The organism is Alteromonas sp. IB21, from assembly GCF_016405965.1.
GTDB lineage: Bacteria > Pseudomonadota > Gammaproteobacteria > Enterobacterales > Alteromonadaceae > Alteromonas.
In genome coordinates, this window is sequence record NZ_JAEFCD010000028.1 from 1 (window position 1) to 57,671 (window position 57,671).

45 protein-coding genes and 1 tRNA gene (1 of these 46 running past the window's edge) are annotated in these 57,671 nt (G+C 44.9%); 29 read left to right on the forward strand and 17 right to left on the reverse strand.

Features of this window, described 5'->3' with window-relative positions; translation table 11 throughout:
* Positions 1-52 precede the first annotated feature (52 nt).
* From mreC to tldD, 7 genes are read left to right on the forward strand one after another with little or no spacing between them, the layout of a single operon-like run.
* Entirely contained in the window at positions 53-943 is an 891-nt protein-coding gene (mreC, locus tag JC525_RS16380) for a rod shape-determining protein MreC (protein ID WP_198816784.1), read from the forward strand.
* Positions 936-1,412 carry a rod shape-determining protein MreD gene (mreD, locus tag JC525_RS16385; RefSeq protein WP_198816785.1) on the forward strand — a complete coding sequence of 159 codons (477 nt, stop codon included), beginning with the start codon at positions 936-938 and terminating at the stop codon, positions 1,410-1,412. Before mreC ends, mreD begins: the two co-directional genes overlap by 8 nt.
* 37 nt (positions 1,413-1,449) lie before the next feature.
* The gene (locus tag JC525_RS16390) at positions 1,450-2,040 is read left to right on the forward strand and encodes a Maf family protein (RefSeq protein ID WP_198816786.1); all 591 of its coding nucleotides are present in this window, start codon (positions 1,450-1,452) and stop codon (positions 2,038-2,040) included.
* Complete coding sequence (gene rng, locus JC525_RS16395) at positions 2,037-3,503, forward strand: ribonuclease G (protein ID WP_120962836.1); 1,467 nt, start codon at positions 2,037-2,039, stop codon at positions 3,501-3,503. Before JC525_RS16390 ends, rng begins: the two co-directional genes overlap by 4 nt.
* Before the next feature lie 27 nt (positions 3,504-3,530).
* Positions 3,531-7,544: a YhdP family protein gene (locus JC525_RS16400; protein ID WP_198816787.1), complete on the forward strand. Its 4,014-nt coding sequence runs from the start codon at positions 3,531-3,533 to the stop codon at positions 7,542-7,544.
* A complete protein-coding gene (locus JC525_RS16405; RefSeq protein ID WP_198816788.1) occupies positions 7,537-8,355 on the forward strand; it encodes a carbon-nitrogen hydrolase family protein in 819 nt (272 codons plus the stop codon). Before JC525_RS16400 ends, JC525_RS16405 begins: the two co-directional genes overlap by 8 nt.
* Entirely contained in the window at positions 8,348-9,790 is a 1,443-nt protein-coding gene (gene tldD, locus JC525_RS16410) for a metalloprotease TldD (RefSeq protein WP_198816789.1), read from the forward strand. The genes JC525_RS16405 and tldD overlap by 8 nt, the downstream gene beginning before the upstream one ends.
* Before the next feature lie 89 nt (positions 9,791-9,879).
* Here the strand turns inward: tldD and yjgA are convergent, their stop codons facing one another.
* Positions 9,880-10,437, reverse strand: a complete 558-nt coding sequence (yjgA, locus tag JC525_RS16415) for a ribosome biogenesis factor YjgA (protein WP_198816790.1) — start codon at positions 10,435-10,437, stop codon at positions 9,880-9,882.
* 72 nt (positions 10,438-10,509) lie between these two features.
* Here yjgA and pmbA point away from each other — a divergent pair, with 72 nt between their 5' ends.
* Complete coding sequence (gene pmbA, locus JC525_RS16420) at positions 10,510-11,841, forward strand: metalloprotease PmbA (protein ID WP_198816791.1); 1,332 nt, start codon at positions 10,510-10,512, stop codon at positions 11,839-11,841.
* Positions 11,842-11,916: 75 nt separating this feature from the next.
* Here the strand turns inward: pmbA and JC525_RS16425 are convergent, their stop codons facing one another.
* Positions 11,917-12,786: a helix-turn-helix transcriptional regulator gene (locus JC525_RS16425; protein ID WP_198816792.1), complete on the reverse strand. Its 870-nt coding sequence runs from the start codon at positions 12,784-12,786 to the stop codon at positions 11,917-11,919.
* Between the two features lie 103 nt (positions 12,787-12,889).
* Between JC525_RS16425 and JC525_RS16430 the strand changes: the two genes are divergently transcribed.
* Positions 12,890-16,009, forward strand: coding sequence for a beta-galactosidase (locus JC525_RS16430; protein WP_198816793.1), 3,120 nt, complete (start codon positions 12,890-12,892; stop codon positions 16,007-16,009).
* 149 nt (positions 16,010-16,158) lie between these two features.
* On the opposite strand, the gene arcA is transcribed toward JC525_RS16430, so the two are convergent.
* The 6 genes from arcA to JC525_RS16460 all read right to left on the reverse strand — a co-directional run bounded on the left by arcA (position 16,159) and on the right by JC525_RS16460 (position 22,943).
* On the reverse strand, positions 16,159-16,866 hold the full coding sequence (gene arcA / locus JC525_RS16435) for a two-component system response regulator ArcA (protein WP_105929970.1): 708 nt from the start codon (positions 16,864-16,866) through the stop codon (positions 16,159-16,161).
* A 154-nt stretch (positions 16,867-17,020) separates the two neighbouring features.
* Positions 17,021-18,667 (reverse strand): sensor histidine kinase, encoded by a 1,647-nt coding sequence (locus tag JC525_RS16440; protein ID WP_198816794.1) that lies wholly within the window; start codon positions 18,665-18,667, stop codon positions 17,021-17,023.
* A 112-nt stretch (positions 18,668-18,779) separates the two neighbouring features.
* Positions 18,780-20,198, reverse strand: a complete 1,419-nt coding sequence (gene glgA / locus JC525_RS16445; RefSeq protein ID WP_198816795.1) for a glycogen synthase GlgA — start codon at positions 20,196-20,198, stop codon at positions 18,780-18,782.
* A 147-nt stretch (positions 20,199-20,345) separates the two neighbouring features.
* Complete coding sequence (locus JC525_RS16450; protein ID WP_198816796.1) at positions 20,346-21,428, reverse strand: methyltransferase; 1,083 nt, start codon at positions 21,426-21,428, stop codon at positions 20,346-20,348.
* Entirely contained in the window at positions 21,428-22,147 is a 720-nt protein-coding gene (gene trmB, locus JC525_RS16455) for a tRNA (guanosine(46)-N7)-methyltransferase TrmB (RefSeq protein ID WP_198816797.1), read from the reverse strand. The genes JC525_RS16450 and trmB overlap by 1 nt, the downstream gene beginning before the upstream one ends.
* 91 nt (positions 22,148-22,238) lie before the next feature.
* Positions 22,239-22,943 carry an alpha/beta fold hydrolase gene (locus JC525_RS16460; protein ID WP_198816798.1) on the reverse strand — a complete coding sequence of 235 codons (705 nt, stop codon included), beginning with the start codon at positions 22,941-22,943 and terminating at the stop codon, positions 22,239-22,241.
* Positions 22,944-23,094: 151 nt separating this feature from the next.
* Between JC525_RS16460 and mutY the strand changes: the two genes are divergently transcribed.
* The 4 genes from mutY (at position 23,095) to JC525_RS16480 (ending at position 26,233) form a co-directional block, all read left to right on the forward strand.
* A complete protein-coding gene (mutY, locus tag JC525_RS16465) occupies positions 23,095-24,162 on the forward strand; it encodes an A/G-specific adenine glycosylase (RefSeq protein WP_198816799.1) in 1,068 nt (355 codons plus the stop codon).
* A gap of 59 nt (positions 24,163-24,221) precedes the next feature.
* A complete protein-coding gene (locus JC525_RS16470) occupies positions 24,222-24,494 on the forward strand; it encodes an oxidative damage protection protein (RefSeq protein ID WP_071816741.1) in 273 nt (90 codons plus the stop codon).
* Between the two features lie 151 nt (positions 24,495-24,645).
* A tRNA-Phe gene (locus JC525_RS16475) sits at positions 24,646-24,721 on the forward strand.
* Between the two features lie 702 nt (positions 24,722-25,423).
* On the forward strand, positions 25,424-26,233 hold the full coding sequence (locus JC525_RS16480) for a winged helix-turn-helix domain-containing protein (protein ID WP_198816800.1): 810 nt from the start codon (positions 25,424-25,426) through the stop codon (positions 26,231-26,233).
* Positions 26,234-26,323: 90 nt separating this feature from the next.
* On the opposite strand, the gene JC525_RS20255 is transcribed toward JC525_RS16480, so the two are convergent.
* Together JC525_RS20255 and JC525_RS16490 are read right to left on the reverse strand one after the other, a co-directional pair.
* Positions 26,324-26,392 carry a hypothetical protein gene (locus JC525_RS20255; protein ID WP_442859565.1) on the reverse strand — a complete coding sequence of 23 codons (69 nt, stop codon included), beginning with the start codon at positions 26,390-26,392 and terminating at the stop codon, positions 26,324-26,326.
* 361 nt (positions 26,393-26,753) lie between these two features.
* Positions 26,754-26,984 carry a hypothetical protein gene (locus JC525_RS16490; RefSeq protein ID WP_198816801.1) on the reverse strand — a complete coding sequence of 77 codons (231 nt, stop codon included), beginning with the start codon at positions 26,982-26,984 and terminating at the stop codon, positions 26,754-26,756.
* A 225-nt stretch (positions 26,985-27,209) separates the two neighbouring features.
* Here JC525_RS16490 and JC525_RS16495 point away from each other — a divergent pair, with 225 nt between their 5' ends.
* The 11 genes from JC525_RS16495 to JC525_RS16545 all read left to right on the forward strand — a co-directional run bounded on the left by JC525_RS16495 (position 27,210) and on the right by JC525_RS16545 (position 40,975).
* Positions 27,210-28,217, forward strand: coding sequence for a protein-glutamate methylesterase/protein-glutamine glutaminase (locus JC525_RS16495; RefSeq protein WP_198816826.1), 1,008 nt, complete (start codon positions 27,210-27,212; stop codon positions 28,215-28,217).
* Positions 28,218-28,367: 150 nt separating this feature from the next.
* Positions 28,368-29,567: a methyl-accepting chemotaxis protein gene (locus tag JC525_RS16500; RefSeq protein ID WP_332874127.1), complete on the forward strand. Its 1,200-nt coding sequence runs from the start codon at positions 28,368-28,370 to the stop codon at positions 29,565-29,567.
* 60 nt (positions 29,568-29,627) lie between these two features.
* Entirely contained in the window at positions 29,628-29,993 is a 366-nt protein-coding gene (locus JC525_RS16505) for a response regulator (protein WP_039217225.1), read from the forward strand.
* Between the two features lie 38 nt (positions 29,994-30,031).
* Positions 30,032-31,963, forward strand: a complete 1,932-nt coding sequence (locus JC525_RS16510; protein ID WP_198816802.1) for a chemotaxis protein CheA — start codon at positions 30,032-30,034, stop codon at positions 31,961-31,963.
* Positions 31,960-32,463, forward strand: coding sequence for a chemotaxis protein CheW (locus JC525_RS16515; RefSeq protein ID WP_198816803.1), 504 nt, complete (start codon positions 31,960-31,962; stop codon positions 32,461-32,463). The genes JC525_RS16510 and JC525_RS16515 overlap by 4 nt, the downstream gene beginning before the upstream one ends.
* Before the next feature lie 5 nt (positions 32,464-32,468).
* Positions 32,469-34,775, forward strand: coding sequence for a methyl-accepting chemotaxis protein (locus JC525_RS20150; protein WP_198816804.1), 2,307 nt, complete (start codon positions 32,469-32,471; stop codon positions 34,773-34,775).
* A gap of 93 nt (positions 34,776-34,868) precedes the next feature.
* Entirely contained in the window at positions 34,869-37,778 is a 2,910-nt protein-coding gene (locus JC525_RS16525; RefSeq protein ID WP_198816805.1) for a methyl-accepting chemotaxis protein, read from the forward strand.
* Positions 37,779-37,780: 2 nt separating this feature from the next.
* On the forward strand, positions 37,781-38,611 hold the full coding sequence (locus JC525_RS16530; protein ID WP_198816828.1) for a CheR family methyltransferase: 831 nt from the start codon (positions 37,781-37,783) through the stop codon (positions 38,609-38,611).
* Positions 38,612-38,619: 8 nt separating this feature from the next.
* Positions 38,620-39,243 carry a chemoreceptor glutamine deamidase CheD gene (cheD, locus tag JC525_RS16535; protein ID WP_198816806.1) on the forward strand — a complete coding sequence of 208 codons (624 nt, stop codon included), beginning with the start codon at positions 38,620-38,622 and terminating at the stop codon, positions 39,241-39,243.
* Positions 39,240-40,286: a protein-glutamate methylesterase/protein-glutamine glutaminase gene (locus JC525_RS16540; protein ID WP_198816807.1), complete on the forward strand. Its 1,047-nt coding sequence runs from the start codon at positions 39,240-39,242 to the stop codon at positions 40,284-40,286. The genes cheD and JC525_RS16540 overlap by 4 nt, the downstream gene beginning before the upstream one ends.
* 428 nt (positions 40,287-40,714) lie before the next feature.
* Positions 40,715-40,975 (forward strand): hypothetical protein, encoded by a 261-nt coding sequence (locus JC525_RS16545; RefSeq protein ID WP_198816808.1) that lies wholly within the window; start codon positions 40,715-40,717, stop codon positions 40,973-40,975.
* Between the two features lie 87 nt (positions 40,976-41,062).
* Here the strand turns inward: JC525_RS16545 and JC525_RS16550 are convergent, their stop codons facing one another.
* Positions 41,063-43,321: a TonB-dependent receptor gene (locus JC525_RS16550; RefSeq protein ID WP_198816809.1), complete on the reverse strand. Its 2,259-nt coding sequence runs from the start codon at positions 43,319-43,321 to the stop codon at positions 41,063-41,065.
* 306 nt (positions 43,322-43,627) lie between these two features.
* On the opposite strand from JC525_RS16550, the gene JC525_RS16555 reads away from it, so the two are divergent.
* From JC525_RS16555 to JC525_RS16565, 3 genes are all read left to right on the forward strand, one after another.
* Complete coding sequence (locus tag JC525_RS16555) at positions 43,628-44,662, forward strand: LacI family DNA-binding transcriptional regulator (protein WP_198816810.1); 1,035 nt, start codon at positions 43,628-43,630, stop codon at positions 44,660-44,662.
* A gap of 167 nt (positions 44,663-44,829) precedes the next feature.
* Positions 44,830-46,068, forward strand: a complete 1,239-nt coding sequence (locus tag JC525_RS16560; protein ID WP_233095257.1) for an MFS transporter — start codon at positions 44,830-44,832, stop codon at positions 46,066-46,068.
* A 2-nt stretch (positions 46,069-46,070) separates the two neighbouring features.
* On the forward strand, positions 46,071-47,594 hold the full coding sequence (locus JC525_RS16565; RefSeq protein ID WP_198816811.1) for a trehalase family glycosidase: 1,524 nt from the start codon (positions 46,071-46,073) through the stop codon (positions 47,592-47,594).
* Between the two features lie 72 nt (positions 47,595-47,666).
* On the opposite strand, the gene JC525_RS16570 is transcribed toward JC525_RS16565, so the two are convergent.
* Positions 47,667-49,466 carry a GGDEF domain-containing protein gene (locus JC525_RS16570; protein WP_198816812.1) on the reverse strand — a complete coding sequence of 600 codons (1,800 nt, stop codon included), beginning with the start codon at positions 49,464-49,466 and terminating at the stop codon, positions 47,667-47,669.
* A gap of 142 nt (positions 49,467-49,608) precedes the next feature.
* Positions 49,609-50,502 carry a DMT family transporter gene (locus JC525_RS16575; RefSeq protein WP_198816813.1) on the reverse strand — a complete coding sequence of 298 codons (894 nt, stop codon included), beginning with the start codon at positions 50,500-50,502 and terminating at the stop codon, positions 49,609-49,611.
* A 263-nt stretch (positions 50,503-50,765) separates the two neighbouring features.
* Here JC525_RS16575 and JC525_RS16580 point away from each other — a divergent pair, with 263 nt between their 5' ends.
* The gene (locus JC525_RS16580; RefSeq protein ID WP_198816814.1) at positions 50,766-51,284 is read left to right on the forward strand and encodes an HAD family hydrolase; all 519 of its coding nucleotides are present in this window, start codon (positions 50,766-50,768) and stop codon (positions 51,282-51,284) included.
* Here the strand turns inward: JC525_RS16580 and JC525_RS16585 are convergent.
* Positions 51,281-51,439 carry a hypothetical protein gene (locus tag JC525_RS16585; RefSeq protein WP_155761724.1) on the reverse strand — a complete coding sequence of 53 codons (159 nt, stop codon included), beginning with the start codon at positions 51,437-51,439 and terminating at the stop codon, positions 51,281-51,283. The genes JC525_RS16580 and JC525_RS16585 overlap by 4 nt on opposite strands.
* A gap of 69 nt (positions 51,440-51,508) precedes the next feature.
* Between JC525_RS16585 and JC525_RS16590 the strand changes: the two genes are divergently transcribed.
* Positions 51,509-55,393 carry a hybrid sensor histidine kinase/response regulator transcription factor gene (locus JC525_RS16590; protein ID WP_198816815.1) on the forward strand — a complete coding sequence of 1,295 codons (3,885 nt, stop codon included), beginning with the start codon at positions 51,509-51,511 and terminating at the stop codon, positions 55,391-55,393.
* Between the two features lie 27 nt (positions 55,394-55,420).
* Here JC525_RS16590 and JC525_RS16595 read toward each other — a convergent pair whose 3' ends face one another.
* From JC525_RS16595 to JC525_RS16605, 3 genes are all read right to left on the reverse strand, one after another.
* On the reverse strand, positions 55,421-55,744 hold the full coding sequence (locus JC525_RS16595; RefSeq protein ID WP_198816816.1) for a DUF3392 family protein: 324 nt from the start codon (positions 55,742-55,744) through the stop codon (positions 55,421-55,423).
* A gap of 64 nt (positions 55,745-55,808) precedes the next feature.
* A complete protein-coding gene (locus JC525_RS16600; RefSeq protein ID WP_198816817.1) occupies positions 55,809-56,762 on the reverse strand; it encodes a sugar phosphate isomerase/epimerase family protein in 954 nt (317 codons plus the stop codon).
* 53 nt (positions 56,763-56,815) lie between these two features.
* Positions 56,816-57,671 carry the 3' portion of a LacI family DNA-binding transcriptional regulator gene (locus JC525_RS16605; RefSeq protein ID WP_198816818.1) on the reverse strand. 149 nt of this gene lie beyond the right edge of the window, so the window shows 856 of its 1,005 coding nt (coding positions 150-1,005); its start codon lies off the right edge, out of view; it ends in the stop codon at positions 56,816-56,818.

Genomic DNA, 57,671 nt, shown 5'->3' on the forward strand with positions numbered 1-57,671 from the left:
GCCAGCTACTGGAGCTGGCCTAAAAACTGTCAACCTATCTTAGGACGGGTCAATGGATACTATTTTTACTCGCGGTCCTTCCTTAAATATCAGACTTACGCTGGCCCTTGTGTTGTCAGTAACGCTGATATTTGTCGATCACAAAATGGACGGGTTCAAATCTACGCGAGTCTATCTAAACTCTTTAATGAGCCCACTTCAGTATATTGCTAACCTCCCCGGACTTATGCTGAGTGAAAGCGCGCAGCGTCTCACGTCGCAAGAGCAGCTTTTGGCTGAAAATCAAAAGCTAAACAACCAGCTCTTGCTAATGAGCGAGAAGCTGCAGCGATTCGAGGTTATTTCCAAAGAAAATGCCCAGCTTCGTGAGTTATTACAAGCGCCAGTTCGGGAGTCTTCGCGTAAAATGGTTGCCGAGCTCATGGCGGTCGATAAGAATCCTTATAGCCAGCAGGTGGTGATAAATAAAGGGGCGATAGACGGCGTTTATTTATCTCAACCAGTGCTTGATGATAAAGGCATTGTAGGACAAGTCATGGAAGTAGGGTCTACAAACAGTCGTGTTTTACTTATCGCAGACGTTACCCACGCTATTCCTGTGCGTTCACTTCGCAACGATATCCGATTTATAGCGACAGGAAGTGGCGCGCTTAATGAGCTCTTTCTTGAACATGTACCCCATAGCGTCGATATACAGGAAGGCGATACGCTTATTTCTTCAGGGTTAGGAAATGTTTTTCCTGATGGCTATCCTGTGGCAAAAGTCACGCAAGTTGTACGCGATGAAAGCAGGCCCTTCGCCCGCGTTATCGTTAAGCCTTTAGCTAATTTAGACAGACTTCGCCATCTCCTTCTCCTTTGGCAAAATAAGCAGGATGACGGTGAGCCTGATAATGAATTTGAAGATGTGACTGAAAGCGAGGAGAAAACGTCCGATGCGTAAACGTAACCTCGTTATTTGGCTAAGCGTTTTGGTTGCACTGGTTCTTCAAATTGTACCTTTACCCTCGCAGGTCGACGTGTATCGCCCTGATTGGGTATTGGTCGTGCTAGCCTATTGGAGCATGGCGCTGCCTCATAGAGTTAATGTTGGTGTTGCCTTTCTAACAGGAGTGGCAATGGACGTGCTAGTGGGCACAACGCTTGGGATTCACAGTTTAGGGTTGAGCCTTAGCGTTTACATATTGGCGGCAAACTATCAACGTTTACGCAACTACTCCGTGTGGCAGCAAGCGATAATTATTGGTCTTATGTCATCGCTTTATCACCTCATGACGTTTTGGGTTCAGCACCTTTTAACCGATATTTATTTTCAGGTGGATTATTTGTGGCCGGTGTTAACGTCTATGGTGCTATGGCCCTGGGTATTTTGGCTGCTACGGCGCACCCGAAGACAGTTTTCTATATCGTAATTCACTCTTCTATTTGCTAAAAACCAAAGGTAAGTCAATGACAAAATCGGTAGTGTTAGCGTCAGCATCGCCCAGACGCACCGCGTTACTCAAACAGATGAACATTGCGCACACAATACATCCTGCCGATATTGACGAGTCGCCGCGCCTCAATGAAACACCGCAAGCGCTCGTTACACGCCTTGCAGCTGAAAAGGCGCAAGCCGTTAAAGCTCATCTAGAAGCGCAGCATTCTATGACCGCAGATACCGTTATCTTAGCAAGCGATACGCTAATTGCCTTTGAGGGGCAAAGCGTTGGGAAACCAATTGATAAAGCCGACTCTAAAAAAATACTGAGAATGCTTTCTGGAAAGCAGCACGAGGTGTTAACAGCTATCAGCGCATTGAGTGATTCGCGCCAACAGACCCAAGTTATCACCACCGGAGTGACTTTTGCAGCATTGACGGATGAGCAAATTGACGCATACTGGGAGACAGGAGAACCTGCTGATAAAGCAGGGAGTTACGCTATTCAAGGTATTGGTGGAGAATTTGTGGTGTCAATTAATGGCAGTGCAAGTGCTGTAATAGGTTTACCCCTTTATGAAACCCGCCAATTACTCAATGCATTTGGAGTTGTGTCGTGAGTGCTGAACTGCTTATTAATGTTACCCCATCAGAATCACGGGTTGCGCTGATTGAAAACGGAATATTGCAAGAGATTCACGTCGAGCGTCACACTAAACGCGGGCTGGTTGGCAATATTTATCGCGGTAAAGTTAGCCGTGTATTGCCCGGTATGCAGGCGGCTTTTGTTGATATTGGCCTAGAGAAAGCGGCCTTTTTACACGCGTCTGATATTGTCATTCACAACGAAATTGCAGAGGAAGTCTCGGCAAGCCATATTCAAAAACAAGACATTCGCGAGTTGGTGCGAGATGGTCAAGATATTGTGGTTCAGGTGGTAAAGGACCCAATCGGCACTAAAGGCGCGCGCCTAACTACAGACATTACTATCCCAAGTCGTTATCTTGTATTTATGCCTTCAGTTACCCATGTGGGCGTATCTCAACGCATCGAAGAAGAAGCCGAAAGAGAGCGTTTGAAGTCGTTGGTGCAAGAGTTTTGTGATGAAAACGGTGGTTTCATTTTGCGTACCGCAGCAGAGGGGGTAGGCAAAAATGAACTGCAGTCAGATGCCGCGTTCTTGCGAAGACTCTGGGATAAAATTCAATCTCGCATGAAGAAACGCAAATCTAATGTGCTATATGAAGACTTGCCGCTTGCACGGCGCGTATTGCGTGACTTTGTAGGCACAGAACTCGATAGAATACGCATAGACTCAAAGTTATCGTTCCAAGAACTTTTTCAGTTCACCAAAGAGTACGTGCCAGAAATGAATGGCAAACTTGAGTACTACACCGGTGATAGACCTATCTTTGATCTATACGATGTTGAAAATGAAGCGCAGCGCGCGCTCGAACGTCGGGTCGACTTGAAATCTGGTGGTTATCTAATCATTGATCAAACCGAAGCTATGACCACCATAGATATAAATACTGGCGCCTTTGTTGGGCACCGTAATTTAGAAGAAACCATATTTAATACCAATACTGAAGCGACGCAAGCAATAGCGCGTCAACTAAGATTGCGTAACCTTGGCGGTATGATCCTTATCGACTTTATCGATATGATTGAACCAGATCATAAACGACGTGTCTTACATTCACTAGAGGTAGCGACAAACAAGGACAGAGCCAAAATTAATATTCACGGTTTTACAGCGTTAGGGTTAATTGAAATGACTCGTAAACGCACCCGTGAAAGCATTGAGCATATTCTCTGTGGTGAATGCCCTGTGTGTAAAGGGCGTGGCACAGTGAAGACTATTGAAACCATCTGTTTTGAAATCATGCGTGAAATAGTGCGAGTTAATCGTGCCTATGACGCTGATAAATTTGTGGTTTATGCGTCTCCCAAAGTAGCAGAAGCGCTAATGGGTGAGGAGTCTCATATGCTGGCCGAACTCGAAGTATTTGTATCTAAGCAGATTAAGGTACAAACAGAAACACTGTACAACCAGGATAAGTACGACGTCGTCATGATGTAATGCATTAACGTTATACAAAGGCAAAATGTGACAAATTTTTCGTCGGTAGCTGCTTATCTACTTAAGAAGTTCTGGCTGCTACTCGCCGTATTACTGGTACTTTTCGCGCTCGTGTTAAGCGCTGCACGCTATGCTCTGCCGCATATTGAGCACAACAAACATTTGTTGGAAAACTATATAAATGAGCAGTATGGCGTAAACCTATCCATCAAAAGTGTGCATGCCGTTTGGCAGCGCAGCGGTCCTAGCATTGTGTTGAATTCGGTGTCGCTTGCCAAAGATGATGCCTCGCCAGTTGCGCTTGATATTCGCCAGATTTACGTCGAACTAGACTTTTGGGAGTCTCTGCGCCATCAACTTATTTCTTCTACTCGCTTTGAATTGCGCGGTCTTCGACTCGAAGTTGATGCAGACCGTTTGTCGGGCGGGGGAAAAAGCAACTTTCCTGTAGTCAGTGCCCTCGAACGTTTATTCCTAGAGCAGTTACAAAGCTTTTCCCTTGAAGACGGTGCGGTATCGATAACCCATCTCAACGAAACGAACACCTTTGATATAGAAAGCTTGTCTTGGAACAACCATAACGATCGGCATCAGGGTTTAGGCCAGCTGAAAGTCGCTGAGCTAGCTGCAAATTCTGCTTCGTTTGTTATCGATATCAAGGGGTCGCGAGAAGACTTTGACGGCGTTTTCTACGCAAAAGCAGAAGAACTTGATATCTCACCATGGGTTAGCGATTTAATAAAAACGAAGCGTCCGCTAACGCAAAGCCGAGCTAATTTTGAAGTGTGGGCTGATTTTACTAATAGTGAAATTCTCAGTGTGCAGGCCGAACTCGATAATAGCTTATTGGAGTGGGGCGGCGGTCGCGCTACAACCGTAACAGGTATAACGAGCGGGAGTTTGCAAGTATTACCCAACACGGCCAGTAAACAGGGTGGATGGAATGTCAGATTAGATAATCTCGTTGTTAGTTCAAACGGTGAGACGATGACGACCGATCTCATTGGCAGTATAGCGCCAAATGGCGACGTACTGGTCAACACGGTTAAGCCCGTTCAGGTAAACCCCTTCTTGCTGCTCCTTCCACTGTTTATGGACGACACGGGTGAGGACGAAATACGCGGGCTAGATCCGAAAGGCGAACTGGCGACCTTGCAGATTCAACTACATAACGGTGAACCTTCGCTGGCGGCCAAAGTGTTCGATTTACAGTGGACTAAGACGGATAAAATTCCAGGGCTGTCGTCGCTGAATGCGGAATTGTTTTGGTACAAGCACAACGGTGCAATCTACTTGGAAAGTACCGATAGTGTGTTAAGTGCCACTGGGATCATCAAAAAAGATATCAATATCAACGCGTTCACATCGCAGTTCTACATTTACCCTACCACTTCAGGCGAGACAGAAAAACAGTGGATTGTAAAAGGTAACAAGATGCTGTTTGACAGCGATGCGGTTACACTAAAACCACAGTTCAAGCTCAATACCGCTACAGGTTTCATGTCTTTCTATGCGGATGTGAGCGCAATCCTCTTAAGTGAAGTGAGCGACCTGTTTCCTGTAGCCGTAATGGGGGAAAATACTGACAAGTATCTAACTCGCGCTTTTAACGGAAAAGGCGACATAAGCAGTGCGCGCATTCTATGGCATGGCGCCACCGGTAATTTTCCCTTCGAGGACAACACAGGTATTTTTCAAGCATATGTCGACATCGAAGACGGCGACTTTTTATTTGCACCGGACTGGCCTGCGCTCAGTGATTTAGATCTCTCGCTCTATTTTGTAAACAACGCTTTGGTGATGGAGAGTCCAACCGCGACGTTGGCAGGCATGCAAATAAGCAATATGTCAGCAGCCATTCCAAGCTTTAAACCTGATGCTCGTCTGGCAATTTACGCCACCGGAGAGGGGACCGGTGACGCGCTTACTGCACTTATGATGGACTCGTCTCTTGAAAATTCTTTAGGGAAAGTACTTAAGGATGAAGTGCAAATTAGTGGGCCGCTTTCCGCAGATATTAAGCTTGATATCCCGTTCAAAGGTAAAGATGTGGTGGCTTCAGGTACGGCGCATTTAGCCAACAATCCCGTTTATATAGCAGCAACTAAGATGCTTTTCGATCAAGCCTCAGGAGACGTGTCGTTCACCAACGGAGACATTGACGCCACTAATCTACAAGCACGTTTCTTAAAGCAGCCTATCTACCTTTCACTGTCAGGTCGACAGAGCGATACCTACGACCTCTCAGTTGAGTTAGGGGGGCGCTGGCATGTACATCCTCTTGCAAATTACGTGAATACGGACCTCACCGATTATATTGATGGTGAAAGTGAATGGAAGACTAGCGTTGATCTTACTTTGTCAAAGGATAGCTTTGAGTACGCCGCAAATTTGACAGCTGATTTGACGGCGACGCAAAGCCTATTGCCAGCACCCTTTGATACATCAGCAGGAAGTGAAATGCCTCTCGTGATCAGTAGCGAGGGCGACAGTAAGGCGTCAAATGTAGTGGCGACACTCGGCGATAGCATTCGTTTTGACGGCATTTTACCGCACAAAGAAATGCAGTTTTCCCGCGCTCATCTTGCATTAGGCGACAGTGACATCGCCAATATCGGAACAGGTTTTAGTATTAGTGCGAACTTAGCCGAAGCCGATGTGCAGGCGTGGTTTAGCACGATTGATATGCTGCTTTCAGGCGCAGGGGAAGATGCTGTGCAAAAAGTCACAGCAAAAGGCGCGTTAACAAGCGATATGGAAAATACGGCGGACACCGAACGCAATACGGCCCGTGCTAATTTGTTTGGTACACCGTCACGGATTTTTGCAAAAGCTGAGAAGCTCAATTTTGCCGGGCACGCGATTAAAAATGCACAGTTAAACGCGACCGAGCGGAATAAAGACTGGATTTTAGATCTAGCGTCACCACAAGCGCGTGCCACGATTCGGATTAATAGCGATTTAGCGCAGCAAGGTATAGAGATAAACGCAGACTATTTGTCGCTAGATAAGCCGGTGCAACTGGCGCCTAGTTCATCAGACGATAGTCTTTATGTAGAAAGTTCTGCTGTTGTCACAGAACACGTCTCGGCAAAGGAAGATTCGCCATACAATATCGATCCTATTTCTCTACCGCCTATTTATTTTTATTGCCAATCTTGTGGTTTTCACGGCATCGACTTAGGTGAAGTTACCCTAGATATTGCAAAGGATGATAGCGGGCTTGCCATTCGTCAGCTTTTGCTTAAGTCAGATGAAACCAATATCACCGCTAGCGGTTATTGGAAGCATGTAGATGGAAAGATACAAAGTGCGTTAAATGGCACCCTGACGTCTCCTGACGTTGGGCAAATGTTAAAAGAATACGGCGTTGAATCGGGTATTAAAGATTCAAGCGCCGATATCAGATTTAACGTTAACTGGCCTAACGCACCCATGGATTTTGGTTTTGAAGCACTTAACGGTGACGTAGAGTGGTCCTTGTCTGATGGATATTTGACCGAGCTTAGCGACAAAGGCTCCCGAATTTTCACGCTGTTTAGTTTGAACTCAATTGTTAGAAAGCTTAGTCTCGACTTTAGAGATGTTTTCGCGAAGGGCTTTTTTTACGATGACATGGGCGGCACGCTTAATATCGTGGACGGAAAGGCGTACACCGACGATACCGAAATTGACGGTGGTGCAGGTGAAATAGAAATAAATGGTTACACAGATTTAAATACCGGCGGTTTGAATTACAATGTGTCGTTTGCGCCAAACGTCACGGGTAACTTACCGTTCTTGGTGTATTTTTTAGCGACACCACCCACTGCATTGGCCGCATTGGCCATTGACCAAGTGCTAACCTCTGCGAAAGTGATTTCGAATGTGAACTATCGCGTTACTGGCACCATAAAAGATCCTAAGTTCGACGAAGTTGAGCGCAACAGTAAAGACATTAGTTTACCTGCGCAGAATGCGCCCGTTCCTGCTAATCCGCAAGACCGGCCGTTGACGGATGATGACCTACGCAGGGTGAAAATGGAGGTGATCGATGGTTAATCTAATTGCACTGCAAATGACATCTACGCCCAATGTAGATGAAAATCTTGATACCGTTGCTAAAGAGATGGCAGCGGCAAACATCGAAGCAAATAGTTTGATTGTGCTGCCAGAATGCTTTGCCTGTTTCGGCGGCAAAGACAAAGGCCAGTTAGCTATTGCCGAAAACAAAGGCGAAGGGTTAATCCAACAGCGCTTGTCAGCATTGGCCGCTCAATATCAGTGTTATATTGTGTCAGGTACATTTCCGATTAGAACTGCTAACCCCGAAAAATTTTCGGCAGCTTGCATGTTGTTTGGCCCTGAAGGCGAGGTACTTGCGGACTACCGCAAAATTCATATGTTTGATGTGTCGGTGAACGACAATACGGGAAGTTACCGTGAGTCGGCAACAACGCAGGCAGGAACTGAGGTCGTCACCATTAACACGCCAATTGGCAACATTGGGCTTGCGGTGTGCTATGATGTACGCTTTCCAGGATTGTTTTCTGCAATGGGCGATATTGACATTTTAGTATTGCCGGCGGCGTTTACCCAGCGTACTGGTGAAGCGCATTGGCATGCATTGTTGCAAGCCAGAGCGATAGAAAAACAGTGTTTCGTGGTAGCAGCAAATCAAAGCGGCGTGCACGCCAACGGTCGTGAAACTTACGGCCATAGCATTGTTTTATCACCATGGGGTGAAACCCTTGCCGAACGTAAAACCGACGTAGGTTTTGTAGCGGCCAACGTTGATATTGCAGAAAGAGAGACCATTAAACAAAATATGCCGGTTGCCGAACATAACCGATTCAGGAGTCACCTTGTTTAAATCTGTTGAGCGTCATTTATTATCTGACTCAGGGCTAGATATTTCAAAGCTAGAGAAGGCGCTAGCCGCTATTCATAGCCACAGCACCGACTATGCCGACCTGTATTTTCAGTCTAGCCAGCATGAAAGCTGGGTGCTGGAAGACGGTATTATCAAAGAAGGCAGCTATAACATTGAGCGCGGCGTTGGCGTACGCGCGATCAGCGGCGAGAAAACAGGGTTTGCTTACTCCGATGAAATAAGCGAAGAAGCCTTAACCAAAGCATGTAAAGCTGCCCGTGGTATTGCACCTAGTGGCGGTACACAGCAAGTCGCAGCATTAGGCCAAAAAGCCGTTGAAGCGCGTTATAGCGAGAATAACCCGATTCTTGCAATGCAAGATGCTGAAAAGATTTCACTGCTTAAAGCGGTAGACGCATACATTCGCAAACAAGAGCCCTCCGCCAATCAGGTCGTCGTGAGCTTAAGCGGTGTGTACGAAGAAGTATTAGTAGCAGGGAGCGACGGTACACTAGCCACAGATATACGTCCACTGGTACGTTTGAACTGCTCGGTTTTGCTAGAGCAAGGTGATAGGCGTGAGCGCGGGTCAGCCGGCGCGGGTGGTCGTTATGCTTACTCGTTTTTCAAACAAGATGAAAACGGAAAGCCTTACTATGAAAACCTTGCTGAAGATGCGCTTCACATGGCGCGAGTGAACATGCAGGCCGTGGCATCCCCCGCTGGTGCTATGCCCGTTGTGCTTGGTAACGGCTGGCCGGGCGTGTTACTTCACGAAGCGGTGGGGCATGGCCTTGAAGGCGACTTCAACAGAAAAGGCGCTTCAACGTTCAGTGGCCGCATAGGCCAACAGGTAGCGGCTAAAGGCGTCACCGTTGTCGACGATGGTACATTAAGCGACCGCCGCGGTTCACTATCTGTGGATGACGAAGGTACGCCAACGGCACATAACGTTTTGATTGAAGACGGTATTTTAAAAGGTTACATGCAAGACAAGCACAACGCCAAGCTTATGGGTGTTGCGCCTACCGGTAACGGTCGTCGTGAATCTTACGCTCACCTTCCTATGCCGCGTATGACAAACACGTATATGCTGGAAGGGCAGCACGACCCGCAAGAAATTATTGCGTCTATCGACAGAGGTATTTACGCGCCGAATTTCGCGGGTGGTCAGGTTGATATTACCTCAGGCAAATTCGTGTTCTCTAGCGCAGAAGCTTACCTTATTGAAAACGGAAAAATTACTGCACCAGTAAAAGGCGCTACCTTGATCGGTAATGGGCCAGAAGTGATGCGAAAAATTTCGATGATAGGCAATGATACCGCGCTTGATAAAGGCGTTGGGGTATGCGGTAAAGACGGTCAAAGCGTGCCAGTGGGTGTGGGTCAGCCAACCCTTAAAATTGATGAATTGACGGTGGGTGGAACGGCGTAGCTCTGCTGAAGTCAACACATGATGAAACTGAAAAAGGTTGGGCGTTTGTCCCAACCTTTTTTGTTTCTAACGACAAACGCTAAACGCTGTTAATCGTCGTGCATCCCATCTTTTAAATACTGAAACAGCTCTCTAAACGCTTTCGGTGGCGCATTTTTTTCACGCTCTTTTTTAATCTGGCGATGAAACTGGCGTAGCTTCTGTCTGTCGAGTTCAGGGTATTGTTCAATGACCTTTTGAATGGCGGGGTCACCTTGCTCAATAATGGACTCTCGAGCCTTCTCTAAAGCATGAAACGCTGCATTAGCAGCCTGATGCTGATGGGTGAGTTTAGCCAATGCTTCTTCTATTGCAACGGTATCTCGATTACGCAAGGCTTTACCGATGAACTGTAGCTGACGGCGATAACCATCCTTTTTCTTATTAATTCTGCGCGCTATGGCCACCGCATCTGCCAACTCTTCATCCATGGGAATAGTGGCAATATGTGCATCGGTCAGGCTAACCAGAGTTTCACCTAGTTTGTGAAGTTCTTTCGCCTGACGCTTAAGCTCAGTTTTACTGACTAACTCTTCTTCTTCGAACTCATCTGCTCGCGCATCTTCGAAGTAAGGATCTTCGGGAGAATTGTATTTCTGATCACTCATTTCAAACTCATTAGTGTTACACTTTAGCTAAATTGTAACTATCACAGTCGAATTAAGACAGCGAAACTTACTATGCAAATTGAGCAGCAGTTAGGCGACATTCAAAATGTCGTAGATGATGTACTAAAATTAGCCCTTTCTAAAGGCGCGACCCAAGCCGAAGCCAGCATGTCTAAAGTGCAGGGCATCGCCGTATCTTCACGTATGCAAGAAGTTGAAAACGTTGAGTTTACTAACGACGGCGGCTTAGGAATAAGCGTATATGTGGGTAAGCGTAAAGGGAGCGCGTCTACCGCAGATTTAAGTAAAGCGGCACTGACGTTAGCGGTAGAAAAGGCCGTAGATATTGCACGCTATACCAGTGAAGATCCGTGCACAGGGTTAGCGGATGCAGACCTTATTGCGACAGAATTTCCTGATTTAGACTTATATCACCCAGAAGAGCTTGATACTGAGAAAGCGATAAAGATCGCCATTGAGGCTGAAACGGCAGCAATGAATTACGATCCGCGCATTACGAATTCAGATGGCGCATCGTATAACGCAAATATGGGCATGCGCGTGTACGGTAATACCCATGGTATAAACGCAGGTTATCCAAGCAGCCGTTATTCACTAAGTTGTATGGTTATTGGCGCACAAGATGGCGATATGCAGCGTGACTATGCCTACACGGTGAGTCGCAAAGCAGCACTGCTTCAATCGGCAGCCTCGGTAGGTATCGATGCAGCAAAAGCTACGGTCGACCGTTTAGGTGCACGTAAAATCAATACTGCGAATGTACCTGTGCTTCTGCATCGCGACATCGCGTCGAGCCTGTTTGGACATTACGTGGGCGCAATTAGTGGCGGTAGTCTGTATCGACGTTCTAGCTTCTTACTAGACAGTTTGGGTAAGCAGGTTTTCCCCGAATGGCTTTATATTGAAGAGCGCCCATTTGTTAAAGGAGGCCTGGCAAGTTCAAGCTTCGACAACGAAGGCGTAGCATGTTCTGACATGACCATTGTTGAAGCAGGGCAGTTAGCGACATACCTTTATACCACTTACTCATCGCGCAAGCTTAACACTCGGTCGAATGGACATGCGGGTGGTATTCATAACTGGTTGGTGGGTGATACAGGTCATAGTGACGCTGACTTGCTTAAAGAAATGGGAACCGGGCTTTTCGTCACCGAACTTATGGGGCAAGGCGTTAACGGCGTAACGGGGGATTATTCCCGTGGTGCGGCAGGCTATTGGGTTGAAAATGGTATCATCCAATATCCAGTGCACGAGGTAACCATTGCCGGAAACCTGAAAGACATGTTTAAAGGCATTGTAGCGATTGGCGCTGAAAAAGACGTGCGCGGCAGCGTGCAGACGGGTTCGGTGCTTATTGACCAAATGAAAATAGCGGGAAGTTAGGCACCCAGTCCTTATACTCTGCCGACTTGCTCCACCCTTATATCTTCAGCGTTGCATCGCGATAGATATAGCCTGTTAGCTCACCGATGATTGTTCGTTCACGTTGCGAAACTCGGTGGGCGACATGCCGGTAGACTTCTTGAAGCGCTTTGAGAACGTAAACACATTTGCATAGCCGACGTAGCTAGCGATATAGGATACTGGCCATTGGGTACTTAGCAGTAGGCTTTTTGCCCGCGCCATGCGCAGGTGGATGACGTGCTGTTTCGGACTTCTTCCATAGATTTGTAGACACAGTCTATGAAGGTGTGGTGATGAATAATGAGCTTTTTCACTCAAGCTTTTAATATCCCAGTCAAACTGCAATTGTTTATCTACAGCAGAAAATAGGCTGTTCAGTCTGTTTATTTGACGTCTCTCCTTTTGCTCACCCGTTTGACATGCCCCGAGCTGTTTCTCAATAATAGCGTAGAGGTATTTTGATGCTATTTGCATCGCTGCCTGTCTGCTCTCGACATCACGCTCCAAATACAATAGCTCCATAGCGTGATGCAGTCCTTCTAAAGCCGCATTGTCTACAACTGCTGCGCCGCCTTTTCCGAGCGGTTTCCAGCGTTCAGTGTCCGCGAGATTGAGCCAAATGATGTCCCACTGCTCACTTATGATAGATACCTCAAAACTCTGGTTAGCAGGCAAAATCATGAGCTGTCCCTCAGATAACTGCCTATTTCTACATGGCGTACGAAATACACCTTGCCCGTTAAGACTGTAAAACAAGGTATGGTTAGGGGGCGAGACGCGTCCAACCGTATAATTGCCTGATAAATTAGAGCATCCAGCAAGCTCTATCTCCAGCTCACTGATTTCTGGTACATTACTGCTATCGATGAAGCGTTCAAAGCAGCTTGGCCCTATGTCTACAATATCTTTGAAACTAGGTTGCATAGGTGTCTATTGATAGTTTTGGATAAATAGATGAAAGATTAGAGCATAAAGGATTTACTGAAACTTAGCTATATTGAGCATAACTAAACGTAAGGGAGACAATATGCTTAATGTCGCGCAAGTGGTGGCTCAAAATGATTGGCAAAACCCAGTGGTGTTTCAGCGAAATCGGGTCAATGCTCATAGCCCTCATCATGGATATACGTCGTTAGAGGATGCGCTGCACAATATCAATACACAAAAGTGCAGCCTTAACGGCCAATGGGATTTTCGGCTATTTGATGCCCCTGAGAGCGTCACCGAGAGCTTGCTTTCTGCCACATTGAGCGCTGAAGAAAGTTGCTTTTGGCAGCCTATTGTTGTCCCTTCAAACTGGCAGTTGCAAGGTTATGACAAGCCTATTTACTGCAACGTCAAATATCCTTTTGCGGTAAACCCGCCTGTCGTACCTAATGATAATCCAACAGGCTGCTATCGTAGGGTGTTCAACGTCACAAAAGCGCAGCTTTCACAACGCAATCATATTGTATTTGAAGGGGTCAATAGTGCCTTTCATCTATGGTGCAACGGAGAGTATGTTGGCTACTCGCAAGACAGCCGTTTACCCGCTGAATTTGATATCACCAAAATGCTTGTAGAGGGCGAAAATCGCCTTGCGGTTATGGTAATTAGATGGTCTGACGGCAGCTACCTAGAAGACCAGGACATGTGGTGGCTAAGCGGTATTTTTCGCGATGTTAGCTTAATAACTAAGCCTCATCATCACATCCAGGATGTATTTGTCACGCCAAGCCTCGATGCCTGCTATCGAGACGGGAGTGTGGCGGTTCGCACGTCAATTAAAGCGCCCTCGAACTATAAAGTAGGCATTCAGCTTTTTGATGGTACACACGCCGTTACTGAACAAGTCATCACTGGTACCAACAACAAACGAATTGACGAGAAGGGCGGTTGGGATGATGTAGTCTTCCAAGCGTTAAATGTAAAAGAGCCCAAACATTGGACCGCAGAAACCCCCTATCTTTATCGTATCGTAGTCGCACTTATTGATGACAACGGCGACGTCGTAGACAGGGAAGCCTACAACGTGGGCTTTAGAACCGTTGAAATGAAAAACGGACAGCTGCTTGTTAATGGCAAAGCAATATTAATTCGCGGAGTGAATCGACACGAGCATCACCAAACCAAAGGTCACGCTATTAACGAAGATGACATGCTTGAAGACATTAAGCTCTTAAAGCAAAACAACTTCAACGCAGTGCGGACCGCGCACTACCCCAATCATCCTCGTTGGTATGAGCTTTGTGATGAGTACGGACTTTATGTGGTAGATGAAGCGAACATAGAAACTCACGGTATGTTTCCGATGGGAAGACTATCTCGCGATCCGTTATGGGCAGGCGCTTATATGGCGCGCTTTACGCAAATGGTAGAGCGAGACAAAAATCATCCTTGCATTATTATCTGGTCATTAGGCAATGAATGTGGGCACGGGCCTACACACGACGCAATGTACGGATGGGCGAAGTCTTTCGACCCATCTCGACCTGTGCAATACGAGGGGGGCGGAGCTGATACTACCGCAACCGACATCATTGCACCTATGTATGCAAGAGTAGATACCGACATCAAAGACGATGCAGTGCCTAAATGGGCCATTAAAAAGTGGTTGTCGATGCCGGGTGAAAACCGCCCCGTTATTCTTTGCGAGTATGCACACGCCATGGGCAATAGTTTAGGGAGCTTTGACGAATACTGGAAAGCGTTTAAGGCGTATCCTCGTCTTCAAGGTGGCTTTATCTGGGACTGGGTTGATCAAGGGTTAACGAAGCATACAGACAGTGGTGAAGCCTATTGGGCCTATGGCGGAGATTTCGGCGATACCGACAACGATAGGCAGTTCTGCATAAACGGTTTGTTGTTTCCAGACAGAACCCCGCACCCGCACTTATTTGAAGCCAAATATTGCCAGCAAAACTTGAGCTTTTCGCTGGTGGAAAAAGACAATATCCTTGTGCTATCCGCACGCAGCGACTACTTATTCAGGCGAACAGACAACGAACGCTTGCGCTGGCAGGTGCTTGAAAACGGTAAAGCAATTGCAGAAGGCGAATGCGACATCGATATCGCACCACAGGACATCCAGACGCTTAATCTAAGCCCTGAAATTAGGTTTAAGGCGGGTGCTGACTATCACTTAAATGTTGATGTAGTGTTAGTCAATGACTGTTCGTGGGCGAACGCGGGGCACGTAATGGACACCGCGCAATTAGCACTCACCAACAAGAGCGGTATTGTATCTTTTGCTTCAACGGATAGAGACGTAGAAAGCGTCAAAGCAGATATAGATGTAGAAGCGCAAGATGCCGTGCTGTTAGTAAGTGTGCAAAACCAGGTGTTCAGCTTCAATAGTAAAAGCGGGCTATTAACGTCGTGGCTTAAAAACGGGAATGAGACCCTTAGCGCACCCCTAGAAGACAACTTTTTCAGGGCACCGCTAGATAACGATATTGGTGTGAGTGAAGTCGATAACCCTGATCCAAATGCGTGGGAGTCACGCTGGCGTCGCGCCGGTATAGGACAATGGGAACGCACCTGTACCCATATTGACGTAAAACAGAGTACCGGCGATGTGCGTATAACATCGTTATTTGAATATCATAACGCTGATATGCTCGTGGCGGCGACTAAGTGGACGTATACCATTAACAGGCAAGCGAAGCTGAAAGTGGACGTAGAAGTGCTGTTAGATGATAGCTTACCGCCTATGCCTAGAATTGGTTTGCAAACTGCAGTACCCGCACAGACCGAGTTGCAGCAAAATCATTTAACCGTTTCTTGGTTGGGTTTGGGCCCGTTTGAGAACTATCCGGATAGAAAGGCCGCGGCCCGTTATGGTCACTACTCGCTGCCAATTGATGAAATGCAAACGCGATATGTTTTTCCAACTGATAACGGTTTGCGAAGCGACTGTAAGCAATTAAATATTGCGGGTCTGCAAGCGCAAGGGAAGTTCTACTTTAACGTCAGTGAATATGGTCAGGCGCAACTTGATAGCGCTAAACACACAAGTGACTTGTCATCACAAGATTGCATCTTCGTTTACATCGACCATGCACATATGGGGGTTGGGGGAGATGACTCATGGAGTCCAAGTACACACAAAGCTTTCTTATTAGAGGAAAAAAGGTACCGGTACTCAATCCTTTTTGATGCAATATAGCTTAATAGGTATGTATTGAACTGCAATGTGCAAAGCTCTATCGCGTAAGCCCGCTAACGTGAAATATAGCTCCTTAACGTTTACCTATAAAAAAGCCGCTACGTTTTGTAGCGGCTTCTTGCAGATTCAATACTGGCAAAGGTATTAACTTAGCCGTCAACTTGCCCACAGAAACGGTAGCCTTCACCGTGAATAGTTACGATCAATTCTTCATCTGTAGGATCTGATTCAAAGTGCTTACGAATTCGGCGAATGGTTACGTCTACCGTGCGGTCATTAGGGCGCAGTTCGCGGCCTGTCATTTCCATAATAAGCTGTTCGCGGGTAAGGATCTTACCTGGGTTACTAAGGAAAAGGTGAAGAGCACGGAACTCACTGCGTGGTAAACGGAATTCTTTGCCGTTAGGAGAAATCAATGAGCGACTATCGCCATCAAGTGTCCAGCCGTTAAAGCTTACGCGGCTTGGTAAATCGTCGTCTTCAGCAGAGTTAGTTGTGCGAGAGAGTAAGTTGCGTGCGCGAATAGTTAGCTCGCGAGGATTAAATGGTTTAGTCAAATAATCGTCTGCACCAATTTCTAGACCTAAAATACGGTCAACGTCGTTGTCACGACCAGTAAGGAAAATTAAACCTACATTTTTACGGTCACGCACTTCGCGCGCTAAAATAAGGCCATTTTTCCCTGGAAGATTAATATCCATAATCACCAAGTTAATAGCGTGATTCTCGAAGAAATCATGCATTTGATCACCATTTTCGGCTTCAAATACATTATACCCTTCCGCTTCAAATAAACTCTTAAGCGTGGTACGGGTTACCACTTCGTCTTCAACAATTAACACATTTGGCGTCTGCATGGCGTTCTATACTCTTTCTAAAATACGATTTAAGCAACTAACTGGTTAAATTTTAATATTCATACACTTGATTGCAAGTAACTTGTGAATATTCTTAACAGCAAAATATTGGGGTTAGCCAATAGAAATCAAGAAAAGTTCATACTTTATACAACTATTCTGAGGTTTTCGCATTAACAACGGGGAATACAATTACAAATTCCACCCCTTCGCCTTCCTCACTGGTTATCGATATCGAACCTTTGAGGGCCTGCGTCACCAAGTTGTAAACTAAGTGCATGCCTAATCCTGAACCGCCCTGGCCTCGTTTCGTTGTCACGAAGGGGTCGAATATTCGCTTGCGAATCTCAGGAGGAATGCCTTTACCGTTATCGGTATAAACAAGCTTGAGTTTATTGTCACTAACTAACTCGGCACTAATATCAATTGTGCCTTCTTCCATTGATTCAAACCCGTGAATAACTGAATTCATAATTAAGTTAATCAAGATTTGATTTATTGGGCCAGCCTTCGTTTCAACGTTTAAGGTAGGGTCGCAATTTACGTTGATGTTGTGTTTTAATTTTTTTAGTCGAGGCTGCAATGACAGTAGTATCTCATTAACTAGCTGTACAACGCAAAAACTTCGACTAGATTCTGACGTTTGATCCACCGCTACTTGCTTAAAACTACTAATTAGTTCTGCTGCTCGGTTCAAATTACGGTAAATGATGTTCAGATTTTCTTTGCTTTCATCTAAAAAGCGCTTCATTGCGCTAGCCTTCAACGTTTTGTTGTCGAAGTCTTTCTGGATAACCTCAAGCCTATCCAACATCATGGTCGAAGCTGTAACGCCTAAGCCAATTGGCGTGTTTACTTCGTGGGCCACACCCGCAACCATATCGCCAAGGGACGCCATTTTTTCATTCTGTACTATTTGTCGCTGGAATTGATGAAGCTTCTCTAGCGTTTGGATCAGCTCTTGGTTTGCATCTTTTAGCGCGGTAGTTCGATGACTCACCATATCTTCAAGGCTAGCATTGAGCTTTCTGTGCTGCTCTTCGGCTTGTCGCTGCTTCTGCATATACTCTTGCATGCGAAAAAGCATCACATTTACCGCGTCAGCCAGTATATCAAGCTCACGAATGCTAGAGCGTTCAGCGCGGGCTGAATAATCCCTCTGTCGAGATGTACGCTGTAAGAAGCTTGCAATATCTTCTACAGGGCCAGTGACAACACGCTGTAAGCGCACTGCTGAATAGAAGCTAATGGCAAGCAGTAAAAGTGCAACCGCTATGTTGAGCCAAATTGACTCTCCTACGAGGTCATTGAAGTTATCTGATGACACTCGCAAATATATCCAGCCTAGCTGAATATTGGCGTCATTGTCGAAGACTTTGGCACTGAGTTCAAAATATTGACCGTTGTCTGCAAACTGAGGCGTCATAAAAAGGGGGGCTAGCTGGCCTTCTTTGCCGCCAAGCAATAGCTCTCCTTCTCTATTATAAGAGGCAAATATCTGAGGCTCCGCTGATTTGCTTTGTAATTTATATACGTGGGCGTTCAAAACGAGTTCTGCCGCGCTTAGATTGCTTAAAGCACTTTCAATGCGCTCAGGTGTTTCATCATAAAGATAGGTAGAAGCACTTTTCGCTACTAGCTTTGCGAGCATGATCGCGTTAGATTCAAGCTCATTTCGGTATGTTTCAATTTGTGTATAAACAGCGAGCGTTGACAAAATGGCAAGTGAAAACGTAGTAATTGACATTACTACCCAAAGAAAAAGACTTCTTATAGAAAGCTTAACTGCGTTATCTGTCATATCCGTTTCGCATACAATCCGTGCACGACTTCCATCAATCAATAGTGGCGCATTATTATGTAAAAGGAAAGACGCGCATAAACAATAATTAATATGACAAAAGCAGCAAACCTCAAAGAGACTCGTAAAGCTGTTGATAGTCTTTTGCTGCGGCCTCCCATGTGAAGCGTGTTCTCATTCCACGCAACTGCATGTCTCTGAATTTACTCTTATCTTCATAATAGGCAAGCAGTGCACGGCGAATACATGTCAAAAGTGCATAAGGCGTTGGATCGTCAAACACGAATCCAGTCCCATCTAGGTCATTGCTATGGTCGATAACAGTATCTTTTAAACCACCCACAGAGCGCACGATTGGAATGGTACCGTAGGCTAAGCTATACATTTGATTCAAGCCACAGGGTTCAAACTGAGATGGCATGAGGAAGAAGTCTGCCCCCGCCTCCACAAGGTGGGCGTGCTCTGAACTAAAACCGTTGATAAAAGCAAATTGGTCGGGATGCTGTTGGGCAAACTCACCTAAGTCCATGCAAACTTTGGGATCACCTGTTCCTACAATAACCATTTGAACGTTGTGTTTTATGAGATCATCTAAAATTGGAAGAATATATCCGAAGCCTTTTTGTTCGGTAAGGCGGCAAACCATACCGATCAGCGGTACGTCAACTTTATCAGGTAAGCCAGATTTCTCCTGCAACACGCGTTTGCACGCTGTTTTCGCATGAAAGTTTTCGGTGCTGTAATTTTCGGGCAAAAAGGCATCTGTTTCTGGGTTCCATTGTGTATAGTCGCAGCCATTCAATATGCCGATTAAGTCCGATTGCCGTTTAACTAAACGTTCATGAAGCCCATGGCTACCCAAGTCGGTGAGTAACTCTTTGGCATAATTTGGGCTAACCGTTGTGATTTTTGTGGCAAACTCAATGCCGCTTTGGAGCATATTGATATACCCGCCATGCACTTGATGAGAAATATCGGGATGATGACGAAGGTATGGAATAGTATCGAGTTTATGCACCCCTTGGAAAGCCGCATTATGAATTGTGAATACAGTAGCAGTATCTTTAAAATAGCCCGATTTTTCGTGGGTCAGCAAGAACGGCAGCATTGCCGTGTGCCAGTCATGGCAGTGAATCACATCGGGTTGCTTATCGATAGCTTTTAACGTTTGCAGGACTGCACCGCTAAAGAAACTAAATCGTTCCCCGTTATCATCGTAGGCATCAAATGCGTTAGCATAAAGTCCTTCTCGCATAAAATGCTCGGGTGAGTCGATGAAATAAATAGGAATATCATGCCACTGCAAATGGCGAATATTAAAATGGTAAACTTGGCCTTCAGTGAACAAGGTTTGCTGTTCTGTTATTGTGGCTAGATTAAGCTGTTCGTCCAGTACACGATAATAGGGCATCACAATAGTAATGTCCTCGCCTAGCGCGCGAAGTGCAAGAGGAAGGGCTTTACCCACATCTGCAAGGCCGCCGGTTTTCACCAGTTCTTCAACTTCCGAAATAGCAAATACAATATTCACAGGCGCTCTCCCAGAGCTTGATGCACAGTGCACTCATTATGTTAGGCCATAAGGTTAGAACAGCATAAAAAGCCATCAAGCAGAGAATGCAATGGCTTCAACATCAGCTGGATGTGCTAAATTAGCACAAGCTTATAGCTTTTTTAATTACAAGACAGCCTGATAGACAGAAAATTGTGAGGTTTGTGCTGTTGTATAAACCGTTTGAAAATGTTCTGACAGTAACCCGGGGTAGGGTAAAAAGCGGTTGGCAACCATTTGCATCGTACCACCGCGAGATAAGCAGGCCTTCGCATCAGATATAAAACGTTTAGTCACCGTGTAGTCTGTTTTTACACCGGTATGAAACGGTGGATTGGTTACGATGTGCTGTACTCTTTGGGAAAAGCCATGCAAGCCATCAGCAGCATACAAGGTTGCAGACAACTGATTTTCCGCAAGCGTCAGCGCACTACAGTAAAGCGCCAGCGCGCTTACATCAGTGAGGTGTAGCTTTAAATGCGGATATTTCAGCATAATGTAACTGGCTATGACCCCCGCACCACAAGCGAAATCTAGTATTTCGCCACTAAGCGATGACGAAAGTTTTTCTAAAAGTAACGCTGTACCTGCATCTAGCTCTTTATAGCTAAAAACACCAGGCATTGTGGCCACATGCCAAGATGTGCCTTCAACCTTGTAGGTGTTCATTTCCACCCAGGCATCGACTTCAAACGCGATATGAGGTTCATCAACAACTACGGTAATAAGGCTACAGTGACGTGCCGAATCCACTTTTTGTGTCGCACCGTACTGTTGCATTAATTTAGCCGCGCTTTTTATACCGCCTTTATTTTCTCCTACAACATGGATTCGACCATGTTGACCCACCATACCTGCAGCCATTCTTAACAACATCTGAAAATGCGTTTTTGCTTTGGGTAAGAAAATCATCACGTCAGTATGTGATTTTTCAAGTGTCACAAAAGGCGCGAATATATGAGTATGATTACCAACTTTCTGTGTTACCTCAAAACCTTTTTGGTTAATGTCTCTGCTATCAAATGACGCTGATGGAATAACCCGCACAGACTCTGAAAATACATCAAAATACTGATGAACAACGGTAACGTCTTGAGACTTTAAACTGTCAAGAAAGTAAGCGTCAGAAGGGTTAATAAACGCCCACTCGCCTTCATCAAAAAGCGCGATATTACGATCTAATAGCTGGCTCTGAGGAGATAAAATCATTACTTAGTACGCTCGAAAATTAAGTCCCATACGCCATGGCCTAACTTTTGGCCACGAGTTTCAAACTTGGTGACAGGGCGGTAGTCAGGACGAGGTACATAGTCGCCATCTGTCGCAGTGTTGATGTAACCGTTGGCGTTTTTCATGACTTCAGCCATGTGCTCTGCGTATTGCTCCCAGTCAGTTGCCATATGAAAGCAGCCGCCAATGGCTAATTTAGTACGAACTAATTCAACAAATTCAGGTTGTACAATACGGCGCTTGTGGTGGCGCTTTTTGTGCCATGGATCTGGGAAAAATAGTTGGAGGCGAGATAATGAGCCGTCTGGGATCATGTTTTTCAGCACTTCAACCGCGTCGTGATCCATTACGCGTAAATTTTCAACGCCTTGCTCGCTAGCATCGGATAAACACGCGCCAACGCCAGGTCGATGCACTTCAATGCCAATAAAGTCTTTTTCAGGGGCATTCGCGGCCATTTCAACTAATGATTTGCCCATGCCGAAGCCAATTTCAACCACAACAGGCGCACTTCGACCAAATACCTCTGACAACGACAGCTGTGTGTCCATATAGTCAATGCCTTTGGTTGGCCAGTGATCTGCCAATGCTTTTTCTTGTGCTTTCGTAAGTCTGCCTTCGCGTTTTACGAAGCTTTTTACTTTGCTTACGTATACTCCGGCGGCTTCAGCTTCCGCCTGACTTTTGAATTGCCTCATTTGCAATGCCTTTCTAACCCAATTTTCTGGTGGCGCATTATCCACTTACCCACGGCTTATGCAACGCTAGAGTGGTAAAAATGCTGTAATTTTATACGCCAATTTGTTTGGCAATAATAGATGCAACCGCTTTAGTTTGCTCAAGTACCAGCATATGCCCCGCATCACTGATAGTGTGGAACGTGGCTTTTGGTAGCGAGCCTTTGAGCTGCTGTATCGCTTGTGCTGGCGCAATCGCGTCTTGCTGGGCGGTAATAAACGTCACTGGCGCATTGATCTTTGCCAGCGCATCAACGGTACTTTCTCGTGGCGTAGTGGCGAGTGTATGATTAAGTAAGGTTGTTTTACCTAAATCCTGTGCCATAGATTTCACAACGCCCGCCACATTTTCATCCTTCAAACGAGAAGGGTGTATAAATCGCGAAAGATAAGCATCATTGTCGGGTTTAAAGTTTCCTTGCTTAAGCATAGTGGTCAGTTGTTTACGCTTGGCAATTTCTTCTTTCGACAACCCTTGTGGGTTGTAACCGATTAACGTTACCGAGGCGATATTGGCAGGATTGCGCTGTGCCACTAAGGCGGCTATAAATCCACCCATGGAGTAACCTACAAGGTGCACTTTTTCATTTTCAAGAATACGATCTTCGCTTAGTGCCAGCATTTCCTCCTGTGATGCTGCCCATTGAAGCGGTACATAGCGACGCTGCGCGATAGTTAAAGTGCGCCAAAGTGGCATAAAAATGCGTTCGTCGCAAAGTGTACCGGGAAAAAACAAAACAGGGTGCTGCACAGACACGTGTGCTCCTTAACAATAAACTGGCTGGTTACATGCTACCATAGCGCGCTTTTTAATGAACGGTCGCTAAGCAGAAAACGACCAGGCGCTTTAAGTGAACAAGCATTATTAATAAACGACCGAACGGTATTCATTACTCATACAGATTATTATGACAGAACAACGATACACAGGTAGCTTTGCAGAAAGAGTGCTTGCATGGTTTGACAAAAACGGGCGAAAGCATTTGCCCTGGCAGCAAGACGTCACGCCTTATAAAGTGTGGGTGTCGGAAATTATGCTCCAGCAAACCCAAGTTACCACGGTAATTCCCTACTTTAAACGCTTTATGGCGTCGTTCCCCACCGTACATGACTTAGCTAACGCTTCCCAAGATGATGTGCTTCACCATTGGACGGGGCTTGGCTATTACGCAAGGGCAAGGAATCTGCACAAAGCCGCCAAGACGTTAGTAGAAAAATACAACGGTGAATTTCCTTACACTCTTGAAGAAGTCATGGACTTACCCGGGATAGGGCGCTCTACCGCTGGGGCCATATTGTCCCTGTCTCGCAATATGCGCTTCCCTATTTTAGATGGGAATGTAAAGCGCGTGCTAGCTCGCTACTACGCAATAGGCGGTTGGCCGGGACAGAAAAAGGTCGAAAACCAGCTTTGGGAAGTGGCCGAGAAAAATACACCCACCAATTCAGAATGCGGACGTTGTGCTAACTATACGCAGGTGATGATGGACTTGGGCGCGATGATCTGTACGCGAAACAAGCCAAAGTGTGATGAGTGCCCGCTTCAAGCTGACTGTATTGCCTACGCACAAGGCGCGCAAACCGACTACCCGGGTAAAAAGCCTAAAAAGGCGCTGCCGGAAAAATCTACCTTTATGATGGTGGCACAGTTTAACAGTCAAGTGTATTTAGAGCAGCGTCCATCAACTGGATTATGGGGCGGCTTGTATGGTTTTATAGAGGTGTCCTCACTGGAAGAGGGGGTTGCACAGCTAAACAAACGAGGCATAGTTGTTGATGAGACTCGAGCATTAGAAGGGTTCAGACATACCTTTAGTCACTTTCATTTAGATATCACCCCAGTAGTGGCCGTGGTAAACTCTGCTCCATCAAAACGCGTTGCCGAGACGGCATCTCGCTGGTTTTCGTTAAACGAACCCATTGAAGTTGGTTTAGCGGCACCTACAAACAAAATTATTCAGCAGCTAGTGAATTGAGCATAAACAGCTTACTGTTGCATGCATTGCTAAGCAGATAGCGAACGAAAGGAAATAACATGGCAAGAACGGTATTTTGTCGAAAGCTTCAAAAAGAAGCAGACGGCTTAGATTTCCAACTTTATCCGGGTGAACTGGGTAAGCGTATTTTCGACAACATCTCTAAAGAAGCATGGGCCGAATGGCAAAAAAAACAAACCATGTTAATTAACGAGCATAAGTTAAATATGATGGAACCGAATGCCCGAGCATTTTTGGAAGAAAAAATGTCGGCTTACTTGTTTGACGACGTAGAGCCTACGATTGAAGGCTATGTTCCGCCTGAAAAATAAGCAAAAAAGCATTTTTTGAGCAAACAATGCGCAAACAGTAATAAAAGCGCAAAAAAAGCGAGAAAAACGGTTGACTTGTGAAAGCGAAAACCGTTTAATACGCACCCACAGCAGGACAGGCAGTCAACGCCTAGAACGCTAACAAGTTGCAGCCTCGATAGCTCAGTTGGTAGAGCAGCGGATTGAAAATCCGCGTGTCCCTGGTTCGATCCCGGGTCGAGGCACCATCATTTAAGCCCTTGCAGAAATGCGAGGGCTTTTTTGATCTCGGTGGTTTAAAAACGCAGGCACACGCTGGCGTGCCCCTGCGGCTGCGCCGCGCGTTACAATCTCGGGTCGAGGCACCATCATTTAAGCCCTTGCAGAAATGCAGGGGCTTTTTTGATCCCGATGATTGGAAAGCCAGGCACACGCTATCGTGCCCCTGCGGCTGCGCCGCGCGTTACAATCTCGGGTCGAGGCACCATTCTTAGAAGCCCTTGCAGAAATGCGAGGGCTTTTTTGATCTGGGTGGTTGAAAAACACAGGCACACGCTGGCGTGCCCCTGCGGCTGCACGAGCACTGTTACCGAAAATATCTCCATCGTTTTGACGAAAAAACTTAGTCGCTCTGTTTGATGAATTATACTTTAGTAGTGTTTTTGTGGATTTTTTATCCATAAAGCTGGCATTTCTTCATGTTTTTTTAGACTAAAATTTATTTTTTAACTAACTAATCCCACTGTTTTTTATATCGGCGAGTAATGAATGAGTACGCGCCGGTTGTCTAGCAATAAACTTTTCTATAAAACAAACAACAATAGTGGTAGTGGGGGTAAAGGTTTTCTTGAAACTCGGTTTCTCGTGTTTAAGAAGATAAGCAAATATGCCTGCAGATTTGCCGCAACCTATCTTTTATTGATCTCGGCTCGATAAAAGGAATGGTGATAATGGACATTAAGGAAACATACAGTTTTGGCAGTTTAACGCTAAACACATCTCTTCATTATTTGAAGTACAATCATCAGATTCGATTATCGCCGAAATGTACACAGGTGTTCGCACTTCTTGCTGAAAACGCAGACTGTTTGGTTGAAAAAGAGCAGATATTAGACATAGTTTGGCCTGGTCGCTACGGCGCAGACGAGTCACTGACTCGTGCCGTATCCGACATTCGTAAGGCACTAAGAGAGTTCAAAAATGGCGCTGAAAAAGCCATAAAAACCGTTCCTAAACGCGGCTACATGCTAAATAGAGCTGTGTTAGATGGCGCCTTTAGTGCACCTGAAAAATTTATAAAACGAAACGATAGTGACGAAGTAAAGTTTACCAGCAACCCCACAAAGCAACCGCATACACAAGTTCGCTGGCTAACCAAACGTTCCGCCGCGCTTTCAGCCATGTTTATACTCATACTGGGCGTAATGAGCTACTGGGCTTATTACAAATTCGCGCCAGACTATATTGACAGCATTGCAGTTTTGCCATTTGAAGCAATTGGTGCAGATCCTGAGTTAGAAACTCTGGCCGTGGGGTTTGGCTACGAAATTGCTATGCAGATTAGTTTTCAAAATCAAATAAAAGTAGCATCGCCACAGGCGGTTGATAGATTGGACTCGCGTTTGTCGCTAGATGACGTTGCCGATATCTTGGATGTCTCGCATATTATTACGGGTTCGGTAAATACCGTTGAAAATGAAAAAAACATCGCTATTTCCTTAGTCCATGCCAATAGTCAGAAAACCAAAGTCATTGATTAAATGTGCAGCGTCGCGAGAACCTAATATTCTATCTGGCCCAAAATATTTTGCTCGCTCAGAGTTGTACTTAATAATTTGGTCTGCCATTACTCATACATTATCCTTTGCGAAAGCATAGCCTACTCCGAAAGAGAGGCTTTCGAGGTTATCAGCAACCACATGCGGTACACCATAAGTCGTCCAGCGAATATCTGCGTCTAAGCTTTCATCGTTGTCAAAAGCCGGGATCGGACTGGGTTGTTCAATTACAGGCGGTGTAGAGGGGCTGGTTGTGATTGAACATGTAACTCACTATCGCTGCACGCCCATAATACGCTGGCGGTGAGTAGTGAAACGCTCGTTTTTTTAAATATTGACAGTAAAGTCATTTTTAATTTCCCTTGGTATGTGAATTCAATCCGTATCACTTTTCGCGTATCACAATGTCGAAAAAAACTAATATTTGTTCGCACTCTAATGACCTAAGTGAGCTCGATTTAAACCCTTAAGTCATAAATCAGTGCATTTCATAAAATGGCATTTAGCCAAATAAGCATTTCAGTGTTGCACTTTGATTTAGCACTCTGCCAATGGGGTCCGCTTTCTCTAGGCAATGGATTGAATTTCCCGGGGCGCGAAATTCTTTTCCATCTGATAGATGCTCTTTAAACTCGTTTAATAGTAAGAAAAGGGCGATAAACAAAAGCGCTATGAAACCGATTCTAGAGAGGTGATAGTTAAGAGATTTTGACAGTTGCGTAGACAATTTCATGTTGGGCACCATTACAAGTTATTTATGGTTAAATTAACGACCAATAAACGAGGTGGTTTATCTGCGTTTTACTTGAAACAAAGACTATGCAGCCCGGGTATTTAATACCTGTAAAAAAGCTGAAAATTGCCAGGAAAAAGCTGAAATTTTTATGAAAATAGACGCACACGCTTTTAACTGCGGGGCTTCCGTTAAAAGCGTATACATTAATATGACTCTGCGTTAATCCGCCAAATTCTTTCAGAAATAGTAACCCGAGATCCAGGTTTAACGCTTGTGGGTGCGTCGCCGGATGCTTATGCGGCGAAGCGAATCGTGCAAGAGTTCAGGCCAGACGTTATTACACTGGACATTGAAATGCCGAAGGTAGACGGGTTACGTTTTTTAGAAGTAATGATGAAGGCGATGCCGACCCCGGTTGTGATGATATCCACGCTAACAGAGCGAGGTGCTGATGCAACATTACGTGCGTTGGAACTAGGTGCTGTCGATTTTATGGCAAAGCCGAAACTTGGTGTAGCGCAAGGCATGGCTGAGTACGCAGCGGTTATCGTTGAAAAGATAAAAGCAGCAGCGCATTCGAGGTTAGGCCAACCAACGCAAACACGCTGCACAAAACATGCTTCTATGCGCTACATAGGAACCGAAAAGTTAATTGGTATAGGCGCATCAACTGGGGGAACCGAAGCAATAAAAGACGTTATCATGCATTTTCCCCGCAATGCACCGGCCACCATTATTTCCCAACACATGCCTCCAGGGTTCACAACCACTTATGCCAAGCGGCTCGATAGCCTTTGTGAAATAACCGTAAGAGAAGCGCACGGAGGGGAGCGTTTATTGCCTGGATTTGCGTACTTGGCACCAGGTAATAAACATTTAAAAGTAGAGCGTAGCGGCGCTGACTATCGTTTAACCCTTGATGATGGCCCTAAGGTATCAGGGCACAAGCCCTCCGTTGATGTGATGTTTGACTCGCTGGCTGAGCATGCTGGCGCAAACGCGGTGGGTGTGTTGCTTACAGGCATGGGCCGGGATGGGCCAAAAGGCCTTAAGAGTATGCACACAAAAGGCTCTGTTACGTTTTGTCAGGAAGAAAAAACCTGTGTTGTTTACGGTATGCCTAAAGTTGCTGTCGAACTTAAAGCCGCCAGTTTCGTTAAGCCGTTGGAAGATATCTCTGATGCAATTTTGGATACGCTTGAAGCGTTAGGTGCAAGTTCCCGTCTCTAATTTTTCTTGTATTTGCTTGTCACAAATGTCACCAATGTATTAATTTAATAAAAATAATCAAAAGTATAATTGTTGGAATAAAAAAGTAGACCATAATTTGTTTGTATTTTGTGCATCCGCCAACGCGGTAACAACAACAGAGGTGTGATTGTGGTCGCTATAGCTGCAGATTATCTGGATAATTTCTTCTCTAACAAAAGCAATTCTTTCGTGATTGCTTTTTTAATGATGGCGATAAGTTGGGCGCTCTTTTTTACGTCCTTCGACCACCTAGCGCTTGCTACCAGTTCTGCCTGTGTTCTGATCCTCCTGTTCTTTTTATCAAAAATGTCTGAGCTATATAGCACTCCGAATATGGCTCGATCTGCGTCAACGGTCTCGACAAATGAAACTAACGACAGCAATGATTTAATGGCAGAAACCATTGCTGATGCTAACGACATTTTATCGGTTACTTCATCAAACATTGCTGACATTTTTTCTACGCAAACTGATGCAGTGGGAACGCTAAGCAACGCGTTTATCTCGCTACAGTCATTGCTAGGTCAGCAAGAAGTCAGTATTAACAACTTACTTAAAGACGATGACAATAGCGACAGCGCGTATGCTGACAAAATGCGTACTTTCGCGTCAGAAACTGACAACACCTTGACGCAGTTTATCGCGTCAACAAAAGAAATGACTGAGTCGACGAGAGCGCTTGAGTCTCAGGTACAGACCATTCAACAAGCAATGCCGACCGTAATTGAAGCTCTTGGTGGTATTGACGATATTTCATCTCAAACGAATCTTTTGGCGCTAAATGCGGCGATAGAAGCTGCTCGTGCTGGAGAGGCAGGGCGCGGATTTGCAGTAGTTGCTGACGAGGTTCGCGCACTATCTACGCGCTCAACCCAATTCAGTGACGTAATCAAAAAGCAAATCGAAAACATTAGATCGCTTATCAACAAACTTACCGAGACCGCCGAAGTGGTTGCCTCTCAAGATATTTCTCATGTGGTAAATGCCAAAGACGCGATTAGCGAGCAACTCAAAAGCATCATCCGAAAAGCTGAGGCAGATATTCAGGGAGCAAGTGAGCTTGAGGGCATTCGTCAGCAGTTATCTGATGCAACCAACTCCGCCATCAGGGGGCTGCAGTTTGGTGATATTAATGGGCAAAACCTGACCTATACGCGGGAGATTATTGACTTTGTAGTGGCTCAGTTGAACGGTCTCAATGCACAAACTGCGCATCAAGTGAAAGAAAGTCTGGCTAACTATCAGGTGTCACTCAAAGACAAAGGGCAGGCAGATCATAACCCTGTTTCCGCAACATCAATGGATGCTGGCGACATAGAACTTTTTTAGCAACAAACATCTTCACAGACAAGTGAGATTCATTCAAATATTCACAAAGGTGGTTGAATTATGAGTAAAAGCATTCTGATCGTGGACGACTCTGTGTCAATCCGTCAAATGGTGGAAATGACGCTTAAGTCAGCAAACTACAATGTGACAACGGCACAAGATGGTCAAGACGCTTTAGACAAATGCCAAGGGGCTCGTTTCGATTTTGTGCTTACTGATCAAAATATGCCTCGGATGGACGGCCTTACCCTTATCAAGTCGCTCCGTGGCCTAGCAAATTTCAGGTCTACGCCGATCGTCATGCTTACTACCGAGGCGGGTGATGATATGAAAGCAAAAGGTAAAGCAGCCGGTGCGACAGGCTGGATGGTGAAGCCTTTCGATCCAAACAAGCTTCTAGATGTGATGAAACGTGTTTTAGGTTAATCCAATTTCAGCGTGTTTAGGGTAAAAGGGAGTCAGTTATGACCATCGATGTAAACCAGTTCCACGGCGTATTTTTCGACGAAAGTGACGAGCATCTTCAGGATATGGAGCAATTGCTCATGACCCTAGATGTAGACGCCCCCGACCCTGAAGAGCTAAACAGCATATTCAGAGCAGCACATTCAATTAAGGGGGGCAGTGGCATCTTCGGGTTTGATGCGCTGATGAACCTCACTCATGTCATGGAAAACTTGCTTGATAAGGCAAGAAACCAAGAAATTCAGGTTACTGCTGCAATAGTAGATATATTTCTTCAAACTTTGGATGTATTGAAAGACACGTTAACGGCTTACAAAGAACAAACCGAACTCCCTCAAGACCAAATCGATGCAAGCATCAAGATACTGGAAGAGACACTGGCACGAGCATCGGGGCAAACTGCTGACGACTTGCAAGAGAATGTTCAAAAAGGTACCACTGCTGTTAGCGATGACATAGAGGGCTTTGGTTTCTTTGATGACGACGAAGGAGAAGCCCAAGCGGCGATATCCGAGACGAAGTCGGAGGAAATCGAAGGCTTTGGGTTTTTCGATGATGAAGACGAGCCAAGCCAAAGTGAGCCCCAGGCAGAAAAAACCTCCAATGAAGCTACAGTTGATGAAGGATTTGGCTTCTACGCACCAGAGACCCTACCGGTAAAACCAGACGTTGAGCAAGCTGCTCAGTCAGTGCCCAAACAGCCAATTGTTAAACCGGTTAAGCCTAAACCAAAAGCGGCGCCTAAAGAAGCCGCATCCATACGGGTAGACACAACTAAAATCGATGCCATGGTTAATTTAGTCGGCGAGCTGGTGATTACCCAATCTATGCTTTCCAACGTAGGTCAGGAAGTAGAAGGTCAGATTGGGGAGCGGCTACAGCTAGCGATTGATGAATTGCAACGCAACACACGTGAAATACAAGAATCCGTCATGTCGATGCGCATGCTGCCTGTGAATATGACGTTCAATCGATTCCCTCGTGTAGTAAGAGATTTGTCTTCTAAGCTAGGCAAAAAAGTTGACTTAGTTATCCAAGGCGGTAATACCGAAATCGATAAAAGCTTAATCGAAAAGCTTGTCGACCCACTTACTCACTTAGTAAGAAATAGTATTGACCACGGCGTCGAAAGTCCCGAAAAACGACTTGCAAGCGGTAAGTCAGAAAACGGAACAGTAATATTAAGTGCCGAGCAAAAAGGCAGCAGCATCATCATCGGAATTATTGACGATGGCGCAGGCTTAAACAAAGAGCGTATTTTAGAAAAGGCGATGCAGAACGGCCTTCCGGTCTCGCCTGATATGCCAGATAGCGAAGTTTGGCAGCTTATTTTCCAAGCGGGCTTCTCTACCGCCGCAGAGGTAACCGATGTATCGGGTCGCGGTGTAGGTATGGACGTGGTCCGCCGTAACATTGAATCCATCGGTGGCCGTATTGAAATTGAATCGTCACAAGGTGAGGGTTCAGCATTCTATATTCACTTGCCTCTTACCCTGGCTATTGTCGACGGAATGTGTGTTTCAGTGGGAGATCAAATTTTCGTTATCCCTCTCCTCAACGTAATCGAATCTTTTCAACCTACCAAATCTCAAGTCAAAACACTGGGCAACGACAAGGTGCTATGGATTAGAGACCAGTATTGGCCCCTCGTGTCGCTCACTCAACTAATGCAAGTCGATAATGGGGTTACAGAACCTACCAAAGGCATTGTTGTGTTACTTGAAAGTAGCAAAAAGCGGTATGGCGTCTTAGTGGATTCACTCGTCGGTCAGCAGCAAGTGGTCATTAAAAGTTTAGAGCAGCATTACAAGAAAGTCGCAGGTATAGCCGGCGCTACCATTATGGGTGATGGCAAGGTCGCGATGATTTTAGACGCAGATTCAGTGGCAGCAAACTGTATCAAAATTCCTAATGAAGAGGTTTCACTATGAGCGAAGCAGCCTTACAGCAAGCCGTTAGTGCATCAAGAGAAAACGAATTTTTAAGTTTTGTTTTAGGTGAAGAGCACTACGCCCTTGATATTACAACGGTTAAAGAAATTCGTGGTTACGAGCAGGTCACTAAAATCGCCAATGCGCCCAGCTTTATCAAAGGGGTGATAAATCTTCGCGGGGATATCGTTCCGATTGTGGACTTGCGCATTAAATTTAATGTGGGAGAGGCGACATATAACGACTTTACAATAGTCATTATGCTCAATGTGCACGACCGCATCGTGGGTATTGTGGTTGACGGTGTGTCTGATGTCATCCGTCTTTCAGAAGAAGACATGTTGCCACCACCCGAGTTCGGCGTAGCTTTCGATAGCAAATACCTTCACGGACTGGCTGATGTCGACGAGCACATGGTCATTTTAGTGAATATCGAAAGCCTGATCACGAGCAATGAACTGGGATTAGTTGAAACGAAAACACAAGTGGTAGAGGGCTAGAAAAAATGGGCATTATGACGTGGCTAGAAGAATTTACTAAAGCAACTGACGTTGAACAAGCATTGCGCAACAAGCAGGCGTTAGATGCTACAACCTGCTGCATTATGATGGCGGATGCCGATAGGAACATTATCTATGCCAACCAATCGGTGAAGACGCTATTAAAAGAGAACGAAAGAAAGCTTCAAGCTGTTTTGCCAAGTTTTTCGGCAGACAACTTAGAAGGGCAAAACATCGATCAGTTTCATCGAAACCCTTCACATCAGCGCGGCATTTTAGCCGAATTAAAGTCAACAATGACGTCTACAATTAGCATTGGTGACCTGAACTTTAAACTTACACTGACTCCATTTTTCAACGAAAACCGAGAAAACATTGGCACTATGGTTGAGTGGGTTGATCAGTCTGAACTCCTCATTAAAAGCACGATGTTAGAAGTGTTGAACAATGCCCAAGCGGTCATAGAGTTTAACGCTGAAGGTGTCATTCAGCACGCCAACGACAACTTTCTTAACGCCTTGGGTTACAGCCTGAACGAAATTGTGGGTAACCATCATAAAATGTTTTGTGACCCTGATTACGTACGGTCAGAGGAGTATGGTCAGTTCTGGCGCGACCTAAAAGCGGGTAAAGGTCAAAGCGGAGAATTTTGCCGCTTCGACAAGATGGGCAAAGAGGTATGGATTCAGGCAACGTATAACCCAGTATTTGACGGTGATGGAAAAGTTATTCGCATTGTTAAATTTGCGATTGACATTACCGCGTCAAAGCTTAAAAACGCCTATTTTGAAGGGCAAATTGAAGCAATAAATAAGGCGCAAGCGGTAATTGAATTCGATTTGGATGGCAAGATTTTAAATGCTAATGAGAACTTCACTAATACGGTGGATTATAGCCTTGACGAAATAGTAGGCAAACATCACAGCATCTTTGTTGAAGATGATTACAAACGTAGCCTTGAGTATTCACAATTTTGGGAACAACTACGCCAAGGTGTGCAATTTTCTGACGAGTTTAAGCGTGTTGGCAAAGGTGGCAAAGAGGTTTGGATCCAAGCGTCTTACAACCCTATTTTAGACCAAAACGGTAGGCCATATCGTGTGGTGAAGTACGCTATTGATATTACGGGTACAAAACAAGCGATTAAAGACATTAAACACGCTATGAGCGAGTTGGTTGAAGGGAATCTTGATTGCCGTATTGATCATGAGTTTGAGGGAGAGTTCAAGGAATTGGGCGCGTCTATCAACCGCTTTATAGACGATATGCGTCGCATAATCGGGTCCATTAGCGATGTAATGACACGTTTATCGCAGGGCGATCTCACTGCTGTGCTTGATGAGCAGTTTGAAGGCGAATTCCAAGTATTAGGAGACGCTATCAATCAATTCGTTAATGAAATGTCGGGCACTATAGGTTCAATCTACCAGGCAGTAGAAACCATTAACACAGCGGCGTCTGAAATTGCCACTGGCAACTCTGACCTTTCAAGCCGCACCGAGCAGCAGGCCTCGAGTTTAGAAGAGACCGCTTCTAGTATGGAAGAATTGACCGGTACGGTGAAACTCAACGCGGAAAATGCAGAGCAAGCGAACAGCTTAGCATCTCAAAGCTGTGAGATCGCAAGCCGAGGCGGAGAGTTAATTCGCCAAGTGGTCGATACCATGTCTTCTATCAATGAGTCTGCCCAAGAAATTTCAGACATTATAGGTGTCATAGATGGAATTGCCTTTCAAACCAATATCCTGGCACTAAATGCCGCAGTAGAGGCAGCCAGAGCAGGGGAGCAAGGTCGTGGCTTTGCAGTTGTTGCCTCTGAGGTACGCAATTTGGCGCAGCGTTCTGCTGAGGCTGCGAAAGAAATAAAACAGCTCATTTCAGATTCGGTTAATAAAATCGATGGCGGTAATAAGCTAGTTAATCAGTCTGGCGATACTATGGAAGAGGTAGTGACCTCCATCAAGCGAGTAAACGACATCATGTCTGAAATTGCAGCAGCAAGTGCTGAACAGGCCTGTGGCATAGAAGAAGTGAGCAAAGCGGTAGTACAGATGGACGAGATGACACAGCAGAATGCCGCACTGGTTGAAGAAGCTGCGGCAGCGGCTGAAAGCCTACAGCATCAGGCTGGTAACTTATCTGAACGTGTTTCAACGTTCAACATAGGTGATAGAGCTGATTCAGGGGAAATGCAGCCTGCAAAATCTTCTGTAGTGAGTAATGAGAAAAAAATAGCGCCAGTGACCATTCTAAGCAGCGGTAAAAAGCTTGCGCCTAAGGTCCCTAGCAACAGTGAGTGGGAATCGTTCTAATAGAGTGAAAAGGCGAACTTGTGAAAAAGTTCGCCTTTTTTATTAGTTTTAAGCGAGTCGTAAACGGGTCGCTATTGATGAGGTGGTAACACAATGGGTGTATTTAAAATATTTCACAATGAAGAGTTGGAAGCAGCACAAAGCCTTTCTCGTTTCCAAGAGCAAGCATTAAGCGAGAGCTCGGCCTGTTTGATGCTAGTCGACGCTGAAGGCTTAATCACTTTTGCAAACAAAGCACTATTGGCATTGATACAAGAACATCAGCATAAGTTTAAATCAGCGTTACCAGACGTTGACCACCACAGTCTTCATGGCATGCCTATGGTCAACTTTTTTACCAACAATAATGAACTCGCCAATCGTTATACTAGCTGTAATAGCAAAGATTCCTTCTTAGTCCCCATCGGCGATTTACTGTTTACGTTAAAGCTGACCGTGATTAAAAGTGCAGAAGGTACAAAAATTGGCACCATGGTTGAGTGGCTAAATGACCAGGAGCTTCAATACAAAACGGGCGTATTAGATGGGCTTGACCGGTGCCAAGCGGTCATATCGTTTACGCCAGATGGCATAGTTGAAGACGCCAACGAAAATTTTCTTAAAGTTACTGGCTATTCAAAAGATGACATCGTTGGTCAACATCACAGGTTATTTGTGTTACCCGATTACGGCGTTTCTCAAGAATACAGCAAGTTTTGGGAAGGCCTTAGAAATGGCGAACGTAACAGCGGTGAATATTGCCGTATTGCTAAAAACGGCGATAAGATCTGGATTCAAGCCTCTTACAACCCTATATACGACAAGCTCGGTAATATAGTTCGTGTAGTAAAATTTGCTACCGATGTTACCGACCAGAAAAGAAAAAATGCAGATTATGAGGGGCAAATTAATGCCATTGGCAAATCGCTAGCGGTTATAGAATTTAACTTAGATGGCGAGATACAAAATGCTAACGAAAACTTTTGTGCAGCAACCGGATATGACCTAAGCGAAATAAAAGGGCAGCACCACAGCATGTTTGTAGAGCCAAATTATAAAATGAGCCCCGAATATGCAGCTTTCTGGCGTGACTTGAAAAAAGGAGAGTTCAAATCTGGTGAATTCAAACGAGTGAGAAAAGATGGCAGCGAACTTTGGATTCAAGCCTCTTACAATCCAATATTCGATGAATTTGGTCAGCCCCTTAAGGTTGTCAAGTATGCGTCTGATGTTACTGATCAAAAACTTAAAAACGCGTTTAATACAGGGCAAATAGACGCCATTAGTAAGTCTCAAGCGGTGATTGAGTTTGATGTGCATGGCAATATTCTTACTGCAAACGATAATTTTCTTGCAACGGTTGGATACGCTTTAGATGAAATCCAGGGAAAACATCACCGCATTTTCGTTACAAAGCAAGAGCGAGAATCAGACCAGTATAAAACCTTTTGGAAACAACTTGCCGAAGGACAATTCTATTCAGGCGAGTTTCACCGCATCTCAAAAGACGGCACTGACGTTTGGATCCAAGCCACCTATAATCCCATATTGGACATGAGCGGCAATGTTATTAAGGTCGTCAAATACGCAAGCAATATTACTGAACAAAAAGTAAAAAATGCTTATTTTGAAGGGCAACTCGCTGCCATTGGCAAGTCACAAGCCGTTATCGAATTCAATATGGACGGTGTTATCCAGCATGCCAATGAAAACTTCCTAAACACCTTGGGCTACACGCTAGAGGAAGTTAAAGGTAAGCATCACAGTATGTTCGTAGACCCTTCTTATCGAGCAAGCCCAGAATACGCTGCATTCTGGGAAGGTTTGCGTAATGGCTCTTATTCTTCGGGCGAGTATCGTAGGCTCGGTAAAAATGGAAAGGAAATTTTTATACAGGCCTCGTACAACCCGATACTTGATCACAATGGCAAGCCTTTCAGAGTCGTTAAATTTGCCTCTGATATTACAGGCAGAACCCAAGCGGTAGATGAAATCAAGCACGTAATGACTAAGCTCACAGAAGGCGACCTGACCGTTAATATCGATCACGCGCTTGAGGGTGATTTCGCTATCCTTGGTGAAGCCATTAATCAGTTCATTAATGAATTGCGCGGCACAATTACCAATATCAACGAAGCGGTTGAGACTATTAACGTAGCGTCGGGAGAAATCGCTACCGGCAATGCGGACCTTTCTAGCCGCACCGAGCAACAAGCGTCGAGTCTTGAAGAAACGGCATCAAGCATGGAAGAACTTACCGGTACGGTGAAACTTAATGCTGAAAATGCAGATCAAGCAAACAGCCTAGCAGCCCAAGCAAGTAAAATTGCATCTCAAGGCGGAGAAGTGATTGGAGAAGTGGTCGAGACCATGACTCAAATCAATGAATCTGCCCAAGAGATTTCGGACATCATAGGCGTAATAGATGGCATTGCTTTCCAAACGAATATTCTTGCGCTTAACGCAGCAGTAGAAGCTGCTCGAGCGGGCGAACAAGGCCGGGGATTTGCGGTAGTAGCGTCAGAAGTACGCAATTTAGCACAGCGTTCAGCTGAGGCGGCGAAAGACATCAAAGAGTTAATTTCTGACTCGGTAAGTAAAATTGCAAGCGGTAACCAGCTGGTGGTGAAATCTGGCGAAACCATGGCAGAAGTCGTGACCTCCATCAAGCGTGTAAACGACATTATGTCCGAAATTGCAGCAGCCTCAGCAGAGCAAGCATGTGGTATTGAGGAAGTAAGTCGTGCTGTTGTTCAAATGGATGAGATGACACAACAAAACGCGGCTCTGGTAGAGGAAGCGGCTGCAGCGGCAGACAGCTTAAGACAGCAGTCTGCGCAACTCAATGAACGTGTGTCAGTGTTCAACGTAGGAAGAGGGCTGACTGCTGATCAGCAGCACATCGCAGCCTTACCTCAACGTCACTATCATCAACAAAGCATGCCGTCTTCAGTCAGCCACGCAACCAGAGCTCAGGCCTTAAAGCCCGCGATGCCCGTTGAGTCTGAGTGGGAGTCATTTTAATGATGGCAGAAGTACAAGAACGCAATGGAACAAGGGAGTTCGCTTTTGAAAAAGCGGACTTCAAAAAAGTGCAGCAAATGCTGTTTAAGAAGGCGGGGATAAATTTATCCGATGCGAAAGAAGCAATGGTGTATAGCCGCTTGGCAAGGCGTATAAGAGCGCTGAACCTTAAAAGCTTTAACGATTACCTTGCAGTGGTTGGTAGGTCTGAAGCAGAGCTAGAGCAATTCATCAATGCTTTGACCACTAACCTGACATCGTTCTTTCGCGAGCCGCATCATTTTACGGCATTAGCCGAATATTTGGCTCAGCATTCAAACGTTACCAATATTTGGTGTGCTGCTAGCTCAACAGGTGAGGAACCTTACTCTATTGCAATGGTGGTTGCAGAGGCCTTTGGCAGCTTTAAAACGCCGGTTAAGATCATGGCCTCAGACATAGACAGTAAAGTGTTGGCAAAGGCTAAAGCAGGGGTTTATCCGCTAGCCTCAATTTCAAAGATCCCTATAGAACGTCAAAAACAATTCTTCCATAAAGGGAAAGGTGCGAACGAGGGAAAGGTCAAGGTAGTCGATGAGCTGCGTCAAATGGTGCAGTTCAAGAGGCTCAATCTCACGGACCAAAATTGGGATGTTAAAGCGCCATTGGACATCATTTTTTGTAGAAATGTGATGATTTATTTTGACAAACCGACGCAATTGAATGTGTTGAAAAAAATGGTAGGCATGCTCAAGCCTACAGGGCTTTATATGGCTGGGCACTCTGAAAACTTCAATATGCATACTAATCTTGTTAGGCCGGTAGGGAAGACCATTTATCGTCCGGCTGGTTAGGAGATTGCGTGGAGCCCTGTAATTTTGAATTACCTATTAGCTACTATGATAACCGCTTTTCAGTTGACGCCATTAAGCTGTTACCTGGTCAGTACTTTGTCACGTCTCAAGACAAAATGCTGGTCACAGTTCTCGGGTCTTGCGTAGCGGCCTGCATGTTTGACCCAATAACCGGTGTAGGAGGAATGAATCATTTTATGCTTCCTAATGTGAACAAAACAGCTGAAGAGTTTGAAAAAGTGCAGGGGATGGCCGCAAAGTATGGCGTGCATGCTATGGAAGTTCTTATCAATGAACTAATAAAAGTTGGAGCGTCCAAGAAGAGGTTGAAAGCAAAGGTATTCGGAGGAGGAAAGGTCGTACCGTCTTTCATTCAAAGTGATGTAGGTAGGTTTAACGCTGAGTTTGTTACAGAGTTTTTGAACACTGAAAAAATTCCAATTATTGCAAGTGACCTATGCGATGTGTATGCGCGCAAAATATATTTTTTCCCTACCAACGGTAATGTGTTCATGAAACGCATCCACGAGCTTAATAATGCAACAATTATTGAGCGAGAGAGCCAGCATCGCTGGGAACTTAGTAATCGGGATGCTAGCGGTGACGTTGATTTGTTTGAGGATTTAAAATGACAATTAAAGTATTGGTAGTGGATGATTCTGCGTTGATTAGGCAGATCCTTAGCGAGATAGTTAAGAGTGAGCCTGATATGGTCCTTGTGGGCGCGGCGCCCGATGCGTTTGTCGCTAAAAAGCTGGTACTTGAAAAAGCGCCCGATGTGATAACCCTTGATATTGAAATGCCAAAAGTAGACGGGCTGCGGTTTTTAGAAGTATTAATGAACGCTAAACCCACTCCAGTTGTGATGATTTCAACGCTAACTGAAAAGGGGGCGGATGCCACGCTTCGCTCTCTTGAGCTTGGTGCTATCGACTTTGTAGCAAAGCCCAAAATTGGGGTCGCTCAGGGGATGGCCGATTACCATGAAATGATAGTAGAAAAAATTCGTACGGCAGCCCGCTCTAAAGTTAAAAAATTAAACCCGACAAAATCTGCCGCTGTCAGGAAAGTCAGTTACTCAGGAACGGAAAAGGTCATAGCCATTGGCGCGTCCACGGGAGGCACTGAGGCTATAAAAGAAGTGTTAAGTACGTTTCCAGCAAACGCGCCTGCAACCGTGATTACTCAGCACATGCCTGCTGGCTATACTTCAACGTTCGCCAAACGGCTAGACTCTGTGTGTCAAATGCAGGTTAAGGAAGCAAAAGGCGGTGAGCGCTTATTGCCAGGACAGGCCTATTTAGCGCCGGGTGATAAACATATGGAAATAGAGAGAAGTGGAGCGGACTACAGAATTAGGCTTTCTGACGGGCCGCGTGTGTCGGGGCATAAACCCTCGGTCGACGTGCTATTTAACTCGTTGTGCAGAAGCGCAGGAAGCAATGCGATAGGTGTTTTACTAACAGGAATGGGTAGTGACGGCGCACTGGGGTTGCTTGAGTTGCGTAATGCGGGGAGTGAAACCTTTTGCCAAGACGAAGCAAGTTGTATTGTATTTGGAATGCCGAAAGTCGCGATTGAAAAGGGCGCTGCAAAAAGTGTAGTTAGCTTAGAAGATATGGGCAGCGTCGTCATGAATACAGTAGAGAAACTCGATGCCGGTAGCCGTCTGTGATGACGGTGAGTTTGCGCTTATGTAAGAACCGTTGAACGGTTATCTGTGAAGAAAATGTTATCACTTCCCTTGTCCCAAAAAAGCTAAGGTGATTTAATAACGCCGCTTAGTTAAAAGTGATGCTGCTACAGAATGCTGTTGCTGTGGCCGATACTATGGATAGGCTTTTTATTAAGTGCGTAGAATTATAAGAATTGATACGTAAGTGGAATGGCTAATTTACGAATTGTCATAATAAAATCATAAAAGACAAGGGGTTGATTGTTGAAACGGTGCCAAAGTAAACGCTGATTTATTACAGCGTATGTTTTGAAGTACCTAACAGGAATTTAAGGCCTGCTATATTTCTTATAGAGCTGAGAGCAAATATATGCTCATTTTTACGGTATGACATCAATCCGGGATTATAACGAGTAGTTGAGACTCTTATGAAACAGCAAACGATTTTAGCTATATCGGCCTTAATGTTTTCTTCTTCTGTACTAGCCAATGGTGGCTTCGAACCGAACAAGAAAGAATGTGTTAACGTTGGCAAAGAAATCACGCGCGTTAGTACAGAGATGGATGTAGCAAAGTCTGGCATTCAGAAATCATGGCTTAAGCGTCAGCTTAACGCGCTAGAAGCTAAACGAACATCTTGTAGTACAAAAGGTTTTCAAGCTAACAACAATGAGTTGGCGAAACTTTAAAATCCTGAGCTTAGCAAAAAAAGAAGCACGAGTAACACAAAGCCGGCACTAAGGCCGGCTTTATTTTTAAGTTTGCGCTTTTTGTTCTTAGAAGAACAGGTAAGAAACGCTAAGCTTCATGCTACGAGGCATAATGTAGCGGCCGTTCGGTGAATCTGGATTACGCGGATCACCCTCGGTAATACCCTGTTCGTCGGTCAGGTTATCAACAGAGAACTGAAGACGAAGTGATTCAGTTGGCTCTAGCGTTAGACCTACATCAATCTTCTCGTATCCCTCTAGTACAACTGTGTTTTCGTTGTTACCAAAGCGATCATCAACCGCTGATAATGTACCGTATACAGTGGCATACATATCGCCGATATCGAAGCCGTAGCTTGGTGTTACACGTACTTGCCAACCAGGCTGACGCTGAGATTCATTGCCTTCGTTATTGGCGCTGGCAGTAATTTCAGTTTCCTGAATAGTTCCGTTCACGCTCAACGAGAAACCTGAATCGTGACTATAGCGACCGTCAAGCTCTAGGCCGTAGGCTTCGTTAGTAAGAATTTCAGCTGGTGCGCCTGGAAGACGTACAAACGTATCGCCTTTTACTTCATTAGCAAATGCCGTCGCAAAAAACTGAATGTTGTCATTCATGAACTTATAACCAAGTTCACCCTGAGTAACTTCTTTAATTAGGTCGTTACCGCCAGTGTAGGCACCCCAATTGTCTCTGAAGTCATCGAAGTAAGGCATTTTATAGCCTCGGTTCATGCGAACGAATACACCGCTAGTGTCATTAAGCGCGTAGTTTGCGCCCACTGTCCACGATGTTTTGGTTTCGTCGTACTCAAGCGCTTTAGTTATTTTGCCGTCAAGATCTTCATCTACCGAATAGTTCACTTCATGATTTTCACGGCGTAGCCCTAGGTCAATGCTCAGGTCTGTTGTTGCGTACCACGTGCCTGTTGCATAAAGTGCGAACGTGCTTGCATCACCCACAGAGCTAATGTCATAGTTAAATCCGCATCCTTGTGCGTCGGTGTTACACTCAATACCGTCTAGCAATTCACCGCCTGGCTGCAAAACGTGGTAAGCCGTGTTACCAATGCTCCACCAGTCATTGGCTTTGGTTGATGCACTGTAAATACCAAATGACGTATCGAAGTCTTCCCAGCTTTTCGACACAGCAAGGTCGTTAGTGAAAGCTTCAATATCTTTCAGTACTACCCAACGGCCGATTTGCTGAATAGGCGTATCACCGTCATACACTGTGCCAGTTACTGCACCAGTGGCTGATTCGCCATTGTCGGCAACATTTGCAACGGTAGTTGCAGAACCATTCGGTACAAGACCAAAAGTATTGGCTTCACCTTTGGTAAGGTTAAAGCGGTCAACTAGCTGCCAGTCGTTGCCTAAGTCAAGCTTAATGCTACCGCCACTTACGTGTCCGTCCCATCCACGACCTTCGCCAAAGTCGAAAGACTCAGTGGTATCATTAGGGCCATACGTAATGGTGCCTTGGCGATTCAATGGACCAATTTGCGTGTAGTTTGCGTCGATACCTTCAACGTTTAAAGGTGTAGGTAAGTACCAAGTACCGCGATCGTCAGTTTGACGGGTATAAAGGTTAAGCTCGCCTTTTTCGAAAACTTTAGTGATGTTAACGGTGAACTGGTTACCCTGCTCAGAGTTAAAGCCGGCATCACGAATACCTTCTGAGCTCTTAATGTAGCCACCTACCATGTAGTACAAGTCGTCATCTAGTGCGCCGCTTGCAACCACGTCAATACGGTTTAGGCCGTAGTCAGAGATGGTGTACTTCGCTGACGCTTCTGTTGACTCGCCACAACGTTTAAGGCGGAAGTTTGTTGTAAGGCCTGGCTGACCGTTGCTCACTACTGGGTTTGGACCACCGCGTAAACCTTCAACCATTTCAATTGTATCGTCTATGCGAAACAGCTGAGAGTTCTCAAGGAAAGATAGCGTAGGTGCAGGGTAAATAGGAGAGTTCTCAAGCGCAATCGTTAAGAACGGGGCATCGCCGCCACCTGGGAAACCACGAACAAAAACGTTTGCGCCAGACTCACCGCCTGAGCTTTCAACCCAAACACCTGGAATAGCCTTAAACAGATCGGCCGTAGACTTAGGTGCGAGTTTTTCAATGTCGCTAGCGTCGATGTTGGTTACCGCGAAGCTTGCGTCAATCTTTCTGATCCCTGCGCCGCCTGGCGTACCGCTGACAACAATGATCTCTGCGTTGTCTTTCGCTTGTTGTTTTACGTCTTCTTGTGCCATGGCAGGCTGCGTTAGTGCTACCGCTACTGCACTCGCCAGCATTCCTTTTGTAAACAACGTTTTCATGGTGTGTGCTCCCGAAAATGTTCTATTGCGTTGTTAACTGAATGCGTTAAACAGGTTTAAAAATTGTTATACGCATCACGATTGCGAAACAAAATAGATCTGTTTGCAAACGATTGCAAGAATAAAATGCAATCGTTTGCAAATTTTTTGTTTATTGTTGTTAACATGGTTTTACGCCAAGACGATTCGCGCTATATTGTGGATTCGGCTGTAGAGTCGACGATTTATCCGGTTTAGGTAGCGGTTTTACGCTTATATTTTGTAGTGCTATCACGGGTAACCCGGTATACCGAAAATTATTAGAGAATGGTCACATTGGTTTCTGAAACAAAACTCACCTTAGCGAAGCTGGCTGATATTGCTGGTGTATCAACATCGACAGCATCACGGGCACTGAAAGATAACCCGCTTATTAAGCAGGAAACCCGCAGCAGAATTCAGGCACTAGCTAAAGAGCACAATTTTAGTATTAACGCGGCCGCTAGTCGCTTAAGAACACAGAAAACTCACGTGATAGCGGTGATTTTAAATCTAATCGACAACACCGAACAAAGCACCACGGACCCATTCCTGCTTAAGCTGGTGGGAGAGCTAAATCAGGCGCTAAATGCCAAAGGCTACGAGCTACTGCTGTCTAACTCATTTATGGCATCTGACGATTGGGCGAACTACTTTATTCGCAGCCAACGCGCCGACGGCATTATTGTCATTGGGCAAGGAAAATCCACGGCCAAAATCGACCGAGCAGCACAGTCGGGCATTCCCATTGTAGTGTGGGGCGATGCAAAAACAGACGCGCCATATCCCATTATCGGCGGCGACAACTATCTGGGTGGCTATACGGCAACCCAGCATTTGCTGAGCCACGGCGCCAAACGCATCTTGTTTCTTGGAGACTCTGAACACGCGGAAATGCAGGAACGTCACAAGGGATATTCGCAAGCCCACCGCGATGCGAATGTGCCAATAGACACGCAGTGCACCTGCGCCATCGATATTACGTCGAAAGCAGCATACCAATACATTAATGAGCGTATAAAGGCGAATGGGTTAGATTTCGACGGGATCGTTTGTGTAAGTGATATGGTGGCATTAGGCGCGTTAAAAGCGCTAAAAGAGCGCTATGTAGGTATTCCAAGCGATGTAGGCATTGTGGGTTACGACGATATTTCTTTAGCTGAACTTATGCACCCGTCGTTAACAACGGTGCGTCAGAACACTCAGCATGCCGCAATAGAGATGGTTACGCAGCTATTAAACCAGTTTGAAAACAAACCTACAGAAAGCCAGGTAGTGGAAACAACCTTAATTGCCCGTCGCTCTACGCAGCACAGCGACTAATATTTCGCTTTTTTATCAGCTTTTTAACGCATAAACGCTATGATTTAACGGTAACAGGGTGTCGATATTAAGCTCTAACAAAAAAATAATAGCGCTTTGCAAACGTTTGCATTTTTATTTTCTTACGACTACACTCCTGCATAATTCAGTTAACAGAGTGTTTACACATGTCCCGATTCATGGTCATTGCAGCCATTGCCATTAGCTACTATGTATTTGCCATACTACTTAACAGTGTGGGTACTGTTATTCTGCAATCGATCAATAGCTTCGACATTAGTAAGCCAGAAGCAAGCACACTAGAAGGCTTTAAAGACCTTTCTATTGCTGTTGTCTCGTTCCTAGTGGCCAGCTTCATTCCTAGAGTTGGTTACAAGCTTTCAATGTTACTTGGGTTAGCAATAGTGGCCGTTGCCTGTGCGCTGACGCCTTCTATCGCAAGTTTCTGGTTCATTAAAGTGTTGTTTGCCTGCATAGGTACTGCATTTGCGCTAGTGAAAGTGTCGGTGTACGCCATAATTGGTCAGTTGTCGTCTACTACTAAAGCGCACTCATCGTTAATGAACACCATTGAAGGTATTTTTATGTTGGGCGTGTTGTCTGGCTACTGGGTGTTCGCCGAATTTATCGACCCCAATAACGACGCCTCATTATCTTGGCTGAACGTCTACTACTTACTAGCTGCGCTGGTTGGTTTTACGTTAATTGTTGTGGCATTGGCTCCTATAAAGCCTGTGGAAAACGCGCAATCAGAAGGCTTTGCAAGCGAGTTCTTCAGCATGCTGAAACTGGCCTATAAGCCTTTAGTGCTGGTGTTTATCTTCTCTATTTTCTTGTACGTGTTAATAGAGCAGGGCATAGGCTCGTGGCTGCCAACTTTTAACAAAGAGGTGCTAGGCTTACCTACTCAAGTCAGCATTCAAATAACCAGTATCTTTGCGATAGCGCTGGCCGTTGGGCGCTTAACTGCGGGCGCAGTACTTACGCGAATGAATTGGTATCCCTTCTTAAATATTTGTTTGGCGGGTATGGCAGCGGTAATGCTACTAAGCTTACCGCTTGCCGAAAACGTGGCTGACAGCACAATAGCCAGCTGGGCTGACGCACCAATAGCTGCGTTCCTTATTCCATTAATTGGATTGATGATGGCGCCTATTTACCCCGTATTAAACTCGGTAATGCTAAGCGCGCTACCTCAACATCAACATGCACCTATGACAGGGCTAATTGTTGTATTTTCGGCTCTTGGGGGAACCACAGGTTCTATCGTGACTGGATTTATTTTCGACGCAGTAGGGGGCCAACAAGCATTTTATCTTTCTCTTATTCCGATAGGTGCATTAGTAGTAACCCTATTCTTCTTTAAAAAAGCGTCTTCTTCTCTATCGCCTAAAGGTGCGCAGTAATTATGAGTTCTTCTTCACACAATTGGCGAAACAGCTTGTCATTTTTCGCCAGCGACCTGTTTAAGCAAGTGCAAATGGCTCAGCTTTTTCCTGACAGCAAAACCTTTGCTGACGCTATAGTTAAAACCGATCTTAATACCGTTTTAGCGGCCTACGAACAAGCGTGTTTAGATGCTCAGAAAAGCGGTGAAGCAGTAGAGTTAGCTACGTTTGTTAATACTCATTTCGATATTCCAGAAATGATTAGCGCAACATCGCAAACCAAGTTTGAAAATGTAGCCGACTATATTGAGCATATGTGGCAAGTGCTAACGCGTACCCCCGATACAAAGCAGAAAGATAGCTTAATAGCCCTAACTCGCCCGTACATAGTGCCGGGTGGACGCTTTCGCGAAATCTATTACTGGGATACATATTTCACCGCGCTAGGTCTAATTGACGCGGGGCGTACCGACATGGCAATTAACATGTTGGTGAATTTTGTAGATATTTTAAATGAAGTAGGCTGCATACCTAACGGCAATCGCGCTTATTATTATTCTCGCAGTCAGCCACCTATTTTGGCGTTATTTTATAACTTGCTTAAAAACGCACTAAGCGACCAGCAAAAAGAGTACGTTATTTGGGGCTTGAAGAAAGAATACCAGTTTTGGATGAATGAAGCGGGCGAGAACGCGTCACAGAAGGGCACAGCACAACTACGCACGGTTACCATGCCGTGTGGCGCTACACTTAATCGTTACTTCGACACCGAGCCTACGCCTCGCCCAGAGTCTTATCGAGAAGACATTGAAACAGCAGAGCACATTGGCGCAGACAAAAGTCAGTTCTACCAGCACGTTCGCGCGGCTTGTGAGTCGGGATGGGATTTTAGTTCGCGCTGGCTAGCTAATCCAGATTCATTGGCAAGTATTTGTACTACTGAAATTATTCCAGTAGATTTAAATGCTCTACTGGTAACGCTTGAGCAAACCCTGGCAAGCGTGACAAAAGGAGCCGAGCAAGCGCGCTACAATGCGGCATCTACGGCGCGAATTAATGCAATAAACACTTATTTGTTTAACGCTGAAAAGGCGGGCTATTTTGACTATCACTTCCCCACACAAACTCAAACTAATGTCGTGTCAGCGGCCATGTGTGTGCCGTTGTTTGTTGGTATCGCAAATGACCAACAGGCAGAAGGGGTAAGCGCAATCGTAATGAATACCTTGCTTAAAGAAGGCGGAGTGGTAACTACTTCCAATACTACATCGCAACAGTGGGATGCACCAAATGGCTGGGCACCACTTCAACTTTTCGCCGTTGAAGGCTTGCGTAATTACGGTTTCGATATGCAGGCACAAAACATTATGTTGCGTTTTTGCAAAACTATTGAAAATCACTTCGCAACAAGCGGCGTTCTGCTAGAAAAGTACAATGTGTGTGACCCGGAAATAAAAGCAGGCGGCGGTGAATACGACGTGCAGCTAGGTTTCGGATGGACCAATGGCGTGTATACCCGCTTTCAATCGTATCTGAACCAATAGTAAAACGTCGGCTAAAACAAAAAACGCGCGGTACCGTATAAACGGGCCGCGGGTTTTTTGGTTGTGTAGATATTAATTGTTGCCAGAGCGGTTACCCATATCAATCGACATGACGATATCATCGAGTATGTCGTTTAGCCCCGTAATCTTTTCGTTAGCAATGAATACGCTCATTTGGGACTCAACCCCAATATGGTCAGAAGACGCTTCATTTTCAAAGGTATTGTCTAGCGCATTCTGTACGCGGTCGAAGAACTGCCTTGCACTTCGCTCTTCAATGTTGTGAAGGCATAAAATGAACTGCTCAGTACCAAATCGCCCTAAAATATCGTTGCCGCGAGTTACGTCTTGAAGGGTTTGTGCGATTTGCCTCAGTACTTTGTCACTCTGGGTCGAACCCATTTTACGAGTTATATGGCGCAAATTATTTATGTCGAAAATAGCGATAGCAATGGCTCTGCCTTTTTTAGGCGCATCGAGTTTATTAATGCGAGCAATGGCTGAATTTGCATTGAGTAGTTGCGTTACAGGGTCAATAGCTTTGCCGGCCAAGTACTTTCTGCGTAACACATAACCGATAATACTGCTTAGTAATAGAAAAATAATAACGGCAGTGTATAGGGTATTTTTGCGACGCTGCTCCGCTTGCTCAATGGCGGATTCTAAGTCATAAATGCGGGTGTACAAATTGGCTGCGCCAATAATGAGTGCCGAATCTTGTGTGAGTTCACGTCGTTTTGTGACTTCTTTGGAGTAAAGCTCAAGAGCCGCCTTTGCGCGCTCCATATTATCTAAAGCCATATGCATAGCAACATTAAAGCTTAAGTAATCTAAGTTGGATTGAAACACACGAGGAATAGCAGCTGTGTTAGTCGACTCAACCTCTGCTAAATATTCTTCAATACAATTTAGATCATTCTCGTGTAAACAGAGTTCGGCTTTATGCCATGCAACAAGCATCTCTCCAAGCGAGCTTGATATGTTCGCTGTAGCTTTTTCTAAATCGGGAAGCGTATATGCCAAACTACTGTAGTCTTTCGTTTTCCTGTGATAGATCGACAATGCGTACTGGTACAAAAAGTTAGTCAGTGGGGTATCTATTTCGCTATTAAGTGTACCCAGTTCTAGAATGCTTTGGTAAGCCCTTTCAGTTTGCCCACTACTTATCAATGACACAATTGCACTAATTATAATGCTTACTTTATTACTGCCTTTATAAACTTGAAGTCCCATTTCATGAGCTTTTAAATACTGCTCTGCAGCCAAAGCGTGTTGTTCTAAGCTGCCGTAAAGTAAACCAATTGCATTATGTATATGCGCGAGCTCCCCCGGGCTACCGTTATCAGAATAGCGTTTGAGAACACCAAACATTTTGCCTAGCCGAATGCCCGGCTCTGTTGATTCAGAGCAGTAGTTTATAAGCCCTAATGAAGAACTTGTGTAGATGTCGCTGTGACGCTCTGGTGATGACAGTGCCTGTGCTTGTTGGTAATACTTGCATCGAGCGGGGTTTTCCCTAGCGTCATAAGAAAAGCCAATTTGATAAATAGCTGAAGCAAATGCATATGAACCTCGGTCGATATCATTCTGCATAATAGCCTTAAGTAAGAGGCTTTCTGCTTCTTCATATTTGCCGCGACAAATTAAAAATTGCCCTTTTGCAACGTTCAACGCAAAACGCTGCTGTTTTGAAATAGACTCAAGAGCAAGCGCATCTTCAAGCTCCGGAAGTAAGGATTGGCTTGGGCAGTCGTAAGAGGGAGAGCGTACTTTTTCAATAACAGCATCAACGCTCTCGTTTGCCAATGAAGCGAAAGAGGCAAGCAAAACGCTCGCAAACGAAATTACGGTTAAAAGTATTTTTTGAGCCATGAGAATAAATTTTTCTTCTTATCTACATTCTTTATTCGGCGGAAAATCAATGGTTTTGCACATTAATGGTAATGGCTGTTGATATCTTAACCTATATACGGTTTATGTAAAAACTGTGGGTACAATTTTTTCTTTTACTCGATTAATGTGCGGGCGACCCAAAGCTTACCAAAATTGCGACCCCAGTTAAGGCAACCGCAGACCACGCAATGGTCGCTTTAGTAGCCCGTTCGCCAAGCACCCAGGCAACGCCCAATGACATAAGCGCGCTAGTCGCTATTAGGGTTTGAACCACGGCTGCCTTAGCGTAAGCGAACGCGAACATTTGTAAGTAAATAGCGGCAGTAGTACCGAGTAACGTGGCTAACACAAACGCGGGCCACACCCGTTTTCCGCCTTCGCTTTGATAGTCGATAACGGGCATGTAGCGCGTTTTTGTTAAGGCGATAAACGGCACAACAAACACCATGCCGCCGACTAAGCGCAAAAACGCAGCGCTGGCGGCATCGATTTCGCCGGCGCTCAAAATGTTGCGGCTAACTACCGCACCAACAGCCTGACAAAGCGCTGCGCCCACGCCATATAAATAACCGCTAGTAGCAAATACGTGGGTAGTGCTGCGTTTGCGTACCTTTATAACCATGTCAACCGAGAATAGCACCACTGCAATGCCAACCCACTGTTGCCAGGTGATCCATTCGCCAATGAACGCCATAGCGAAAAGGGCCGTGAAAAGCGGCGCAAGGGTTTCGGCAACCAGTACAGCTTGGCTATCGCCAATGCTTTGCAGGGCTTTAAAGAAGCAGGTGTCGCCAATACCGATACCAATTAGGCCACTAAGCAACAGCCATAAAACAACGTGAGTGCTAAGCCCTGTTGGCTGAACTACCATTAAAACTACCGCCAAAATGGCAATAGAAATAAGGCCTTTCCAAAAGTTCATGGTAAGCGGTGAAAACGCGTTACCGGTACCTCGGAATAAACGCGCAGCAATGGCCCAACAAAGCGCTGTACCTAGCGCAGCAAAAACACCCATAAATTACCTTTGAAAAAAGCCTGAATAACAACAAACGTATTAAAAATTGCGGCTATGCTAATGCAAGGTGCTATTGCGGTAAACTTAAATCATTGCGTGATTTTTAGTGATAAATTCAGTGCCTTAAGTAAACGTAACAGAATGTTGGGCATAATCGTGTCATCATCTATATCATGTGGTTAAAAAGCTGTAGTGGCTAGCTACGCCCTTGTTGGTTTGGGGGGGGCACCGGCAACTCCAGCAAAGTGAAAGGGCAAAAAGGCGTGAACATCAAGAAACTGAATTTAAGCGGTATTAAAGGCGTAATATTTGATTTAGACGGTACTTTGGTAGAATCTAGCCTTAACTTCACACAAATACGCATCGATGTAGGTTGCCCGCAGCACGAAGACATTCTTACCTTTGTTGATGCGCTTAGCTGCGCTACAACCAAAGCGAATGCCCATCGTACTATTTTGCAGCACGAACTAGACGATGCGCAAAACGCCCAATGGCTACCCATAGGCAAAGCCATGGTGGAAAAAGTGCAGGCGTATAACTTACCAATGGCAATAGTTACCCGTAACTGCCGCCAAGCCACCGCAATTAAACTAGCCAACAACAATATTCCTATCGATTATGTACTTACCCGTGAAGATGCCCCTGCCAAACCCGACCCAACAGCCTTATTAATGGTAGCAAATACGTGGCAGCTTCAACCTGAAGACTGCCTGTATGTGGGCGACTTTATTTATGATCAGCAAGCCGCCGAAAATGCGGGGATGAAGTGGTTTTTGGTTTAGATTTCAACTTTATGGCCATCAGGAGGAGGTGGTAATTCAGGAAGAATATTTAATAGCTCCTCATCACAAAGGTGCATAGGCCCAGTTCCTGCATATACTTTAGTATAGTCTTCCTCTGCAAGCTCTTGCATGTTTGTTTTTTGTTCGATATTCATAGTGAACCTTTTCCTCATTTAATTTAACAACGCTAGAAAGCGATGCAAAATTAACAAGGCTTCAGACATATGGATTTGCGAATAGAGACAACATTGAAATATTGCGCAAAATATTTAGGACTTGGCGCAATTTTAGTAATTTTTTGTCTCTTTTTTTCGAATACCTCACATGCATTAGAAGTTTCATTAAACGGTAAAACAAAGTTTGCGGGTATCTCGGCGGGTATTATTAGAGATGTTGAAGTTGTTGGTGATTCTGTTTATATCGCTTCAGAAAATGGGGTCTTTAAATATTTAGGAGGTCAATCAGAAAAGGTTGCCTATAGTTCTTCCCCTGAAATGCACGGTACAATTTCCGACCTCTTTTTCGATGGCAAAGAAACACTCTGGATAGTCGAATTTGGGGTAGGGGTTCACAAGTATAATCTTGAAACCGGTGCTTCTGAAATGTTTTCCAAAAATACCAAGTGGCCGAAGTATGCTTGGAAGATTGCAGCTTTAGAGCACTTTCTTGTTGTTTCACTCATACAAGGCGTGATCATTGTAGAAAAGAGCACAGGTGTGGTTCAAGATTGGGCCTCGAATATAGGAGTCGGCCATGTAGATAAAGTCCTTTCTATCGCTGTCCATAAGAACGAAATAGTCTATTTGACTTCGGAAGAGGGGCTAATAGTAGTCACGCCTGAAAAGACAGCCATTGAACTAGTCAATCTAGCGAAAACGTTACCGCTTCTTTCAAAAATACATTCTGTTGCTGTATCTGAAAACAATGTTTACATTGGAGGTAAGGAAGGTGTTTATCTTTGGGATACTTTTACCGGCGAATTTTCTTTTTATTCATTCAAAGAGCTTAGCGATAGTGTAGGACCAGTCTCAGATATTTACGTTTCAAGGGAGGGGCGAATATTTATAGCGGCTGGTGGCCTATACGAAATAGTAAAAGCAGAGATAAGGAAGCCTGCTTTTATGTCTCCCTTGATTACCTCTGAGGGTATAAAAAGCATAGTTAAGTTAACCGAAATCTCTTCGGGAGAATTGTTACTCGCTTCTTCACAACTCGGCCTCATTTCAATCACTCCTTCCCATGAGGCTATAAACCTTATTCATGAAAATGATCAAGTTTTAAGGAAGAACATCAAGACTTTCGGTGTTAGCGAGGAGTTTGGATACGCTGTTAAAACGAAAGATAAAAGTTATCTAATCAATCTTGAAAATGGTGAATTAACCCCCTCTGATTTTTGGCAAGGCAACCAGTGTATAGATAAAAACCTCAAAATCGTTAATAAAGCTTACTCAAAGAGTATCGCAAACTACGCTTATTGCGATTCCCCATTTTCTCACTCAATAAACAATTCAGATTCATCTTACTATGCTTATCATGATGATGGTGAACAAGGTTTTTACGATCTGATAGTGAATGATGTGATAGTAGATAAAATACCTGCTCCACGCCAAATGCTGTTCTCTCTATTAACTTCCTCAGGAGAAATAGCTGGATTCGATACGAAAAGCAACTTTCATATCCAGATGTCAAAATTTCATTGGAAAACTGTTTCTCCAGACGAGGGGCATTGGGTAGGTTTGACTTGTTTAATTGAATTAGAGGAGGTTTTTCTTGTTTGTACATCTGGGCAAGGAGTTAAGTCAATTGGCAAGAAAAACGGGGATATAAAACAGTCAAAATTTCACTTTGAAAATGAGACGCGATTTATCAGAGGAGGGCAGCTAAGCAGTAATAAAAACTTATGGTTCTTAACTAATATGGGGCTTTATGCTGTCACACCGGGTGAACAATTTTTTTCATTTGATGAAAGTGATGGTTTCTTCGACACAGATTTTGAGTATAGAGGGATAAGAGAGTTAGGTGGCCGCTTGATTATTCTTGGAGATAAGTATTCATACGTGGTTGATGAGATAAAAGCTATCGAAGCAATGAAAGCGAAACAGGATATTAAAAGTAAGGTCATTTTCACTCGTGTTGAATGGGTAGATAGTGAAATGATCCCCCGCAGTTTACCTCCAGGTTCACTATCAAAAAATTCACCTATCAAATTAGAAAACAGCTTTAATGAGTTGTCTTTAGATTTTAGGACAAACAGCTATTCTGAACATGAGACTCAGGAGCTAGAGTTCAGGATTTTAGGTATCGAGGATGAATGGAAAGTTCATCCCATGCCTCAGGCTTTTCTAACTGTGTCCGACTTAAACGCCGGTCACTATGAATTTCAAGCGAGGGTGAAAGGAGAGGAGTCTCCGGTATCATCGCTTCTTTTTGAAGTAGCTTTGCCTCTATATCTGCAAAGCTACGCAGTTTTATGCTATCTACTCATAACATTGTGTCTATTTATACTTTATAGAGTTGGCTATTTAACGATTCTCTGGGGGCAGTTCAAAACCACCACACTTTACACCCACCTTACTCGGTACGAAATCACCGATGGCCAGTCTAAATTCGAAAAAATGTTGCGTAGCAAAGAGCGCTTCATTAACGAAATTATGCAAGAGCTTCGTACGCCTATCCAACTCATTAACGGCTCTCTAGAACAAGTATCTGATACAGCTAAAGGAACAAGCAAAGAACTAATCTGTGTACAGGACAATATGAAGAGAGTAGAGCATTTAATTAACCAAATGAGTCAGGATGTCCCTACAGCGTTGGACGCAGCAGATTACTACAAACTATATTCGCTAGAAAATATTCGATTTATCGTTTTATCTCTTGAGCCTTTAGCTAAACAAAAAAGGCAGAACTTAGAGGTTCGAATTAAGGGGAAGAAAGAGGTGTCGCTTATTAGCGATAGCTTAGAAAAAATTCTTGTTAACTTGGTTCAAAACGCAATTAAATTCACACCAGAACTTGGAACGATAAAAGTTGCTGCCGTACAAGATAGCAAGGAACTAAAGATTACCATTACGGATGATGGTGAAGGTATTGACGAACATCTTCACCAAAAAGTATTCGAGAGGTTTGAAAAAGGAGATACCGATAAAGAGGGTAGCGGCGTTGGTTTGGCAATGGTCAAGTCATTAGTGGAATTGAACCAAGGCGAGATTGCCCTTGAGAGCCAAAAGGGCATAGGTACTAAAGTAACAGTAAGACTCCCCATGGATGACGTAGAATTTGTAAACTCACACGCTGAAGACTTGTCCCCAGCACATGCAAAAACAAACAAGAAATCACTCTTAATCGTTGACGATAACAGAGCATTCCGCACTTACCTTTTTGACCTATTTTCCAAGAAATATAGATGTTTAGTCGCACGAAACGGCGTTCAGGCTTTAGAGGTAATGCAGCACTATTTGGTCGATTTAGTCATTACCGATCAAATGTTACATGAAATGAATGGGATAGCTCTGACTAACGCCATTCGTAGCAACCCTAGCTATGCACATATTCCTGTCCTCATGCTAACTGCAGACACTGCATTTGGACTAGAAAAATTAGCGCTAGAAGAAAAGGTGGATTATTTTTTGTCGAAGCCCGCTTCTAACGAAGAAATTACCCTGCGTGTCGAACATTTGTTAGCACTGAGAAAGGCAAATGAAACCGAAGACAAAGAAAATGATCGGCCTGTATTTAAATATGGATGTCTGAAAATTCCTGAGTTCAATAATGAAAAAGATATGGCGTTCTATCTTAACTTTATCGCGGTGCTGGAAAAAAACTACCACGATGAATCTTTCAATAGAGAGCAGGCCGCAGCGGAATTACTTATCAGCGCCCGAAGTTTAAACCGAAGAATGTCTGAGTTGTTTGAATACAACTTCAGCGAGTTCCTGTCACGCTTTAGAATCGAAAAGTCCATTCCGCTATTGTTGGAAGGAAATAGTATTCTAGATACCTGCCTAGACGTGGGCTTTGGCACAGCAGCTTACTTTTCGACATCGTTTAAAAAGGTCATGCATATACCGCCAAAGAAATTTGTGGAGCAGTACAACCAAACCGTAGCGTAGTGCTTCAGCCTCATGTTTATAGTGCTTTTATAAATACTTACGCCTTTCCGCCAAAAAGCCAATCAAAAGAAACGATGCCACATAGCCTGCACCTTGGTACTGCCAGGGCAAGTAGGCTAAGGTGTGTTTCAAAAATGGTGCGCCGTAAAGCGTAAGTGCACCATAGCCAAAAGCACACAGCACTACAAACAAGCTAACGCGAATGGTGAAATGGTAAGGTGCCAGTATGCGTTTTACATGGCCGTTAATCAGGTCGCCGTACACCACTAAAATAGTGGCCATAAGCATAATGCTCATTTCTGTGTAATAGGGGCTTAATGCGCGAGAAAGGGCACTGAAAAGTTCACTCATAAAATGACTACTATTATGACGTTGTTACTGAGTGCCCATTATAACCACGGCAAGGTTAAAAGCGTTAGCTAACGCTTTTATGTAGTGCGCTTACTGCTTTAAAACCTTGCTCGATAGTGGCAATGCGGTCGGTGGTTTGATCCCGCTCTACAAATTTGTGTTCAATACCGGCTAGTTCACCGTGGGCGAAAATCTCTTGGAAATTGATGGTGCCTTTACCTACGTCAGCAAAACTGCCGTCTTCAGCCAAATCTTTTACATGCCAAAGCTTAAAGCGCCCCGGGTACTGCTTAAAGTAATCAATGGGGTTTTTACCCGCTTTCACCGTCCAGTATAAATCAAGCTCCATAGCCACAAGATTAGGGTCGGTTTCTGTTATCAGTACATCCAAGGGGGTCTTACCGTCGCGTACTTCAAATTCAAAATCGTGATTGTGGTAGGCAAGGGTAATACCTTCTTTCTTACACGCTTCACCAATGTTGTTTAGCTTTTCGGCAAGGGCATGGTAAGGCGCAATACCCATACCGCGTTGCGCTTCACTAAGCCAGGGTACCACTAAATATTTGTGACCAATGGTTTGTGCATCATCTAAAATTTGTGGCAAGTTAGTATCGAATGCATCCAACTGAATATGAGCCGAAGGCGCAGTAAGGCTGTTTTCATCAAGCAGTTGCTTAATCTCTTTGGCGTTATGGTCAAAGTAGCCTGCAAATTCCATTTCCGTGTAGCCAATGTCAGCAACCAACTTAAGCGTTGCTGGAACGCTTACTTTCATAATGTCTCTAAGGGTATAAAGCTGTAGCCCAACCGCATTGCTATGCTTGCCGTTCATCATTGATCCTTTATCACCACCATGCCCGTGGGCCAAACTAGTATGTGCGAATACAGCAGGGGCATTCATTGCAGCCAATAAGCCAGACGAATATTTAATAAACTGTCGTCTTGAAACGCCGGAGCCAATCTTGTTTGCGGCCTCTAACGTTGCTTTCTTGCTTACGTTTTCTTTACTTAAATTCACTGTTTGCTCCTTTTTGTAGTGGTACATAGGTGATGGCACATGGCTATCATCAATTAACCGAAAGCCTTGCCCGTACTTTCCCGTACGATAAGTTCAAATGGCATAATAACCTTGGGGGCCTTGCGAATTTTTCCGTTAAGTACGTCCACCAGTAGCGTAACCGCCGTTCTACCAAACTCTTCTGCCGGTTGCGCAATAGTGGTTAGCGGCGGGTCTACAAAGGCCGAAAACGCTATGTCGTCAAAACCTGCCACGGAAATATCTTTAGGCACGTGTAAATTGGCTTGTTTAAAAGCCTGCATAGCGCCAATAGCCGTTTCATCGTTTTCACAAAATACTGCGCTCGGTCTATTTTCAAGGCGACTAATAGACTCCCCTGCGTTGTACCCTGCCTGCAACGTAAAGTCGCCCGGGAACAACAAGCTTTCGTCAAAGACTATATTTGCCTGGGCTAGCGCGTCTTTGTATCCCATCAAACGCTCTTGAGTCAGCGGGCTTGAATTAGGCCCTTTGATCATGGCAATGCGGGAATGCCCTAGCGAAATTAAGTGCTCGGTCATAGCTTTAGCCGCAGCGCGGTTATCTAAAGATACAACCGGGTATTGCCCGTCATCGATTACTTCACAGGCATTAACCATTGGCAGTAATCCGTGATCATTAATCATGGAGGCATCAAGAGGATTATTTGCACGAAGTTGAATAAGACCGTCTGCCTGAGAGGTACTGACCATCTTGGCGTAGTGGTTTTCAATCTCACTGTTACCAAGGGTGTTGGCAAGTAAAATGGAATAGCCCAATTCAGCTGCTGCTTCTTGCATGCCGCTTATTACTCGAGCAAAAAATACATTAGCAACCGTGGGAACCAGTACTACCAAATTGTGCGTTTTGCCCGAACGAAATTTAACGGCC

Coding starts and splice junctions, on each gene's coding strand:
- mreC (WP_198816784.1), top strand. CDS start 53: ATGGATACTATTTTTACTCGCGGTCCTTCCTTAAATATCAGACTTACG.
- mreD (WP_198816785.1), top strand. CDS start 936: ATGCGTAAACGTAACCTCGTTATTTGGCTAAGCGTTTTGGTTGCACTG.
- JC525_RS16390 (WP_198816786.1), top strand. CDS start 1,450: ATGACAAAATCGGTAGTGTTAGCGTCAGCATCGCCCAGACGCACCGCG.
- JC525_RS16405 (WP_198816788.1), top strand. CDS start 7,537: ATGGTTAATCTAATTGCACTGCAAATGACATCTACGCCCAATGTAGAT.
- yjgA (WP_198816790.1), bottom strand. CDS start 10,437: ATGAGTGATCAGAAATACAATTCTCCCGAAGATCCTTACTTCGAAGAT.
- pmbA (WP_198816791.1), top strand. CDS start 10,510: ATGCAAATTGAGCAGCAGTTAGGCGACATTCAAAATGTCGTAGATGAT.
- JC525_RS16425 (WP_198816792.1), bottom strand. CDS start 12,786: ATGCAACCTAGTTTCAAAGATATTGTAGACATAGGGCCAAGCTGCTTT.
- JC525_RS16430 (WP_198816793.1), top strand. CDS start 12,890: ATGCTTAATGTCGCGCAAGTGGTGGCTCAAAATGATTGGCAAAACCCA.
- arcA (WP_105929970.1), bottom strand. CDS start 16,866: ATGCAGACGCCAAATGTGTTAATTGTTGAAGACGAAGTGGTAACCCGT.
- JC525_RS16440 (WP_198816794.1), bottom strand. CDS start 18,667: ATGACAGATAACGCAGTTAAGCTTTCTATAAGAAGTCTTTTTCTTTGG.
- JC525_RS16450 (WP_198816796.1), bottom strand. CDS start 21,428: ATGATTTTATCTCCTCAGAGCCAGCTATTAGATCGTAATATCGCGCTT.
- trmB (WP_198816797.1), bottom strand. CDS start 22,147: ATGAGGCAATTCAAAAGTCAGGCGGAAGCTGAAGCCGCCGGAGTATAC.
- mutY (WP_198816799.1), top strand. CDS start 23,095: ATGACAGAACAACGATACACAGGTAGCTTTGCAGAAAGAGTGCTTGCA.
- JC525_RS16470 (WP_071816741.1), top strand. CDS start 24,222: ATGGCAAGAACGGTATTTTGTCGAAAGCTTCAAAAAGAAGCAGACGGC.
- JC525_RS16480 (WP_198816800.1), top strand. CDS start 25,424: ATGGACATTAAGGAAACATACAGTTTTGGCAGTTTAACGCTAAACACA.
- JC525_RS16490 (WP_198816801.1), bottom strand. CDS start 26,984: ATGAAATTGTCTACGCAACTGTCAAAATCTCTTAACTATCACCTCTCT.
- JC525_RS16505 (WP_039217225.1), top strand. CDS start 29,628: ATGAGTAAAAGCATTCTGATCGTGGACGACTCTGTGTCAATCCGTCAA.
- JC525_RS16510 (WP_198816802.1), top strand. CDS start 30,032: ATGACCATCGATGTAAACCAGTTCCACGGCGTATTTTTCGACGAAAGT.
- JC525_RS16515 (WP_198816803.1), top strand. CDS start 31,960: ATGAGCGAAGCAGCCTTACAGCAAGCCGTTAGTGCATCAAGAGAAAAC.
- JC525_RS20150 (WP_198816804.1), top strand. CDS start 32,469: ATGGGCATTATGACGTGGCTAGAAGAATTTACTAAAGCAACTGACGTT.
- JC525_RS16525 (WP_198816805.1), top strand. CDS start 34,869: ATGGGTGTATTTAAAATATTTCACAATGAAGAGTTGGAAGCAGCACAA.
- JC525_RS16530 (WP_198816828.1), top strand. CDS start 37,781: ATGGCAGAAGTACAAGAACGCAATGGAACAAGGGAGTTCGCTTTTGAA.
- JC525_RS16540 (WP_198816807.1), top strand. CDS start 39,240: ATGACAATTAAAGTATTGGTAGTGGATGATTCTGCGTTGATTAGGCAG.
- JC525_RS16545 (WP_198816808.1), top strand. CDS start 40,715: ATGAAACAGCAAACGATTTTAGCTATATCGGCCTTAATGTTTTCTTCT.
- JC525_RS16550 (WP_198816809.1), bottom strand. CDS start 43,321: ATGAAAACGTTGTTTACAAAAGGAATGCTGGCGAGTGCAGTAGCGGTA.
- JC525_RS16555 (WP_198816810.1), top strand. CDS start 43,628: ATGGTCACATTGGTTTCTGAAACAAAACTCACCTTAGCGAAGCTGGCT.
- JC525_RS16560 (WP_233095257.1), top strand. CDS start 44,830: ATGTCCCGATTCATGGTCATTGCAGCCATTGCCATTAGCTACTATGTA.
- JC525_RS16565 (WP_198816811.1), top strand. CDS start 46,071: ATGAGTTCTTCTTCACACAATTGGCGAAACAGCTTGTCATTTTTCGCC.
- JC525_RS16570 (WP_198816812.1), bottom strand. CDS start 49,466: ATGGCTCAAAAAATACTTTTAACCGTAATTTCGTTTGCGAGCGTTTTG.
- JC525_RS16575 (WP_198816813.1), bottom strand. CDS start 50,502: ATGGGTGTTTTTGCTGCGCTAGGTACAGCGCTTTGTTGGGCCATTGCT.
- JC525_RS16585 (WP_155761724.1), bottom strand. CDS start 51,439: ATGAATATCGAACAAAAAACAAACATGCAAGAGCTTGCAGAGGAAGAC.
- JC525_RS16590 (WP_198816815.1), top strand. CDS start 51,509: ATGGATTTGCGAATAGAGACAACATTGAAATATTGCGCAAAATATTTA.
- JC525_RS16595 (WP_198816816.1), bottom strand. CDS start 55,744: ATGAGTGAACTTTTCAGTGCCCTTTCTCGCGCATTAAGCCCCTATTAC.